This is a genomic window from Pseudomonas sp. UBA6276 (assembly GCF_002438365.1).
In the GTDB taxonomy this organism is placed as follows: Bacteria; Pseudomonadota; Gammaproteobacteria; order Pseudomonadales; family Pseudomonadaceae; genus Aquipseudomonas; species Aquipseudomonas coleopterorum.
Window position 1 is genome coordinate 7,924 of the sequence record NZ_DJUS01000053.1, and the last position, 44,395, is coordinate 52,318.

The 44,395-nt window shown below is 62.9% G+C and carries 39 protein-coding genes, 1 pseudogene and 1 riboswitch; of the genes and pseudogenes, 13 read left to right on the top strand and 27 right to left on the bottom strand.

Going from position 1 to position 44,395, the window contains the following annotated elements; genetic code table 11:
* Positions 1 to 148: 148 nt before the first annotated feature.
* From B2V21_RS06130 to B2V21_RS06185, 12 genes and pseudogenes are all read right to left on the bottom strand, one after another.
* Positions 149 to 997 (bottom strand): TauD/TfdA dioxygenase family protein, encoded by an 849-nt coding sequence (locus B2V21_RS06130; protein WP_090356785.1) that lies wholly within the window; start codon positions 995 to 997, stop codon positions 149 to 151.
* Between the two features lie 62 nt (positions 998 to 1,059).
* A complete protein-coding gene (locus B2V21_RS06135) occupies positions 1,060 to 2,394 on the bottom strand; it encodes an LLM class flavin-dependent oxidoreductase (RefSeq protein ID WP_286916332.1) in 1,335 nt (444 codons plus the stop codon).
* A 12-nt stretch (positions 2,395 to 2,406) separates the two neighbouring features.
* A complete protein-coding gene (locus B2V21_RS06140) occupies positions 2,407 to 3,384 on the bottom strand; it encodes an ABC transporter substrate-binding protein (protein WP_286916333.1) in 978 nt (325 codons plus the stop codon).
* 285 nt (positions 3,385 to 3,669) lie between these two features.
* On the bottom strand, positions 3,670 to 5,289 hold the full coding sequence (locus tag B2V21_RS06145; protein ID WP_286916334.1) for a dipeptide ABC transporter ATP-binding protein: 1,620 nt from the start codon (positions 5,287 to 5,289) through the stop codon (positions 3,670 to 3,672).
* Complete coding sequence (locus B2V21_RS06150) at positions 5,286 to 6,230, bottom strand: ABC transporter permease (RefSeq protein ID WP_286916335.1); 945 nt, start codon at positions 6,228 to 6,230, stop codon at positions 5,286 to 5,288. The genes B2V21_RS06145 and B2V21_RS06150 overlap by 4 nt, the downstream gene beginning before the upstream one ends.
* 20 nt (positions 6,231 to 6,250) lie before the next feature.
* Positions 6,251 to 7,210 carry an ABC transporter permease gene (locus B2V21_RS06155; RefSeq protein WP_286916336.1) on the bottom strand — a complete coding sequence of 320 codons (960 nt, stop codon included), beginning with the start codon at positions 7,208 to 7,210 and terminating at the stop codon, positions 6,251 to 6,253.
* Positions 7,207 to 8,859, bottom strand: a complete 1,653-nt coding sequence (locus tag B2V21_RS06160) for an ABC transporter substrate-binding protein (protein ID WP_286916337.1) — start codon at positions 8,857 to 8,859, stop codon at positions 7,207 to 7,209. The genes B2V21_RS06155 and B2V21_RS06160 overlap by 4 nt, the downstream gene beginning before the upstream one ends.
* Positions 8,860 to 9,039: 180 nt before the next feature.
* A complete protein-coding gene (locus B2V21_RS06165) occupies positions 9,040 to 9,822 on the bottom strand; it encodes an ABC transporter ATP-binding protein (RefSeq protein ID WP_282347884.1) in 783 nt (260 codons plus the stop codon).
* Between the two features lie 5 nt (positions 9,823 to 9,827).
* Positions 9,828 to 10,601: pseudogene (locus tag B2V21_RS06170) on the bottom strand (ABC transporter permease); the annotation flags it as partial.
* A 64-nt stretch (positions 10,602 to 10,665) separates the two neighbouring features.
* Positions 10,666 to 11,460 (bottom strand): class II aldolase/adducin family protein, encoded by a 795-nt coding sequence (locus tag B2V21_RS06175; protein ID WP_049861492.1) that lies wholly within the window; start codon positions 11,458 to 11,460, stop codon positions 10,666 to 10,668.
* A gap of 115 nt (positions 11,461 to 11,575) precedes the next feature.
* Positions 11,576 to 13,159 (bottom strand): rhodanese-related sulfurtransferase, encoded by a 1,584-nt coding sequence (locus B2V21_RS06180; protein ID WP_286916338.1) that lies wholly within the window; start codon positions 13,157 to 13,159, stop codon positions 11,576 to 11,578.
* Positions 13,156 to 13,794: a cysteine dioxygenase gene (locus B2V21_RS06185; protein ID WP_286916339.1), complete on the bottom strand. Its 639-nt coding sequence runs from the start codon at positions 13,792 to 13,794 to the stop codon at positions 13,156 to 13,158. The genes B2V21_RS06180 and B2V21_RS06185 overlap by 4 nt, the downstream gene beginning before the upstream one ends.
* Positions 13,795 to 13,888: 94 nt before the next feature.
* Here B2V21_RS06185 and B2V21_RS06190 point away from each other — a divergent pair, with 94 nt between their 5' ends.
* From B2V21_RS06190 to mntP, 3 genes are all read left to right on the top strand, one after another.
* Entirely contained in the window at positions 13,889 to 14,782 is an 894-nt protein-coding gene (locus B2V21_RS06190) for a LysR family transcriptional regulator (protein ID WP_286916340.1), read from the top strand.
* Positions 14,783 to 14,941: 159 nt separating this feature from the next.
* Complete coding sequence (locus B2V21_RS06195) at positions 14,942 to 16,066, top strand: acyl-CoA dehydrogenase family protein (RefSeq protein WP_286916341.1); 1,125 nt, start codon at positions 14,942 to 14,944, stop codon at positions 16,064 to 16,066.
* Positions 16,067 to 16,119: 53 nt separating this feature from the next.
* Positions 16,120 to 16,287: riboswitch (yybP-ykoY riboswitch) on the top strand.
* 5 nt (positions 16,288 to 16,292) lie between these two features.
* Positions 16,293 to 16,859: a manganese efflux pump MntP gene (gene mntP, locus B2V21_RS06200; RefSeq protein ID WP_049861487.1), complete on the top strand. Its 567-nt coding sequence runs from the start codon at positions 16,293 to 16,295 to the stop codon at positions 16,857 to 16,859.
* A 107-nt stretch (positions 16,860 to 16,966) separates the two neighbouring features.
* Here the strand turns inward: mntP and B2V21_RS06205 are convergent, their stop codons facing one another.
* From B2V21_RS06205 to B2V21_RS06215, 3 genes are all read right to left on the bottom strand, one after another.
* Positions 16,967 to 17,932 (bottom strand): aliphatic sulfonate ABC transporter substrate-binding protein, encoded by a 966-nt coding sequence (locus B2V21_RS06205; protein ID WP_286916342.1) that lies wholly within the window; start codon positions 17,930 to 17,932, stop codon positions 16,967 to 16,969.
* 184 nt (positions 17,933 to 18,116) lie between these two features.
* A complete protein-coding gene (locus tag B2V21_RS06210; RefSeq protein WP_192000122.1) occupies positions 18,117 to 18,527 on the bottom strand; it encodes a PA2817 family protein in 411 nt (136 codons plus the stop codon).
* Positions 18,528 to 18,599: 72 nt separating this feature from the next.
* Positions 18,600 to 21,047, bottom strand: coding sequence for an acyl-CoA dehydrogenase (locus B2V21_RS06215; RefSeq protein WP_286916343.1), 2,448 nt, complete (start codon positions 21,045 to 21,047; stop codon positions 18,600 to 18,602).
* A gap of 385 nt (positions 21,048 to 21,432) precedes the next feature.
* Between B2V21_RS06215 and B2V21_RS06220 the strand changes: the two genes are divergently transcribed.
* From B2V21_RS06220 to B2V21_RS06240, 5 genes are all read left to right on the top strand, one after another.
* Entirely contained in the window at positions 21,433 to 22,365 is a 933-nt protein-coding gene (locus B2V21_RS06220; RefSeq protein ID WP_049861483.1) for an ABC transporter ATP-binding protein, read from the top strand.
* Positions 22,362 to 23,141: an ABC transporter permease gene (locus tag B2V21_RS06225; protein WP_286916344.1), complete on the top strand. Its 780-nt coding sequence runs from the start codon at positions 22,362 to 22,364 to the stop codon at positions 23,139 to 23,141. Before B2V21_RS06220 ends, B2V21_RS06225 begins: the two co-directional genes overlap by 4 nt.
* Positions 23,142 to 23,294: 153 nt before the next feature.
* Complete coding sequence (locus B2V21_RS06230; protein WP_049861481.1) at positions 23,295 to 24,149, top strand: glycine betaine ABC transporter substrate-binding protein; 855 nt, start codon at positions 23,295 to 23,297, stop codon at positions 24,147 to 24,149.
* Between the two features lie 236 nt (positions 24,150 to 24,385).
* Positions 24,386 to 24,697: a DUF485 domain-containing protein gene (locus B2V21_RS06235; RefSeq protein WP_049861480.1), complete on the top strand. Its 312-nt coding sequence runs from the start codon at positions 24,386 to 24,388 to the stop codon at positions 24,695 to 24,697.
* Entirely contained in the window at positions 24,694 to 26,358 is a 1,665-nt protein-coding gene (locus B2V21_RS06240) for a cation acetate symporter (RefSeq protein WP_286916345.1), read from the top strand. Before B2V21_RS06235 ends, B2V21_RS06240 begins: the two co-directional genes overlap by 4 nt.
* A 100-nt stretch (positions 26,359 to 26,458) precedes the next feature.
* On the opposite strand, the gene B2V21_RS06245 is transcribed toward B2V21_RS06240, so the two are convergent.
* Positions 26,459 to 26,617: a DUF3309 family protein gene (locus B2V21_RS06245; protein ID WP_090356827.1), complete on the bottom strand. Its 159-nt coding sequence runs from the start codon at positions 26,615 to 26,617 to the stop codon at positions 26,459 to 26,461.
* Between the two features lie 167 nt (positions 26,618 to 26,784).
* Here B2V21_RS06245 and B2V21_RS06250 point away from each other — a divergent pair, with 167 nt between their 5' ends.
* Positions 26,785 to 27,117 carry a YnfA family protein gene (locus tag B2V21_RS06250; protein WP_049861557.1) on the top strand — a complete coding sequence of 111 codons (333 nt, stop codon included), beginning with the start codon at positions 26,785 to 26,787 and terminating at the stop codon, positions 27,115 to 27,117.
* Positions 27,118 to 27,343: 226 nt separating this feature from the next.
* The gene (gene csrA / locus B2V21_RS06255; protein ID WP_049861478.1) at positions 27,344 to 27,541 is read left to right on the top strand and encodes a carbon storage regulator CsrA; all 198 of its coding nucleotides are present in this window, start codon (positions 27,344 to 27,346) and stop codon (positions 27,539 to 27,541) included.
* A 3-nt stretch (positions 27,542 to 27,544) separates the two neighbouring features.
* On the opposite strand, the gene B2V21_RS06260 is transcribed toward csrA, so the two are convergent.
* The 11 genes from B2V21_RS06260 to B2V21_RS06310 form a co-directional block, all read right to left on the bottom strand.
* Positions 27,545 to 27,772, bottom strand: a complete 228-nt coding sequence (locus B2V21_RS06260; protein ID WP_043187253.1) for a YheU family protein — start codon at positions 27,770 to 27,772, stop codon at positions 27,545 to 27,547.
* Between the two features lie 111 nt (positions 27,773 to 27,883).
* Positions 27,884 to 29,074 (bottom strand): osmoprotectant NAGGN system M42 family peptidase, encoded by a 1,191-nt coding sequence (locus B2V21_RS06265; protein ID WP_056843330.1) that lies wholly within the window; start codon positions 29,072 to 29,074, stop codon positions 27,884 to 27,886.
* A gap of 105 nt (positions 29,075 to 29,179) precedes the next feature.
* On the bottom strand, positions 29,180 to 30,922 hold the full coding sequence (gene ngg / locus B2V21_RS06270; RefSeq protein ID WP_286916346.1) for an N-acetylglutaminylglutamine synthetase: 1,743 nt from the start codon (positions 30,920 to 30,922) through the stop codon (positions 29,180 to 29,182).
* Positions 30,923 to 30,925: 3 nt separating this feature from the next.
* On the bottom strand, positions 30,926 to 32,698 hold the full coding sequence (locus B2V21_RS06275; protein WP_286916347.1) for an N-acetylglutaminylglutamine amidotransferase: 1,773 nt from the start codon (positions 32,696 to 32,698) through the stop codon (positions 30,926 to 30,928).
* 170 nt (positions 32,699 to 32,868) lie between these two features.
* On the bottom strand, positions 32,869 to 33,633 hold the full coding sequence (locus B2V21_RS06280) for an ABC transporter ATP-binding protein (protein WP_049861474.1): 765 nt from the start codon (positions 33,631 to 33,633) through the stop codon (positions 32,869 to 32,871).
* Between the two features lie 13 nt (positions 33,634 to 33,646).
* Positions 33,647 to 34,762, bottom strand: coding sequence for a succinylglutamate desuccinylase/aspartoacylase family protein (locus tag B2V21_RS06285; protein WP_286916348.1), 1,116 nt, complete (start codon positions 34,760 to 34,762; stop codon positions 33,647 to 33,649).
* Between the two features lie 9 nt (positions 34,763 to 34,771).
* Entirely contained in the window at positions 34,772 to 35,482 is a 711-nt protein-coding gene (locus B2V21_RS06290; RefSeq protein ID WP_049861472.1) for an ABC transporter permease, read from the bottom strand.
* A complete protein-coding gene (locus B2V21_RS06295; protein ID WP_282347868.1) occupies positions 35,479 to 36,207 on the bottom strand; it encodes an ABC transporter permease in 729 nt (242 codons plus the stop codon). Before B2V21_RS06295 ends, B2V21_RS06290 begins: the two co-directional genes overlap by 4 nt.
* A gap of 68 nt (positions 36,208 to 36,275) precedes the next feature.
* Positions 36,276 to 37,058 (bottom strand): transporter substrate-binding domain-containing protein, encoded by a 783-nt coding sequence (locus tag B2V21_RS06300; RefSeq protein ID WP_049861470.1) that lies wholly within the window; start codon positions 37,056 to 37,058, stop codon positions 36,276 to 36,278.
* 256 nt (positions 37,059 to 37,314) lie between these two features.
* Complete coding sequence (locus B2V21_RS06305; protein WP_286916349.1) at positions 37,315 to 39,024, bottom strand: ATP-dependent DNA ligase; 1,710 nt, start codon at positions 39,022 to 39,024, stop codon at positions 37,315 to 37,317.
* The gene (locus tag B2V21_RS06310) at positions 39,021 to 40,031 is read right to left on the bottom strand and encodes a ligase-associated DNA damage response exonuclease (RefSeq protein ID WP_286916350.1); all 1,011 of its coding nucleotides are present in this window, start codon (positions 40,029 to 40,031) and stop codon (positions 39,021 to 39,023) included. The genes B2V21_RS06305 and B2V21_RS06310 overlap by 4 nt, the downstream gene beginning before the upstream one ends.
* A gap of 285 nt (positions 40,032 to 40,316) precedes the next feature.
* Here B2V21_RS06310 and B2V21_RS06315 point away from each other — a divergent pair, with 285 nt between their 5' ends.
* The 3 genes from B2V21_RS06315 to B2V21_RS06325 all read left to right on the top strand — a co-directional run bounded on the left by B2V21_RS06315 (position 40,317) and on the right by B2V21_RS06325 (position 44,319).
* Positions 40,317 to 40,826, top strand: coding sequence for a sigma-70 family RNA polymerase sigma factor (locus tag B2V21_RS06315; RefSeq protein WP_090356845.1), 510 nt, complete (start codon positions 40,317 to 40,319; stop codon positions 40,824 to 40,826).
* A gap of 3 nt (positions 40,827 to 40,829) precedes the next feature.
* On the top strand, positions 40,830 to 41,768 hold the full coding sequence (locus B2V21_RS06320) for a FecR domain-containing protein (RefSeq protein WP_286916351.1): 939 nt from the start codon (positions 40,830 to 40,832) through the stop codon (positions 41,766 to 41,768).
* A gap of 121 nt (positions 41,769 to 41,889) precedes the next feature.
* Positions 41,890 to 44,319 (top strand): TonB-dependent siderophore receptor, encoded by a 2,430-nt coding sequence (locus B2V21_RS06325; protein WP_286916352.1) that lies wholly within the window; start codon positions 41,890 to 41,892, stop codon positions 44,317 to 44,319.
* Positions 44,320 to 44,395 lie beyond the last annotated feature (76 nt).

The window sequence follows — 44,395 nt, forward strand, 5'->3', positions numbered from 1 at the left end:
TCTCGTTTCCCGCTCCAAATTCATTGAAAACGCCGCTCAGAGATGAGCGGCGTTTTTGTTCGTGCGCGTTTTTTGGCCATGGGCGGTGGTGGGTCTTTCGCGGCCGATGAACGCTCCTACGGCTGGCCCGCCATTGTGGATGGCCTGGCTATGTTCTGCGGCGATGGGGAATGTCATCGTCGGCGATCAGTACCCGCTCCATCACGCGGGGGAAGTCGCCGTAGTTGTAGACCGGGTAGTGCAGGGCAGCGCGGTTGTCCCAGAACGCTACATCGCCCGGCTGCCACTTGAAGCGCAGTTGGTATTCGGGGTTGCTCACTTCCTTGAGCAGCAGGCCGACGATCTCGCGGCTTTCCTCCAGTGACAGGCCGAGAATCTGCGGCGACATCGAAAAATTGATGAACAGGGCATCTTCACCCGTTTCGGGATGGGTACGCACCAGCGGGTGCGCGAGGATCGGATAGTTGTAGCCGACCTTGTCCAGCGAGGATTTGAAGTTGTGGGTGACGAAGGCGTTGTCGATGCGTTCGCGCAGCGCCGTCGGCAGGCTGCGGTACACCAGTCCCGTGTCGGCCCACAGCGTGTCGCCGCCGGTTTCGGGCAGCGACACGGCGCGCAGCACGGCGCCGAAGGTGGGTTTGAGCATCCAACTGGTATCGGTGTGCCAGCGCCCCTTGCGGGCATCGCCATAACGGTCGCGGGCTTCGCTGGCCAGGATCAGGTGAGCGTTGGGCCGCTCGTGGTCCTGTTTCTGAGTGGTTGGATGCTGGTAAAGCTCGCCGAATTGGCGAGCGAAGGCCAACTGCTGGGCGGTATCGATGTGTTGGTCACGGAAGAACAACACTTTGTGCTTGAGCAGCAACGCACGTATCTGATCACGGGTTTGCGCGTCGAGGGGGTGGCGCAGATCGACGCCTTCGATCTGCGCGCCGATGGTCGGCTCCAGGGCGGTGGCGCGGATCGCCGTGGCGGGGCGCTGTATTTTTTCGGCAAACATGGCAGGTGTCCTTTGCAATCGAGTGCCGGAGCCCACGGCCACGGCGGGTGGGGAATCGGTTTTCAGGCCACTTCTTCGTTGCGGCGCAGGGCCGCGTTGCGATTGGCCGGCACCTCGAGGCCGAGGTTGTCGCGCAGGGTCAGGCCGGGGTACTCGGTGCGCAACAGGCCGCGTTGCTGAAGGATCGGCACCACGTAGCGGGTGAAGTATTCGAGGCCGTCGGGCAGCAGCGAGTTGATGATGAAGCCGTCGGCGGCGTGGCCCTCGAACCAGGCTTGCACGGCGTCCGCTACCTCCTTGGGCAGGCCGACGAAATCCCGCTCGGGTTTGGCAAAGCGCAGGGCCACTTCGCGCAAGGTGAGGTGCTCGTCACGGGCCAGTTGCTTGATTCGCTCGGACGTACCCTTGTGACTGTTGGCGCCCAGGTCGCCGAGGTCGGGGAAGGGGGCGTCCAGATCGTGACCGCTGAAGTTGTAGTCGTTGAACGGGCGGCCCAGGGCGACGATGGCGTCTTCGATGCCGACCAGGTCTGCGGCCTCTTGATAGCGACGCTCGACCTCTTCGCGATCACGCCCGGTGATGGGGCTGATGCCCGGCAGGACGAACAGTTTGTCCGGATTGCGACCGGCGCTGGCAGCGCGCTGTTTGAGGTCCTGGTAATAGGCGCGCGACTCGGTGAACGACTCGTGTCGGCAGAAGATCGCATCGGCGTTTTGGGCGGCGAAATTGCGGCCGTCTTCGGAAACACCGGCCTGGAAAATCACCGGTTGGCCCTGGCGCGAACGAGCGATGTTCAGCGGTCCCTTGACCTGGAAGAACTCACCACGATGGTTCAGAGCGTGCAGTTTACTGCGGTCGAAGAACTCGCCGGTGGCCTTGTTGCGGGTGAAAGCGTCGTCCTCCCAGGAGTCCCACAGTCCCTTGACCACATCCACGTGTTCCCGGGCGATCTTGTAGCGCACGGCATGGGGTGGATGCTCGGCCTTGCTGAAGTTGTCGGCGGTGCCTGAAAGCCACGAGGTGACCACGTTCCAGCCGGCGCGGCCGCCGCTGATGTGGTCGAGGGAGGCCAGTTGCCGGGCGACCTGGTAGGGCTCGGTGTAGCTGACCGTGATGGTGGCGACCAGGCCGATGTGCTCGGTGGTGGCGGCCAGCGCCGAGAGCAGGGTCAGCGGCTCGAAGCGGTTGAGGTAATGGGGGCTGGAGCGTTCGTGGATGTGCAGGCTGTCGGCGATGAAGGCGAAGTCGAAGCGAGCGTCTTCGGCCAGCCGCGCCTGGTGTTGGTAGTAACGCAGGTTGGTGCTGGCGTCGGCCAGTGCCTGCGGATGCCGCCACTCGCCCCAGCCGTGCCCTACGCCGTGAATCATGGCGCCCAGTTTCAGTTGTCGTGTGCTCATGGAAATCTCCTGTTATGGCGCGCTGGCCAGCGGGGTTTGGGTGGGTGCGCGGAAGTCGTTGAAGTGTTTGTCGAAGCCTTGGGCGACTTTGACCGGCTGCGCCAGCACGCCTTCTTCCAGATAGATGTCGGCGGTTTGCTGCAGGTCGGCGATCACCGCGTCGGTGATCTCGGCGCGCGTGTAGCGGGTCTCGTTGACCGAGGCCAGGTGCACCGCCAAGGGCAGGCGGGTGACCTGGGCCTGAGCGGCGGCGAACTCGTCGTGGTGGGTATTGGCCCACTGGTAGGCACGCTCCAGGCGCACGACGAAGTCCTCGACCTGAGCGCGCTTGGTTTCGGTGGCCTGTTGGGTGGCCACCAGGTAGGTGTTGTTGGTCAGCAGGTCGGTGCCCTTGCGCAGGATGCGGGCGTTGCCCTGGTTCAGCGCGATGGTGGTGTAGGGGTCCCAGGTCGACCAGGCGTCGGCATCGCCGGATTGCAGTGCGCCCTGGGCGTCGCTGGGCAGCAAATTGACGAAGGTGATGTCGGAGGTTTTCAGGCCCGCGTCGCGCAGGGCCTTGATCACCAGAAAGTGGCCGATGGAACCGCGGTTGGTGACCACGCGCTTGCCCTTGAGGTCGGCAACCGACTGCAGTGGCGAGTCCTTGGGCACCAGAATGGAGGTGGTGTAGCGGCCTTCGAAATGGGTGATGCTGACGGCTTTGAGCGGCGCGCCGGAACCCAGCGCGAATACGTAAGGCGCATCGCCCAGGTAACCCACGTCCACCGCACCGGCGTTCAACGCTTCGCCCAGGGGCGCGGCGGCAGCGAACTCGGAAAACTCGATGGGGTAGGGAACGTCTTTGAGTTCGCCCGCTGCGGTGAGCAACAGCTTCAGGCTTGATTTCTGATTGGCGACGCGCAACGGTTCGAGCTTGTCGGCAAAGGCCAGCGGGCCTGCGGCCAACAGCCCCACCGCCAGAACGAAGGAAAGGACACGGGAACGGGTCATGGACAGCGACTCCTGAAGAGGGATTGAGTTACCTCCACCAGGCAAGGGGTCGGTCTGAGTTCAAACTAAAGCTCTAAAGGGGCGCTGTGAAATGACATTTAGTTCTATGTTAATTATTCTTTTTGTGGGTTTATCAAATATTAAATTATGCGTAATGCGCATATTGTGATCCTGTCCCATTCACTGCATCCCCGTAGGAGCGGTCATCGGCCGCGAACGCAACGCCGCGGTCGACCAGAAACTACGCGGTACCAGGTTCGCGGCCGATGACCGCTCCTGCGGGTTCTAGGCCAGGGCCCGTTGGCGCTTGCCGGGAACGGCGTCAAGCAGCGCTCGGGTGTAGGGGTTCGATGGCTGGTCGAACAGCTGGGCGGTGGGGCCTTGGTCGACGATGCGGCCCTGGCGCATGACCAGCACGTCATCGGCTACGTTGGCGATCACCGCCAGATCGTGCGAAACGATCACATAGGCGATACCCAGCTCGCGTTGCAGCTCGTCCAGCAGGTCGAGAATCTGCCGTTGCACCGAAACATCCAGCGCCGACACCGGCTCGTCCAGCAGTACCAGATCGGGCTGCACCGCCAGCGCCCGAGCGATGGCCACGCGCTGGCGCTGACCGCCGGACAGTTCTCTGGGCAGACGGTCGAGAAAATGCGCCGGCAAATGCACCCGTTCGATCAGCTCACGCGCGGCGCGATCCAGCGCCGCACCTTTGGCCAGCCCGAACGAGACCAGCGGCTCGACGATGCTGTCGAAGATCGACAGGCGCGGGTCCAGCGCGGCGAAGGGGTTCTGCTGTACCAATTGCATGCGCCGACGCAAGGGTCTGAATTGTCGCCAGCCGAAGTCGGTCACGTCCTGATCGGCGAACTGAACGCGACCGCTGTCGGCTTTCTCCAGGCCCAAGGCGATGCGCAACGCTGTGCTCTTGCCCGAGCCCGATTCGCCGACGATGCCCAAGGTCTGCCCGGCGCAGACCTTGAAGCTCACATCGGCCAGCGCCTGGAAACGCTCGGCCTGGCCGCGCATGCGTGGCAGGCGGTAATGCTTGTTCACCGCCGTCAGGGAAAGCAGGGGCGTTTGCCCCGAGGCGGGAGCCGGGCGCGGTGCGCGGTGCTCGGCGAATGCCAGCGCTGCGGCGATCAGCGCGCGGGTATAGGGCTGTCTCGGGTTGGCCAGCACCTGATGCGGCGTGCCCTGTTCGACCAACGCGCCGGCCTTCATCACCAGCACGCGGTCGGCTCGGTCGGCAGCCACGCCCAGGTCGTGGGTGATGATCAGCAGGGAAATGCCGCGCTCGCGTACCAGCCCTTCAAGATGGTCGAGGATGCGCCGCTGCACGGTGACGTCCAGGGCGCTGGTGGGCTCGTCGGCGATGATCAGGCGCGGGTTGCCGGCCAGGGCGATGGCGATCAGCACCCGTTGGCGCATGCCGCCGGACAACTCATGGGGGTACTGCCGAGCGCGCAGCTGCGGGTTGTCCAGACCTACCTGGGCCAGCAGTTCGCCAACGTCGGCGTCCACCCCTTTGTAGCGCGCGCCCTTGGCCAGCACCAAGGCTTCGGCGATCTGGCGGCCGATGCGCTGGGTCGGATTGAGGCTGACCATCGGGTCTTGCGGCACCAGGCCGATGGTGCGGCCGCGCAACTGGCGTTTGGTCCGTTCGCTGGCCTGGCTCAGGTCCTGACCAGCCACCAACAGGCGCCCGGCGGTCACCACGGCGCTGTCCGGCAGCAAGCCAAGAATGGCGTTGGCGATGGTGGTCTTGCCCGAGCCGGATTCACCGACGATGGCCAGGGTCTCGCCTTGCATCAGGCTGAACGATACATCGGTCACGGCCTGGGTCTGTTGCGGCCCGTGACGGTAGGCGATGCTCAGGTCGTGCACTTCAATGAGCGGATTCATCGCTTGATCTCTTCGAGGGTGCGGGCCAGGTGGTTGAGGCTGAACACCACCGCCACGACGAACACGCCGGGCAATAGCGCCACCCATGGTGCGGTGATCAGAAAGTGTCGGCCGGTGGCGATCAGCGTGCCCCATTCCGGCGCCGGTGGTGCGGCGCCGAAACCCAGGAAGCTGAGCCCGGCGGTGGCCAGGATGGCCGCGCCGAAATCCAGGGTGGCGAGCACCGCGACCGGGCCCCAGGCGTTGGGCAGGATGTGCCGCCACAAGGTCTGCAGCCAGCTCGCGCCGCCCAGTCGTGCGGCCTCGACATAGGGCAGGGTCTTGACCCGCAGCACTTCGGCGCGGGTGGTGCGGGCAAAGCCGGGGAGGATTCCCACACCCACGGCGAGGGCAACCGGCAAAGTGCCGAAGCCGATGGCGGTGACGATGGCCAGGGCCAGGAGCAAGCCGGGAAGGGCCAGCAGTACGTCGATCACGCGCATGATCACCGCGTCCACGCGTCCACCGGCGAACCCTGACAGCACGCCCAGGGTCAGGCCTCCGAGCAGGGCCAGGCCGACGGCCAGTAGCGCAGCCTGGATCGACAGGCTGGCACCGTGTATCACCCGGGTATAAAGATCGCGGCCCAACTCGTCGGTGCCGAACCAATGGGTCGCGTTCGGCGCGGTGAGTTTGGCCAGCGGCGCGGTGGCATTGGGGTCGAAGCCGCTCAGCGCGCCCGGTACCACGGCCGCGAGCAAGGCGAAGGCGACCATCAGGGCTGCCAGCAAGAAGCCAGGTCGGCGTGACAAGGGGCGTGAGGCCGCGAGCAGGCGCGCCCAGCGACTGCGCCGCCGCCACGCGGGCAGGACCGCTGTCGGTGGCGGCGCGTAGGCCGTCGCAGCAGGCGCGGCCGGGATGAAGCGGTGGTCGAGATCACGCACGGCATTGGATGAAGGCATGAGCGAAGTCCTTGGCTGGCCTAGGCCGCTGTGGGCGCGGCAGGCGCGCGGGTGATACGGGGGTCGAAGATCGGGTAGAGCAGGTCCACCAGCAGGTTCACCACCACGAAGGCGGCGGCCGAGATCGCGACGATGGCCAGCACCACCGGGATGTCTTGGCGTAGCACCGCTTCCTGGGCCAGGCGACCGACGCCGTTGCGGCTGAAGATGGTTTCCACCAGCACCGCGCCGGACACGGTATTGCCGACCTGCAGACCGAACAGCGTGAGGATGGGCAGCGCTGCGTTCTTCAGGCCGTGGCGGTACTGCACCTGGGCGCGGCTGAGGCCCTTGGCGTAGGCGGTAGTGATGTAGGGCTCGCGAGCCACGTGCTGGAACCCGCGTTGCAGCACCTGCGCATACACTGCCGCGCTGGGGATCGCCAGGGTGATGGCCGGCAGCACCAGGCTGTCCAGGCCCTGGCTGCCGGTGGCGGGAAACCAGCCGAGACCGAAGGCGAACACCTGGATCAGCAGCAGGCCCAGCCAGAACACCGGCACCGAGAAGCCCAGCGAAGGCAGACGTGCCATGGCCGATTGCAGTGGCTGCCAACGTACGTAGGCGGTCAGGTAGGCCAGGCCGACGCCGCCGATCAGCGACAGCACGATGGCCGAACCGGCCAGGGTCAGGGTTTGGGGCAGGCGCTCGGCCAGCAACGCGGTCACGGGCCGGTTGAGTGACAGCGACTGGCCGAAGTCACCCTGCAGGGCCTGCCAGAGCAGATGCCCGTACTGCTCGAACAGACCGCGGTCCAGCCCGTAGTAGGCACGCGCCTTGGCCAGGTCCGCAGGTGACAGCGCATCGACCTCGATGCCCGACGCGCTGAGCATGATCGACAGCGTATCGCCCGGCAGCAGGTAGAGGATGAAGTAGGTGATGGTATAGGCGCCCCACAGCACCAGCAGCGCCTGACCGACACGCCCCAGCAGGTAACGGTTCATGGCGTGCCGACCTCGATGTCACCGAGGAAGGCGAAGCCCTCGGCCGTCCAGTGGAAGTTCTTCACCCGCGCGGCGGTGGCGGCCTGCCAGACACGCTCGTAGATCGGAAAGGCCGAGGCTTCGTCCACCAGCAGGTCCTGCAGGTCGCCATAGGCCTTGGCGCGCTGCTCGGTCTGGGTGGCGGTGATGCCGGCATCGAACAGGGCGGTCGCGCGGTTGAGAGTGGCCGGTTCGTAGGTGTTGGTGGCCAGGGTCGAGCTGTTGGCGCTGCGCGGATCAAGAATGGTCTGCAGGATGATCGGGTCGGCACGGGTCATGTAGGTGGACGTCAGGTCGTAGTTGCCCTGGGCGTTGGCCGCCGTCCATTCGGCGCGGGTCACCACGTTGAGTTTGAGGTCGATGCCCACTTTGCGCAGTTGGTCCTGCACCAGCACATCACCGGCCGTTTCGCTGCCGTTGATGTTGTAGGCCAGGCTCAGGCGTTTGCCGTCCTTGTGCCGATAGCCGTCGGCAGCCGGCACCCAGCCCGCTTCGTCGAGCAGGCGTGCGGCATCGGCGGCATCGTAGGCTAGCTTGTCGCCTTGGGCCTTGAAGTACGGCGTGGTGCTGTCGTAGACCCCGGTCACCACCGGGAAATCCGCGTTGTACACGGTGCTGGCGTAGCTCTTGCGGTCGATGGCCTTGAGCAGTGCCTGACGAACCTTCTTGTCGGCCAGCACGCGGCCGTTGCGGGTGTTGGGGTAGAGGTTCAGGGCCGGGCCCGGCAAGGCACGGCTCTGGATGGTCGCGCCCTTGCTCTGGTACAGCTTGAGGTCGACTTCCGAGAAGGGGTTGCGCGGCCACAGCACATCGACCTTGCCTTGCAGGAACAAGCCATTGCGTACGCTTTCCTCGGCGATGTAGCTGATGTCCACTGCATCGAGATGAGCGTCGGCCTTGTTCTTCATGTTCGCCGATGCCCAGTGATAGCCCGTGCGACGGGTCAGGCGGGCGCCGCTCTCCGGTGTGTAGTGCTCCAGCACGAAAGGCCCGGTGCCGATGATCTCGCCCAGCGAGCGCTGCTTGGCGGTCAACTGGTAGGACGCCGGGGCGAGAATCGCCAGGTTGGTGGTGGACGTCGCCTGCAGGAAGCCGGCGTTGGGTCGCGACAGCACCAGTTTGATGGTGAAGTCGTCCAGCACCTCGGCGTGGTCGTAGCCGGCCAGGTAGGTGGCACCGAAGGTGGCCGGCAGTTCCTGAGCGAAGGCCTTGTCGCTGTCGAACGCCGTCTTGACCGCGTGTGCATCGAAGCGCTCGCCGTTGCTGAAGGTGACGTCGTCACGCAGGTGAAAGGTGTAGCTCAGGGCGTCGTCGCTGATGTTCCAGCTTTTCGCCAGCCAGGGAATGATCTTGCCGCTGTCGGGGTCCTGATCGGTCAGGGATTCGGCAACGTTGCGCAACAGCACGCGGTGTTCGAGCCAGTAGACCTGGAACGGGTCGACGCTGACCAGGGTGGTGTTGTCGCCGAAGAAGGCGATCTTCAGGGTCTTGTCGGCCTGCTCGGGGGCCGAGGGTGAGCAGCCTACAAGCGTTGCGAGCAGTACGCCGAGCGCCAGCAGGCGGGGGCGTTGGGGTGGGTTCGAAGCCGATGAGGGGGTTGGGTGGGGCATGGGGTGAGTGTCCTTTGTAGTGCTGTGATCGGCTTGGGTTTGGGGTGGGGCCATTCGCGGGCAGAGCCCGCTCCCACAGAGGTTGGTGGTGCCTGTGGGGGCGGGGCGGGCGGCGAGTTCTTTGTGGGAGCGGGGCGGGNNGGGCGGCGAGCCCTCTGCCCGCGAAGGGCTCACCCCGATTCAGGTCGCGAGCGCTCGTGGTCTGCTCGCCAGCGGCAAGGGCCCATCGGCCACCTGAGGCGGGCTGGCGTCCACGCCCAGCAGTCCGAGCAGGCGACGGCGAATGGCATTGAAGGCCGGGGTGCCTTTTTCCCGAGGGCGATCCAGGCCGATGGGCAGCGCCTCGGCGATGCGCCCCTGCTTGAGCACGATGATGCGATCGGCCAGCAGGATCGCTTCTTCCACGTCGTGGGTGACGAGCAACACTGCCGGTCCGTGGGCGCGCCACAGGTCGATGATCAGCTGATGCATGCGGATACGGGTCAATGCGTCGAGGGCCGCGAAGGGTTCGTCCAGCAACAGCAGGCGAGGCTCGCGCACCAGGCTGCGCGCCAGTGCCACGCGCTGGGCTTCCCCGCCGGACAAGGTGCCCGGAAAGGCATCGAGCCGATGCGCCAGGCCCACTTCGGTCAGGGCCTTGACCGCACGCTCGCGAGCCTGCGGGGCGCGCACGCCGAGGGTGACGTTCTTCCACACCCGTTTCCACGGCATCAGGCGCGGTTCCTGAAACACTGCCGAGCGCGCCGCGGGCACCAGCAGGCGGCCGCCTTCGATCGGATCGAGCCCGGCCAGCGAGCGCAGCAGGGTGGTCTTGCCCGACCCGCTGGCGCCCAGCAGGGCAACGAACTCGCCGGGCGCGATGTCCAGGTCCAGGCCGTCGATGACACGATTGGCGCCGAACTGGCGCACCACGTTCTGCAGGCTGACGGCGGGTTGGGGGTGCAGCGCGGTGTGTGCGGTCATGGGAATCAGCTCTTCACGAAGGAGGGGCGCCAAGCCAGGGCGTAGTGCTCCAGGGCGCGGATGATGCCGTCGATCACCAACCCCAGCAGGCTGTACACCAGCAGGCAGATGACGATGATGTCGGTGCGCATGAAGTCGCGCGCGTCGCTGGCCAGAAAGCCGATGCCGGAGGTCGCGTTGATCTGCTCGACGAACACCAGCGCCAGCCAGGAAATTGCCAGGGAGTAGCGCAGGCCGACGAAGAACGACGGCAATGCGCCGGGCAATATCACGTGCCAGACCAGCTCGCGACGGTTCAGCCCCAGGGTATTGCCGGCTTCGATCAGCTTGGGGTCGATGCTGCGGATACCGGCGAACAGGTTCAGGTACACCGGAAAGGTGGTGCCCATGACGATGAGCGCGACCTTGGTGAATTCGCCGATGCCGAACCAGAGAATGAACAGCGGCACCAGCGCCAGTGACGGCACGGTGCGCAGCATCTGCATGGGCGAGTCGAGCAGCACTTCGCCGCGTCGCGACAGCCCGGTGAACAGGGCGGCGACGGTGCCGATGACGACTCCGATGGCCAGCCCCGACACCGCGCGTTGCAGGGAGATCAACAGGTGCATGGGCAGTTCGCCGCTGACCGTCAGGGACCAGAAGGTCACCGCGATGCTCGACGGCGCGGCAATGATGCGCGGTGGAATCAGCCCGGCCCGGGAGGCCAGCTCCCACAGCACCAGGATCGCCAGCGGGCTCAGCAGCCTGAGCACGAAGCCTGGCACGCGCACGCCGCGGCGGGGCGCACTGGGGGTGATTTCCAGCATCTGCAAGGGTGCTTGTGCAACCGGCTGGAGGGCGATTTCAGGTGGCATAGTCTTGGCCCTCGCGGTCCAGCTGACGGATCAAGGCGTCCCAGTGCAGCTGGATCTTGGGGTTGTCGCCGCTGGCGGCACTGGCGGACTGCTGGTGCACCTTGTCGATGGCCGCCTGCGGCGCCAGCAGCAGGTCGGCATTGCCGCCAGCCTGGGCGGCGATCTGGATGTTGCAGGCCCGCTCCAGACCATGCAGTTCGCGAAAGGCGTGCTCCACGCTGACGCCACCGGTCAACAGTCCATGGTTGCGCAGGATGAGGATGTTGCTGTCGCCCAGGTTGCTGACCAGGCGCGTCTGTTCGTCGAGGTCCAGGGCAATGCCTTCATAGCCGTGGTAGGCCACGCGGCTGTAGTAGAGCAGGGCGTGCTGGGACAGCGGCAGCAGGCCGTTGCGTTGCGCCGACACGGCGGCGCCGTCGCGGGTGTGGGTGTGCAACACGGCCTTGAGGTCAGGACGCGCGCGGTGAATGGCGCTGTGGATCACATAGCCTGCATGGTTGATGCCCAGGCCCAGGGGGTCGTCGATCAGTTCACCGTCGATGTCGACTTTGACCAGGTTGGATGCCGTGATTTCATCGAACAGCAGGCCGAAGGCGTTGATCAGGAAGTGCTCCTGATCGCCGGGTACCCGCGCCGAGAAGTGCGTGTAGATATGGTCGGTCCAGCGCAATTGCGCGGCCAGTCGATAGGCAGCCGCGAGCTTGACGCGCACCTCCCATTCCTGGGGCGTGACCCGCTGGCGCAGCGTGGGCGTGGAATCGTGCAGAACGGACAACGAAGTCATTCGGGTCTCTCCTGAAAAACGTACAGACCGGCGGCGACGGCGCTGAGGCGCGATCGCCGCTCGGTCCGGTTTCATCAGGTCCCGAGCTGCCAGTGAGGTAAGGGGTGTGGCGCGGTCAGATCACCTCGAAGCCGTGGGTGCCGTCCTTGGCCAGTTGCTCGACCAGACCGAACTCCCAGTCCAGATAGCCTTGCATGGCCTCGCGGGGGTTGTCGGTGCCCTCGTAGGGGCGGCGATAGCGATCGCTGCGAGGCACCGCCAGACGATGATCGCCTTGTTCCACCGGCAGGCCTGCCGCCACCCAGGCTGCATTGCCGCCTTCGAGGAGGAAGACAGGTTTGCCAGTCAAGGCTTGCAGGTCGGCCACGGCGAAGCGCGCCAGCAGACTGCTGCCACAGGTCACCACGTAGCGCTCGGCCACCGGCACGTTCTCAAGGGCCTGGGGCAGTTGCGCGCGCAGTGCCCAGTGGGCGCCGGCGATGTGGCGCTGCACATGGTTGGCACTGGTGGTGAAATCGAACACCTGGGTGTCGCCCTCGCTCTGCCACTGGGCGAGTGTGGTCGGGCTGACCGTCGGAGCCTCGGGCAGGGGCGGCAATGGTGCCTGCCAGGCGCCAGTGGCGGTGAAGTCGCTGGATTGCGCATCGTCCAGCACGGACACGTCCCAGCCCATCTGGGCCAGCCACGACGCACTCATGTTGGCGCGCACACCGTCGTCGTCGACCAGCACCAGGCGCGCGCCGCGCACGCTGGCGAAGTGATCGGTTTCCTGCACCAGCTGACCGCCGGGCGTGGAGCGAGCCGCAGGCAGGTGCCCGGTCGCGTATTCTTCCGGGGTGCGCACGTCGAACACATAGGTGGTGCGCCCCTGTTCGGCCTGCCAGTTGCCCAGTGCCGCCAGCGTCGCCCGTTGCACGCCGGCCTTGTCTGCCACTGCGCGTGCCGACTGCGCCGCTGCGGCACGGGTGTGTTCGTCGACTTCACCGAAACGACGCTGCTGGCCGTGCTCCAGGGCCTGACCGGCCAGCGTCCAGCCGATAGTGCCGTTGCGCAGCGCCGCCACCGGGTTGGGAATTCCGGCGTTGACCAGTGACTGGGTGCCGATGATGCTGCGGGTGCGTCCGGCGCAGTTCACGATCACCTGGGTCTGCGGGTTCGGCGCCAGTTCGCGGATGCGCAGCACCAGTTCGGCGCCCGGCACGCTGATGCCACCGGGGATGCTCATGGTCTGGTATTCATCGAAACGGCGCGCGTCGACCACCACCACGTCCGCCTGACGGTCGAGCAGCGCCTTGACCTCTTCGGCCGCCAGCGACGGTGTGTGGCGACGGCTTTCCACCAGTTCACCGAACGCTTTGCTCGGCACGTTGACGTCGCGAAACAATTCTCCACCCGCCTCACGCCAGCCAGCCAGACCGTTTTCCAGCAGGGCCACATCGGTATAACCCAGCGCCTGCAAGCGTTGCGCCGCCAATTGGGCAAGTTCTTCGCCATCGTCGTAGACGGTGATCGCGGTATCCCGGCGCGGTACGCGGGCGTAGATGTCCAGCTCCAGGCGCGACAGGGGAATGTTGGCGGCGAACAACGGATGCGCCTCGGCGAAGGGCGCTTCCTCGCGCACATCGATCAAGGCCAGTTCCTGCTGGTCCAGCAATGCCTGGCGAATCGCGGAGTAGGGGCGTACGGCAATCTTGGTCATGCGGGCGATCTCTCTTTGAACGAGCTTTCGGTGGACGCAGGCTCTTTGGACAGGTCCCAGAAATTGGGGATACCGGCATTGGAATAGCCGGAAATGAAGGGTTTCTCTTCGCCGCTCTCGCTGTACACGGCGCGCTGCACGGCGCCGATGTTGGTGCCGTAGACATGGATGCTGACGGAGACTCGGTCGTCGAACGCATTGCTGACCTGGTGGATATCGCCGACGCTGGGCGAGACCGCCTCGACCTGCCCCGGACCCAGACGCACAGGCGCACCGTCGGGTGCCAGGCGGCCATCGACCGTGCGGCTGAAGCCTTGGGAGAATTCGGCGCCGCGCAACATGCCGATCAGGCCCCACACGCGATGGTCATGAATCGGTGTGCGTTGCCCAGGGCCCCAGATGAAGCTCACCACGGAAAAGCGCTGGCGCGCATCGGCGTGCAGCAGGAATTGCTGGTAGCGTTGCGGATCCGGCTGCGCAGCGATTTCCGGCAGCCAGTCGTCATGGCTGACCAGTCGTTGCAGCAACAGCGCGCCGTGCTCCAGCACCTCGGGCTCGCTGGACGTGCGCTCGAGTAGCTCGGCCAGGTCGCCGACGAACTGGCGAAAACGGTCATAGCGCAGGGGATGAGTCATTTCAGTAGCCCTCGAACAGATTCGTTATTACCCTAGCAAAGGGGATAAGCTTCCCGAAATTCAATTTGTTCATAAGCTAATATGCGAAAAGCGAATGAAGATAGATGACATCCAAGCGTTTCTGGCGGTGGTGCGATTGCAATCGTTGAGCGTCGCCGCCGAATCCCTGCAATTGACCCAGTCCGCCATCACCCGGCGTCTGCAGAGTCTCGAAGAGTCATTGGGGGCGATCCTGCTCGATCGCCACACCAAGCCCATGAAACCCACGGCCATCGGCCTGCGCGTGTACGAACGCTGCCAGGGCGTGATGCGCGAGATCGATTCGTTGCATGAGTTGGTGGCCGAAGATGCAGCGCCTTCCGGCACCCTGCGCCTCGGCGTGCCGCAGACCGTGGGCGACGCGGTCCTGCTCGATGCCCTGCAAGCCTTGAAGCAGCGCTTCGCGGATCTGCAGGTGCAGGTCGCACACGGTTGGGGCGGCCAGTTGGTCCAGCGCATTCAGCACAGGGAGCTGGACGCCGCTGCGGCGCTGTTTCCGGCCGGCAAGGTGTTTCCCGAGGGCGTGGTGGGTCACTCCCTGGCGCGCATGCCGCTGCTGGTGGTCAGCGCCAAGGGCCTGGACCTCGGCAAACGGTGCAAGCTCGCCGATTGCCAGAGTACCGGATGGGTTTTGAACCCCGACGGCTGCGGCTTCCGCGCCGGCCTTTCGCACGCCTTGGCCGAACAGGGCCTGAGCCTGAAACTCAATCTGGAGATTTTCGGTACCGACCTGCAGCTGGGTCTGGCGGCCAGTGGCATGGGCCTGGGGCTGGTCCCGGCACCGCTGTTGCAGCACAGCCGACACCGCGATCAACTGCAGGTGCTGCAGATCTCGGATTTCAAACCCATGGTCGACCTGTGGCTGGTGCACGCCGCCTTCGTCGGCAATCTGCAGGGTGCGATTCGCGTGTTCGGGGAAACCGTGGCCCACGGCATGAACACGGACTGAGGGCAGTCATCGCTCGTGTTTCGCATATTAGTATATGACTAAATTGAATTTTACTCATGTCAGGACGAATGGTTAGATGGGCGCAAATCAACGGCCTCGCGGCGGTCAGTCGCGAGGCCGCCGGCCTGCCGTTCTGCAACGGCGCGACAGAGTTTTTCCATGACCCCACTCGACCCCACCGCCCTTGCCGCGCTGACTCAGCGAATGGCCCTGCATGCCGAGCGTTACGACCGCAGCGGTGAGTTTCCTCACGACAACATCGATCACCTGCACAGCCTGGGCCTGCTCGCCCTGACCGTGCCCACGGCCTACGGCGGCGGCGGGGCCGACCTGGCCACGGCGCAGCAAGTGGTGGCGGCCGTCGCCAAGGGCGAGCCGGCCACGGCGTTGATTCTGGTCATGCAGTATCTGCAGCAGGCTCGCCTGCATCAAAGCGAGCGATGGCCCAAGGTCTGGCAGCAACGCCTGGCTCTGGAGGCTGTGGAAACCGGAGCATTGATCAATGCCCTGCGGGTCGAGCCCGAACTCGGCACCCCGGCGCGCGGCGGTGTGCCCAACACCGTGGCGCGACGGACCACCGAGGGCTGGCGACTCAGTGGGCGCAAGATCTACTCCACGGGCAGCCATGGCCTGACCTGGCTGCTGGTGTGGGCGCGCAGTGACGACGATGATCCGCTGGTCGGCTCATGGCTGGTGCGCAGGGACACGCCCGGCGTCAGCGTCGAAGACACCTGGGACCACCTGGGCATGCGCGCCACCTGCAGCCACGACGTGGTCTTCGACGACGTGCTGGTGCCCCTCGACCAAGCGGTCAGCGTGAGCCCGGCCAGCGCGCCGCAGCCGGAGCTCGACGCCGAAGGCCTGCGCTGGATGGCGGTGCTGATGTCCAGCGTCTACGACGGCGTCGCCCAGGCCGCGCGGGACTCGTTCATCGACTGGTTGCAGCATCGTGTGCCGGCCAACCTCGGCGCCGCCCTGGCGACGTTGCCGCGCTTTCAGGAGCGGGTCGGCGAAATCGACAGCCTGCTGCTGGCCAACCAGGCCCTGCTGCAATCGTCCGCCGAAGGCCGTCTGCCCGCCGAACGCTGGCCGGCGATCAAGTACCTGGTCTGCACCCAGGCCATCCGCGCCGTGACCCTGGCCATCGAAGCCGGCGGCAACCCCGCGCTGGACCGCCGCAACGCGCTGGAGCGGCACTACCGCAACGTGCTCTGCGCACGCATTCATACGCCCCAGGATGACAGTGCACTGGTTGCCATTGGGCGGCAGGCGCTGTTGCCCTGACACCCATGGTTGCGCTCACGAAATTTTCATGTGCGACTGCTTACAGTGGCGTCCCTTGTTGGGGAGTAGCCTGCTCTTGACCTCGGTTCAGAGCGTTCGTGTCAACATTCTCGGCCGTCTGCCGTGGCACGAACACCTTCGGGTTGGTGAGACCAACGATGCATCCATGCCTAAAGCCGGGCGTGTGGTTGCGTCGTTGACTCATAGCCCGGCTGGATGCTCGACCGTGAACCCCATTTCCATCATTTTCGTCGCCTTGGCCATGTCCACCGATGCCTTCGCAGCCGCCATCGGCAAAGGCGCCAGCCTCCACAAGCCGCGCCTGGCCGAGGCACTTCGCACCGGTATCATCTTCGGCGTGATCGAAACCATCACCCCATTGATAGGGTGGTTCATCGGTCAGGCGGCCACTTCATATGTTCAGGACTTCGATCACTGGATTGCCTTCGTGCTGTTGGTGGCACTCGGGCTGCACATGATCTACAACGGCGTCAAAGCTGAAGCCCCGGAAGAGGACAAGCCGCAACAGCATTCCTTTGTCATTCTGGCCGTCACCGCTTTCGCCACCAGCATCGATGCTCTGGCGGTCGGCGTAGGTCTGGCCTTCGTCAACGTGAACATCTGGATCGCAGCAGCCGCCATCGGCGTAGCGACCACCGTCATGGTCACGATCGGCGTCATGCTGGGTCGGGTACTGGGCGTCGTCGTCGGCAAACGCGCGGAAATCATCGGTGGCATCGTGCTGATGCTGGTCGGCGCGGTCATCCTCTATGAACACTTGTCTGCGGCGTGATCGAGAGCAAGGTTTCCGGGAGCCGCCCCGCGACGGCGCCAGACAAGGCGCCGCACAGTTGATGCCAAGCCCAAGCCCAAGCCCAAGCCCAAGCCCAAGCCGATAGACTACTGGCCCGGCGCCCATACCTCCACGTTCACCGCGTCGATCCGCTTGGGAATCAGCTTCTCGTCGTAAAAGGCGTCGGCGATCTTCTGCTGCTCGGCCAGCCCCTCGCGGGTGACCGGCTGTACGTCGTAGCTGCGACGGGCGTTGGCTTGCTGTACCACGACCGGGTCCAGGTTGCCCCACAATGGACCCAGTATCGCGGCCGCCTCGGCAGGGTGCGACTTGACCCATTTGCCGGTCTCCGCCAAATCGTCGAATACCGTCTTCAGAATGGCTGGGTTGGCCTGGGCGTAAGGCGTGCCGGCCAGGTAATAACGCTTGTACGCCGCCAGGCCTTCGCTGCCGGCCAGCACGCGTGTGGGTTGGTGCTGCTGCGCGGCGCTGAGGAAGGGTTCCCACGCCACCCAGGCATCCACTTTCTGGTTTTCGAAGGCCGCTCGGCCGTCGGCGATGGTCAGGTAGGCGGGCTGAATGTCGGTGAATTTCAGATCGGCTTTGCGCAAGGCGGCCAGCAGCAGGTAATGGGCGCCCGCCGCCTTGGTGACTGCCACGGTGTGGCCCTTCAGATCGGTCAGTGTCTTCAGCGGCGAGTCCTGCCGAACCAGGATCGCCTGAGCCTGCGGCGAGGCCGATTCGGACGCGTAGTAGGTGAGCTTGCCGCCGGCGGCCTGAGCGAACACCGGCACCGTATCGGCGACGTCGGCGGACAGGTCGACGTTGCCGACGTTGAGCGCTTCGAGCAGCGGTTGACCACTGGCGAATTCATGCCAGCTGACGCGCACGCCTTGATCGGCCAGTTGTTTCTCCAACGTGCCTTGCTGCTTGAGCAGCACCATCAGGGTCGACGATTTCTGGTAGCCGATGCGCAGCTGCGTTTCGGCGTGGGCCGCGACGCTGAAGGACAAACCGAGCGCAACGCTGAGGCTTGCGGCGAGCAGGTGTCGTGGGGTGAAGAGGGTGGACATGATGTGAGTCTCGTCTTCGACGCATCCGCTGGGTGCGGTCGGCTCGAAGAGAACAGGGAGGGGCATGCCCGGTGATCCGGTGAGGCGACTATAGAAGAACGACAGGGGGGAGGGTAATGGCGTTTGGTTATCAGCTTATGCAGACAGCACTTCGCCGTCATTGCGACGGCGAAGTGAAGCACGGTCAATGATGGCTTTGCGGACCCGACATCGCCATCAATTGCTTCTCCTGATTCCAATCGAACGGCTCGTCGTTCTCCTCGGCCTCGAAGCGGCGTTCTTCCAGTGCTTGATACAGCTCGATCTCTTCGTCGGGCATGTAGTGCAGGCAGTCACCGGCGAAGAACCACAGCAGGTCACGTGGCACCAAGTGGGCGATCTGCGGGTAGCGGGTGATCACCTGACACAGGATGTCCTGGCCCAGGTACTGGCTTTCCACGGGGTCGACCGGCAGCTGCGCGCGCAGTTCATCGAAGCGTTCGAGGAACAACGCGTGGCTTTCCTCGGGTACCTGCTCCGCCTCGCCCAGCGCCACGAGGATGCCGCGCAAGTGGTCCAGCAGGACGAGGTGGTGTTCGAGATGGGCAGTGGCCATGGTGGGGTCCTCTAGAGCGAAACGGGCGCGGGAGTATAAAGCTCCACGCGCCCGCTGTCTTATTGCAGATCCTCAGCGGACCTTGCCGGCAGTGGGCAGCAGTTCATCCTTGCTGAAGTCGTCGACGTCGATCACCTTGCGTCGCGCCGCTTCGGCCTGTTGTAACGTCTGTGCCTCGGCGGGTTGCAGGATACCAGCTTCCAAGGCTGCGTCGATCAGCGACTGCCCGGGCGTGGCGCTGAACTGGCGTGCCTTGTAGGCCTGTTGTAGCTTCTTGTGCAACGGCTGGCTGTCACGCAGCAGGTCGAAGGCAACCTGGAGGGCGCCGACCGGATCGTCCGCGCCTTGTGGGCGGTAACAGCCGGCCAGCAGCTCCTCCAGTGCCGGGTCGCCCTTGTGGCGACCGGTGATCGTCGCCACTTCGGCTTCCAGCTTGTCGGACGGGCCAGTGTGACGGCGACCGAACGGGAACACCACGCCGCGCAGCAGGTAACCGAGCAGCTTGCTGGGGAAGTTCTTGAGGATCGCGTCCAGGGCGTGTTCGGCCTTGCCCAGACTTTCTTCCATGGCCCAGCGCAGCAGTGGCTCCAGGTATTCGGGCGAGTTCTGGTCGTGATAACGCTTGAGCGCGGCCGAACTCAGGTACAGGTAGCTGAGCACATCGCCCAGCCGCGCCGAGAGGCGTTCGCGACGTTTCAATTCGCCACCAAGCAGCATCATGCTCAGATCGGCCAGCAGGGCAAAGGCGGCAGCCTGCCGGTTCAGAGCCCGGAAATACCCTTGGGCCAGGCGGTCACCCGGCGCCTGTTCGAAATGCCCGAACCCCAGGTTGAGAATGAAGGTGCTGGCCGCGTTGCTCACCGCAAAACCGATGTGCTTGAGCAGCAGGGCATCGAATTCCAGCAGCGCTTCGCTCTGGTCTTCGCGTGCGGCCAGGGCCATTTCCTTGAGCACGAACGGATGGCAGCGGATGGCGCCCTGACCGAAGATCATCAGGTTGCGCGAGAGAATGTTCGCGCCCTCCACGGTGATGAAGATCGGTGCGCCCTGCCAGTTGCGACCCAGGTAGTTGTTGGGCCCCATGATGATGCCTTTGCCACCGTGGACGTCCATGGCGTGGGTGATGCAGTCGCGTCCGCGCTCGGTGAGGTGGTACTTGAGAATGGCCGACAGCACCGAGGGCTTTTCTCCCAGGTCCACTGCGTTGGCCGTCAACATACGCGCGCTGTCCATCAGCCAGGCGTTGCCACCGATACGTGCCAGAGATTCCTGAATGCCTTCGAAGGCCGCCAGCGGCACGTTGAACTGCTCGCGCACCTGGGCGTACTGACCGGTCACCAGGCTGGTGTACTTCGCTGCCCCGGTGCCGACCGCTGGCAACGAGATCGAACGGCCCACCGACAGGCAGTTCATGAGCATCATCCAGCCTTTGCCCAGCATGGGCTGGCCGCCAATCAGGTAGTCAAGGGGGATGAACACGTCCTTGCCCGAGTTCGGCCCGTTCATAAACGCGGCGCCCAAGGGCAAGTGGCGACGACCGATCTCGACGCCGGGCGTATCGGTCGGAATCAGCGCCAGGCTGATGCCCAGGTTTTCCTTGTCGCCCAGCAGGTGCTCCGGGTCGTGGGCCTTGAAGGCCAAGCCGAGCAATGTGGCGACGGGGCCGAGGGTGATGTAGCGCTTTTCCCAGGTCAGGCGGATGCCGATGACTTCTTCGCCTTGCCAATGGCCTTTGCAGATGACGCCGACGTCGGGCATCGCCCCCGCATCCGAACCGGCCAGGGGCCCGGTCAGGGCGAAGCAAGGAATGTCGTCGCCACGGGCCAGGCGTGGCAGGTAGTGATTACGTTGCTCGTCCGTGCCGTAGTGCAGCAGCAGTTCGGCAGGGCCCAGGGAGTTCGGCACCATGACCGTGGAAGCCAGGTCGCCGCTGCGGGTGGCCAGTTTCATCGCCACCTGGGAGTGGGCATAAGCCGAAAAGCCTTTACCGCCATATTCCTTGGGAATGATCAGGGCGAAAAAGCCGTGTTCTTTGATATGGGTCCAGGCCGCTGGCGGAAGGTCCATGTCCTGGCCGATCTGCCAGTCACTGACCATGGCGCAGAGCTGCTCGGTCGGGCCGTCGATGAACGCCTGTTCTTCTGCACTCAGCTGGACCTTGGGGTAGGCCAGCAACGTGTTCCAGTCAGGTCGGCCGCTGAACAACTCGCCGTCCCACCAGACCGTACCGGCGTCGATGGCGTCGCGCTCGGTGTCGGACATCGGCGGCAGGGTCTTCTTGAACCAGCGGAACAACGGCGCGGTGAACCACTTGCGGCGCGCCTCTGGCAGCAGGAGGGGCAGGGCACTGGCAATCAGCAGCAGCCAGAACACCGCCAGCAGCCAGCCGGGCGCGCGACTGGCCGCGCCCATGACCAGCAGGAAGACGGCGACGATGCCCATGGCAGGCAACGCGGGAATGCGGCGGTGAGCCAGCCAGGCGATGCCGACCACGAGGGCGACGATCCACAACAACAGCATAGTGTTTTCTCCGTGAAAGCCAGGTGGGACGAACCACCTGCGGACGCCGTCGATACAACGACGGCACACGGAAAAAACGGTGGCCAGGCACGTAGCTTCGGTGTGGGACAGATCCAGGTCTTGCCTGGATAGTGACCATTGCGGGGTAGGGGAGTTCGCACAGCGCATGGCGGTGGGCAGTTGCCCGGAACGTTCGCCAGCGGTTGTGGCCCTATGTGGATACCCAGACGCGGCACGCGTGAGACTGATGTCCACTATCGACAACGGTCACTTTACGACAGTGGAGACGGCGCCCATCATGGCGTCCGTTCACACACATCTGGTTGCAAATCATCGCAGTCGCCCTCACTTCATCACCATTCTCAACACGGCGTATAGACCCCTTATGAGTTCTGCTCTGTCCATTCGACAGTTGACCAAAACCTACGGCAACGGGTTTCAGGCCCTCAGTGGCATCGATCTCGACGTAGCGGAAGGCGACTTCTTCGCACTGCTGGGCCCCAACGGCGCAGGTAAATCGACCACCATCGGCATCCTTTCCACCCTGGTCAACAAGACCAGCGGTACGGTCAACATCTTCGGCAACGACCTGGACCGCCAGCCGGCCGCGCTCAAGCGCAGCATCGGCGTGGTGCCCCAGGAGTTCAACTTCAACCAGTTCGAGAAGACCTTCGACATCGTCGTGACCCAGGCGGGCTACTACGGCATTCCAGCCAAGGTCGCCAAGGAGCGCGCCGAGCAGTACCTGACCCAACTGGGGCTGTGGGACAAGCGCGATACGCCGTCGCGATCGTTGTCCGGTGGCATGAAGCGCCGCCTGATGATCGCGCGGGCGCTGATCCACGAGCCGCGCCTGCTGATTCTCGACGAGCCCACCGCAGGCGTGGACATCGAACTGCGCCGCTCGATGTGGAGCTTTCTCACCGAGCTCAATGAGAAAGGCATCACCATCATCCTTACCACCCATTACCTGGAAGAAGCCGAACAGCTGTGCCGCAACATCGGCATCATCGACCACGGCACCATCGTCCAGAACACCAGCATGCGCGATCTGCTCGGCACCCTGCACGTGGAGACCTTCCTGCTCGATCTGGGGCAACCGCTCAAGGCTGCGCCGCAGTTGCAGGGCTACCCCTGCACGCTGGTCAATCCGCAGACCCTGGAAGTGCAGGTCGACAAGGAGATCGGCATCACCTCGCTGTTCGGCCAGTTGGCATTGCTGAACATTCCGGTGCTGAGCCTGCGCAACAAGACCAATCGCCTGGAGGAGCTGTTCGTGTCCCTGGTGGAGAAGAATCTGAGGAAGGTTGCGGTATGAGTTCCGAATTTCAGGCCAATATGGTCGCCCTGCAGACGATCATCTACCGCGAAGTGCGCCGCTTCACGCGGATCTGGCCGCAGACGCTGCTGCCCCCGGCCATCACGATGGTGCTGTACTTCGTCATCTTCGGCAACCTGATCGGCAAGCAGATCGGTGGCATGGGTGGCTTCAGCTACATGGAGTACATCGTGCCGGGGCTGATCATGATGTCGGTGATCACCAACTCTTACGGCAACGTGGTTTCCAGCTTCTTCGGCGCCAAGTTCCAGCGCTCCATCGAGGAGCTGATGGTGTCACCGCTGTCGCCGCACACCATTCTGGTGGGCTATGTGGCGGGCGGTGTGCTGCGCGGCCTGATGGTGGGGATCATCGTCACGGTGCTGTCGCTGTTCTTCACCGATCTGCAGGTGCATCACTTGGGTATCACCGTGCTGGTGGTGCTGTTGACGGCTACGATCTTCTCGATGCTCGGCTTCATCAACGCGGTGTTCGCGCGCAACTTCGATGACATCTCCATCGTGCCGACCTTCGTGCTCACGCCGTTGACCTACCTGGGCGGGGTGTTCTATTCCATCAGCCTGCTGCCGCCGTTCTGGCAGACGGTGTCGCTGGCCAACCCGGTGCTGCACATGGTCAACGCTTTCCGTTACGGTATCCTCGGCGTTTCGGATATCAGCATCGGCGTAGCGGTGGCGTTCATGCTGGTGGCCACGGTGGTGCTGTACTTCGCCTGCGTGAAGCTGCTGGTCAGCGGCCGCGGCATGCACAGCTGAGTTCCCCCGGCCGGACCGCAAGGCCGGCCATGTCGTTTCTCGACGGTTCAAGGTCGTAGGTGGAGCATGATCATCGGCGCGTGAAGTCGATGATCAGTACGCCAACATTTGCCGTGCGGCATTCGTCGCGCGCAGCCTTATCGGGGAAGCAGAATGAGCATGAAGAAAGTTCTCGGAGCCAGTGCTGCTCTGGTTCTGGCCATGGGCTGCAGCTGGGCCAGTGCTGCCGCCAAGGAAGTCACCATCGGCTACGTCGATGGTTGGTCGGACAGCGTTGCCACCACCCATGTCGCCGCCGAAGTCATCAAGCAGAAGCTGGGTTACGACGTGAAGCTGCAGGCAGTTGCCACCGGCATCATGTGGCAGGGCGTGGCCACCGGCAAACTCGATGCGATGCTGTCGGCCTGGCTGCCGGTGACCCATGGCGAGTACTGGAGCAAGAACCAGGACAAGGTGGTCGACTACGGCCCCAACTTCAAAGATGCCAAGATCGGCCTGATCGTGCCCGAATACGTCAAGGCCAAGAGCATCGAAGACCTCAAGACCGACGACACCTTCAAGAACCGCATCGTCGGTATCGACGCCGGCGCCGGCGTCATGCTCAAGACCGAACAGGCGATCAAGGATTACGGTCTGTCCGGCTACAAGCTGCAGGCCAGCTCGGGTGCAGGCATGATTGCGGAACTGACGCGCGCCGAAAACGCCCAGCAGTCCATTGCCGTGACCGGCTGGGTTCCGCACTGGATGTTCGCCAAGTGGAAACTGCGCTTCCTGGAAGATCCGAAGGGCGTTTACGGCGCGGCGGAAACGGTCAACAGCATTGGCAGCAAGGGTCTGGACAAGAAGGCGCCAGAGGTCGCAGCTTTCCTGAAGAAATTCCAGTGGTCGTCCAAGGACGAGATCGGCGAAGTGATGCTGGCCATCCAGGACGGCGCCAAGCCTGACGCTGCCGCCAAGGACTGGGTCGCCAAGCACCCGGACCGTGTGGCCGAGTGGACCGCCAAGTAACCCCTCCCTGTAGGAGCGGTCATCGGCCGCGAATCAGGTACTGCGTTATATCGGGTCAACCCCGGTGCAGCCTTCGCGGCCACTGACCGCTGCTACGTTGAACCATGAAAGGTCGCCCCAGGGCGACCTTTTTGCGTCTGCGAGCCCCGATCTACTACTAAGGTCGTCTGGAGTGCGCCCCAGAGCAGCCTAAAGTGGAATACGTTCTATCCATCTATGCTGCGAGGACAAAAACAATGAACGACAGCATTTACCTCTCGATTCAAAACAGCCCGCGTTTCAAGGAGCTGGTGAGAAAGAGGGAGAAGTTTGCCTGGATACTTTCGGCGATCATGCTCGGACTGTATTCGGCCTTCATCCTGTTGATCGCCTATGGCCCCCACATTCTGGGCGCCAAGCTCAGTCCGGGATCGTCGATCACCTGGGGCATCCCCATCGGTGTCGGCCTCATCCTTTCCGCCTTCGTGTTGACCGCCATCTACGTCAAGCGCGCCAACGGCGAGTTCGACGACCTGAATCGTCTGATCCTGCAGGAGGCCAAGCAATGATGCGGCGTCTATTGGCAACAATGGGCGCACTCGCCCTGGCCCCAAGCGTGATGGCTGCCGAAGCGCTGACCGGCGCGGTGCAGAAGCAGCCCCTCAACGTCTCGGCGATCGTCATGTTCGTGCTGTTCGTGGGTGCCACGCTGTGCATCACCTACTGGGCCTCCAAGCGCAACAAGTCGGCGGCGGACTACTACGCGGCAGGCGGCAAGATCACCGGTTTCCAGAACGGCCTGGCGATCGCTGGCGACTACATGTCGGCGGCATCCTTCCTGGGCATTTCCGCGCTGGTGTTCACCTCCGGCTACGATGGCCTGATCTACTCCATCGGCTTCCTGGTGGGCTGGCCGATCATCCTGTTCCTGATCGCCGAGCGCTTGCGCAATCTGGGCAAGTACACCTTTGCCGACGTCGCGTCCTATCGTTTGAAGCAGAAGGAAATCCGCACCCTGTCAGCCTGTGGTTCGCTGGTGGTGGTGGCGTTCTACCTGATCGCGCAGATGGTCGGTGCCGGCANNGGCAAGCTGATCCAGCTGCTGTTCGGCCTCGACTATGCCGTGGCGGTGGTTCTGGTGGGCATCCTGATGTGCCTGTACGTACTGTTCGGCGGCATGCTGGCGACCACCTGGGTGCAGATCATCAAGGCGGTACTGCTGTTGTCCGGCGCGTCCTTCATGGCCCTGATGGTGATGAAGCACGTCAACTTCGACTTCAACATGCTGTTCTCCGAAGCGGTCAGGGTACACGCCAAGGGTGAGGCCATCATGAGCCCCGGCGGGCTGGTGAAGGATCCGATCTCGGCGTTCTCGCTGGGCCTGGCGTTGATGTTCGGTACTGCCGGCCTGCCGCACATCCTCATGCGCTTCTTCACCGTGTCCGATGCCAAGGAAGCCCGCAAGTCGGTGCTGTACGCGACCGGTTTCATCGGCTACTTCTACATCCTCACCTTCATCATCGGTTTCGGCGCGATCCTGCTGGTCAGCACCAATCCGGCGTTCAAGGATGCCGCTGGCGCCTTGCTCGGCGGTAACAACATGGCTGCGGTCCACCTGGCCGATGCCGTGGGTGGCAGCATCTTCCTGGGCTTCATTTCGGCCGTAGCGTTCGCCACCATTCTGGCGGTCGTTGCCGGCCTGACCCTGGCCGGTGCTTCGGCGGTGTCCCACGACCTGTATGCCAGCGTCATCAAGAAGGGCAAGACCAACGACAAGGACGAGATCCGCGTCTCCAAGATCACCACTGTCTGCCTCGGTGTCCTGGCGATCGGCCTGGGTATCGCGTTCGAAAGCCAGAACATCGCCTTCATGGTGGGCCTGGCGTTCTCGATCGCGGCCAGCTGCAACTTCCCGGTGCTGCTGCTCTCCATGTACTGGAAGAAGCTGACCACCCGTGGCGCCATGATCGGTGGTTGGATGGGCTTGATCAGCGCGGTGACGCTGATGATCCTCGGCCCGACCATCTGGGTGCAGATCCTGCACCACGACAAGCCGATCTACCCGTACGAGTACCCAGCGTTGTTCTCGATGGCGATCGCCTTCGTGGGTATCTGGTTCTTCTCGATCACCGACAAGTCGGCAGCCGCCGACGAAGAGCGCGCACTGTTCTACCCGCAGTTCGTACGCTCGCAGACCGGTCTGGGTTCCAGCGGCGCAGTCTCGCACTGATACCCGCACCCATTGCAACGCAAAAAAATCCGATGCCCGCAAGGGCATCGGATTTTTCATTCCTGGCGCGCTGCCCCAGAAGGCCTGCACACCTGCAAGGCTATATCTTGCCGAGCAATACCAGAATCAGCAGGATGATCAGTACGGTACCGATGATACCCGACGGACCGTAGCCCCAACTTCTGGAGTGCGGGAATACTGGCAATCCGCCAATCAACAGCAGAATCAGAACGATGATCAGTATGGTGCCCATGGCGATTTCCTTATGTGGACAGTGAGAAGATTCGTCAGTAAAGCCACGCAGCGCTCGACTGCTTAATAGGTCGGACTGTGGCGCGTCATAAAAAGTCCCAAAGATTAAAAAATGTTTCTGCGATGGATGCGCTGTCGTATGCTGGCGCTCTGATATTTAGCTGGATGCCTCAGATGCTCAACTATTGCTGGTTTCTACTGGCCGCGCTTTTCGAGATCGCCGGCTGCTACGCCTTTTACCTCTGGCTGCGGCTGGATAAAAGCGCGTGGTGGGCGGTGGCCGGGCTGTTGAGCCTGACCTGTTTCGCGCTGGTGCTTACCCGGGTCGAAGCAGCCTATGCCGGACGTGCCTATGCGGCCTACGGCGGCCTCTACATCGTTGCGTCGCTGGGGTGGTTGGCAGTGGTCGAAAGGGTGCGCCCGCAGATGTTTGACTGGATGGGCGCTCTGCTTTGTGTCTTGGGTGCGAGCCTTATCCTCTGGGGGCCGAGATTGCAACAGGCTTAAGCCTGCCCAAGGTTTGAAAGTGTGTAAATATCCATACAAGATGATTGAAAGTGTATGGAAGGGTACAACTTTCTACTCCATGTCCCTTGTAAGTGCGAGTAAGTACGAAATATCTGACAGGGAATTTACTAACTTTCGTAGGCTTAAACTGTATTGCCCTGATTGCCTTGTGGTGCGGGAAAACAGGGTCCACCCTCAAGAAGCATTCATTTGAGGGAACAAAGCCATGCTGGTATTGACGCGACATGTGGGCGAACTCATCTCCATCGGCGATGACGTTTGGATCAAGGTATTGGACGTGCGCGGCAACACCGTGCGCTTCGGCATTCAGGCACCCAAGGACGTGGAGGTGCACCGTGCCGAGGTCTATCGACGAATCCAGGAGAAACACGGCAAACACGCCAAGCAGGTGCCTGTGGTGTAAGTCTTAGTCGAACAGCTCGGGCGCTATGTCGTGCTTGAGCATGAGTGTGCACTGCTGGCTTTCCGGGTCGAACACGATGAACGCCTGTTTCTTGCCCAGCGCATGACGCACGCGTTCGACCCGGGTCTGCAGCGGCGTTTCGTCGCCGTTGTCGGTTCCGTCCCGGGTCACGAAATCTTCGATCAGGCGGGTCAGGGTGTCGGCTTCGAGATGGTCGTAGGGAATCAGCATGTCAGGTGCTCGCAGGGTAGGCGCGCAGTGTAACAGTGCCGCGCACCCCGGTGTCCGAAGCCTGACGGCAAGAGCAGGGTGGCGCGGGCACTGACGAGCGCATCAGGCTTCTCAGCTACTGGTTTTCTGCCCCAGTACGTCTTCAACCGCGGGCACGCGAGTGTCCGACTCCATCTGCGCATCGTGCTCCAGTTGATGGCTGAAGCGCTCGAGCGAGCCGGTGTTGGGCTTGGCATCGCTGGCGAACACCGGCGGGCTGAGCATGTAGGCCGTGAGAATCCGGCTGAGCGCACTCAAGCTGTCGATGTGGGTGCGTTCATAGCCGTGGGTGGCATCGCAGCCAAACGCCAACAGTGCCGTACGAATGTCATGGCCAGCGGTAACGGCGGAATGGGCGTCGCTGAAGTAGTAGCGAAACAAGTCGCGCCGCACGGGCAATTCGTTTTCATCGGCCAGGCGCAACAGGTGCCGAGACAAGTGATAGTCGTAGGGACCACCGGAGTCCATCATCGCCACGCTGACGGCATGCTCGCTCGACTGCTGGCCCGGGGCAACCGGCGCGATGTCGATGCCGACGAACTCGCTGACGTCCCAAGGCAAGGCAGCCGCCGCGCCGGAGCCGGTTTCCTCGGTGATGGTGAACAGCGGGTGACAGTCGATCAAGGGCTCGTAGTCGCTTTCGACGATCGCCTTGAGCGATGCCAGTAGCGCCGCAACACCGGCCTTGTCATCCAGATGGCGGGCGCTGATGTGGCCGCTGTCAGTGAACTCGGGCAATGGATCGAACGCCACGTAGTCACCGATATTGACGCCCAGGGACTCGCAATCGGCGCGGGTCGCGCAATAGGCATCCAGACGCAGTTCGACATGATCCCAGCTCACTGGCATCTGGTCGATGGCGGTATTGAAGGCATGCCCGGAGGCCATCAGTGGCAGCACGCTGCCGCGGATCACTCCGTTGTCGGTGAATACACTGACCCGGCTGCCCTCGGCGAAACGGCTCGACCAGCAGCCCACTGGGGCCAGCGACAGGCGTCCGTTGTCCTGCACGGCGCGCACGCTGGCGCCGATGGTGTCCAGGTGCGCGGACACGGCGCGGTCCGGCGAATTCTGCTTGCCTTTGAGCGTGGCGCGAATGGTGCCGCGGCGGGTCATTTCGAACGGAATGCCCAGCTCTTCGAGACGCTCGGCAACATAGCGCACGATGGTATCGGTGAACCCGGTAGGGCTGGGAATGGCAAGCATCTCCAGCAGTACTTTCTGGAGATACTGGATATCCGGTTCGGGAATTTTGGAAGTCATGGAAACTCCTGAGGTGGATAGAGGTGACGGCGAGGGTGTCACGGGCCCGGTAAAACAGGGGCGAGGTGCCTGCACGGTTGACCCGGCAAGCGCCACGCACGGCCGCTACATCGGGCGGCTATGGGGAAACAGCAGATCGACGAAGCGCTCTGCCGTGGGTTGCGGTTCGTGGTTGGCCAGTCCCACCCGCTCGTTGGCTTCGATGAACACGTACTCCGGCTGGTCGGCGGCCGGCACCAGCAGGTCCAGACCCACCACCGGGATGTCCAGTGCGCGGGCTGCGCGCACCGCTGCGTCGACCAGCACTGGATGGAGAATCTGCGTCACGTCTTCCAGGTGCCCACCGGTGTGCAGGTTGGCGGCCTTGCGTACCGTCAGCTGCTGGCCGCTGGGCAGGATGCTGTCCATGTCGAAACCGGCAGCCTGTATGGTACGCAGGGTTTCCTGGTCCATCGGGATGCGGCTTTCGCCCCCGGTGGCGGCCTGGCGACGGCGACTCTGCACCTCGATCAGGGTGCCAATGTTGGTATGCCCGTCACCGATGATCTGCGCGGGACGGCGGATGGCCGCTGCGACCACTTCGTAGCCGATGACCACGATGCGCAGGTCGACGCCCTCATGGAAACTTTCCAGCAGAACTCGGCTGTCGAACTGACGCGCGTGCTCGATGGCCTCCTGCACCTCCTCCAGCGTACTCAGGTCAACGGCCACGCCGTTGCCCTGTTCACCGTCCAGCGGCTTGACCACCACGCGACCATGTTCGTCGAGAAAATCCTGGTTGTCGTCGGCGCTGCCCGCGAGCTGCTGCGACGGCAGGCTCAGGTCAGCAGCCCGCAGCACCTTGTGGGTCAGGCTCTTGTCCTGGCACAGGGTCATGCTCACCGAGCTGGTCAGGTCGCACAACGACTCGCGGCAGCGGATCCGCCGACCCCCATGGATCAGGGTGAAAAGGCCGGCTTCGGCATCGTCCACCTGCACGTCGATGCCACGACGGAACGCTTCGTCGACGATGATCCGCGCATAGGGGTTCAGATCGGCCTGCGGGCCGGGCCCCAGGAACAACTTCTGGTTGATGCCGTTCTTGCGCTTGATGGCGAAGGTGGGCAGGTTGCGAAAGCCCAGCTTGGCGTAGAGATTCTTGGCCAGACGGTTGTCATGCATGACCGACAGGTCCAGGTAGGCCAGACCGCGGCTCATGAAGTGCTCGACCAGATGCCGAACCAGCACTTCGCCCACGCCCGGACGCGTGCAACGCGGATCGACCGCCAGGCACCACAGGCTGCTGCCTTTTTCCGGGTCGCGAAAGGCCTTGGCGTGGTTGAGCCCCATGACGCTGCCGATCACATGGCCGGTGTCTTCGTCTTCGGCCAGCCAGTACACCGGGCCGCCCTGGTGGCGGGGTGTCAGCAGGCTTTGATCGATAGGCAACATCTTGCGCTTGAGGTACAACTGGTTGATGGCCTGCCAGTCGCCTTCGGTTTGCGCCCGGCGAATGCGGAACCCACGGAAGACGCGCTGTGCCGGCCGATAATCACTGAACCACAGACGCAGCGTGTCGGACGGATCGAGAAACAGCTGCTGCGGCGCTTGGGCCAACACCTGCTGTGGCGCGGCCACGTACAGAGCAATGTCGCGCTCGCCCTGCTGCTCGTTGAGCAGTTCGGCAGCCAGTGCTTCGGGGTCCGGATAAGTATGGCCGACGAGCAGCCGTCCCCAGCCGCAGTGCAGCGGGCGCTGCTGCAGTTCGTCGCTGTTGCCGTCTTCGGCAAAGCGCGCCTGCAGCCGCTCGTACGACGGCGACTGGCCGCGCATCAGGCGCTGATTGAAGGCCGTGGCGTGAGCTTTCATCGATCAGAGTCCTTGTTCGCTGAGCCACAGATTCAACGCCGCCAACTGCCACAGCTTGGAGCCGCGCAGTGGCGTGAGCTGACCTTGCGGGTCGGTCAGCAGGCGGTCGAGCATGTTCGGGTTGAACAAGCCACGGTCCTGGCTGGGGTCCAGCAGCAGGTCCCTGACCCAGTTCAGCGTATCGCCTTCCAGATGCTTCAGACCGGGCACGGGGAAATACCCTTTCTTGCGGTCGATGACCTCACTGGGAATCACCAGCCGCGCCGCTTCCTTGAGCACTTGCTTGCCGCCGTCAGGCAGTTTGAACTTGCCGGGGATGCGCGCCGACAGCTCGACCAGACGGTAATCCAGGAACGGCGTACGCGCTTCCAGGCCCCAGGCCATGGTCATGTTGTCGACCCGCTTGACCGGGTCGTCGACCAGCATCACCGTGCTGTCCAAACGCAACGCCTTGTCCACCGCCGCATCGGCACCGGGCATGGCGAAATGTTCGCGCACGAAATCGCCGGCTGCATCGTTCGCCGTCAGCCACTTGGGCGCGACGGTTGCAGCGTAGTCATCGTAGCTGCGGTCGAAGAAAGCATCGCGGTAGGCCTGGTACGGAGCGCTGGCGCCGTCCACTTGCGGATACCAGTGATAGCCGGCGAACAGTTCGTCGGCGCCTTGGCCGCTCTGCACCACCTTGCAATGCTTGGCGACTTCGCGTGACAACAGGTAGAAGGCGATGCAGTCGTGGCTCACCATCGGTTCGCTCATCGCGCGGAACGCGGCGGGCAGTTGCTCGATGATTTCGCGTTCTTCGATGCGCAGTTGGTGGTGCTGAGTACCGTAGTGCTTGGCGATCAGGTCCGAATACTGGAACTCGTCGCCGCGCTCGCCACCGGCGTCCTGGAAACCGATGGAGAAGGTCGACAGATCCTTCACGCCCACTTCACGCAGCAGGCCCACCAGCATGCTCGAATCGACACCGCCCGAGAGCAGCACGCCGACGTCCACGGCGGCCCGTTGGCGAATGGCAACCGCTTCACGGGTACTCTCCAGCACGCGGTCGCGCCAATCTTCCAGAGTCAGATTGGCTTCATCGGCATGAGGCCCGTAGGGCAGGGTCCACCAGGTCTGCTGTTCGGTCTTGCCGTTGGCGTCGATGCGCATCCAGGTCGCTGGCGGCAGCTTTTCGATACCCGCGATCAATGTGCGCGGCGCAGGCACCACAGCGTGGAAGTTCAGGTAGTGGTTCAACGCCACCGGGTCGAGGATCGGGCTGATGTCGCCACCCTTGAGCAACGCCGGCAGGGCCGAAGCAAAACGTAAGCGCTTGTCGGTGCGCGACAGGTACAAAGGCTTCACGCCCAGACGGTCACGGGCGATGAACAGGCGCTGGGTGTCACGCTCCCAAATGGCAAAGGCGAACATGCCATTGAGCTTGGGCAGCAGCTTTTCACCCCAGGCGTGGTAGCCCTTGAGCAATACTTCGGTGTCGCCACCGGAATGAAAGGCATAGCCCAGCGCTTCCAGTTCGGCGCGCAGTTCGGGGAAGTTGTAGATGGCGCCGTTGAAGGCCAGGCTCAAGCCGAGATGGGCATCGGTCATCGGCTGCGCGGAGCCGTCCGACAAATCCATGATCTTCAGCCGACGATGGCCCAGGGCAATCGGCCCCTGCGCCTGAAAGCCCCAGGCATCCGGGCCGCGTGGGGCCAGGTCGTGGGTGATGCGTTCCACGGCCGCAAGGTCCGCAGGTTGAAAATCGAAGCGCAACTCACCAGCTAATCCGCACATAAGTCCTTACCGGTTTTTCCGTTGGGGAAAGGCCGATGGAAGTTCGGCCAGGTATGAAACTGACCGAGGCAAGTAGCGAGAGTTTTAGATCGATCGGTTATAAGGGATCCATTTGCTGGGTAGGCATTTGCGGGTAGAACCCGCTCCCACAGGGGTGTGGTGCCTGAGGGTTATTTGAGATTGCCGCTGAGAAACTGCCGCAGGCGTTCGCTTTTCGGGCTGCCCAGTACCTGTGCAGGCGAGCCTTCTTCCTCGACCAGGCCCTGATGCAGGAACAGCACCTGGCTGGACACTTCACGGGCGAAGCTCATTTCATGGGTGACCATGATCATGGTGCGTCCTTCCTCGGCAAGACCTTTGATCACCTTCAACACTTCGCCCACCAACTCCGGGTCCAGTGCCGAGGTCGGTTCGTCGAACAGCATGACCTCTGGCTCCATGGCCAGGGCGCGGGCAATGGCGACGCGCTGCTGCTGGCCACCGGACAGGAAGGCCGGATACTGGCTGGCCACGCGCTCCGGCAGGCCGACCTTGTCCAGGTAGCGCAACGCCCGTTCCCGCGCTTCGTCCTTGTCGACGCCCAACACCCGGCGCGGGGCCATGGTGATGTTGTCGAGCACGGTCATGTGGCTCCACAGGTTGAAGTGCTGGAACACCATGGCCAGACGCGTGCGCAAGCGCTGCAGTTCTTCGGCATCGGCGACGCGCATGCCGCCACTGTCGGTGGTCATGCGAATGGCCTTGCCATCCAAGCTCATGGCACCGTCGTCAGGCTGTTCGAGGAAGTTGATGCAGCGCAGAAAGGTGCTCTTGCCCGAGCCACTGGCGCCGATCAGGCTGATCACGTCACCCGTGCTGGCCTTGAGCGAAACACCCTTGAGCACCTTGTTGTCGCCATAGCTTTTGTGCAGGCCATCGATGGTCAGTTTGTACATGCGCAACAGGTCCTCAAGGTTGAAGTAGATAGCCGCTGCGGCAGGCCTGGGTGCCGGCGACATGGGCGACCAGCATGCCCGCAGTGGCCATGCGACGCAGCGAGCGGGCGTACATCAGCCCCGGCTGGCGGTTGCGCACAGGGGTGACCATGTTGCTCAGCGGATCGATGATCTCGGCGATCAACTGCCCGGCTTCCAGGTACTGGCCGGGCACCGCGGTGAACACCAACAGTCCACCCACCGGCGCGGTCACCGGTTCCACGCCGGCCAGCGGCGTAGCGGCGGCGAGCAGGGCAGGCAACGGTGCCGGCGTGCGGTCGATGGCCCCGGTGCTGGCCAGGTAGTCGAGAATAGCCTGACAGTCGCCGCTGGCCATGGGGTGGTTGACGTCACCCTGGCCGCGCAACTCGACGGTCACCGAAAAGCTGCCCATGGCGATCGGGAAACGCTCGGCAAAGCGCTGCTGAAGTTGCCACCAGAACAGACTGAAGCATTCGTCGAACGACTGCCCGCCCGAGTCGGTGGCCAGCAGGCTGGCCTGAGCGCCCAGGTAGCGTGCCAATGGCTCTACCAGCGGCCAGGCTTCTGGTGTGGTGTACAAATGCTGCACGGCCTCGAAGTCGCAGTGCAGGTCGAGCACCATGTCGGCATCGCATGCCAGGCGCTGCAGAGTCAGGCGCTGTGATTGCAGGGCTGTGGTCGGCTGCAACTGGTTCAGCGCCTGGCTCAGGTGCGTGCGGATCAACGCCGTATTGCGTGCCTCATCATCACCCAGCAGCGGCTCGACGGCGCAGCCGACCTGATCGGCCAGGTCGACGAAGCGCCGGTTGAAGTTCTCGCCGGTTTCCAGCTCGTAGCGGCCCAGTGGCGTGTCCATGACGATCTGATCGAGCCCGGCGGGGTTGGCGATCGGTACGATGACCACCTGCTGGCGCAGCAGTCCTGCGTCCTCCAGTTCGGCCAGACGCTGGCGCAGGTGCCAGGCGACCAGCATCCCCGGCAACTCGTCGGCGTGCAGCGAGGCCTGGATATAGACTTTTCCGGCACCCGTCGGGCCGTAGCTGAAGCTGTGGATCTGGCGCGCGGAGCCGGGCAGGCGAGCCAGCAATTCATGAATGTCGTGTTGCATGTTCAGGTCCTAGTGCGTCGGGCCGAGAAAGGCCAGCCAGCGGCGTTCGGCCAGGCGAAACAGTCCGACCAGGGCAAAGGTGATGGTCAGGTAGATCAGCGCGGCGATGCCGAAGGATTGGAAGGTTAGGAAGGTCGCCGAGTTGGCATCCCGTGCGACCTTGAGGATGTCCGGGATGGTGGCAGTGAACGCCACCGTGGTCGAGTGCAGCATGAGGATCACTTCGTTGCTGTAGTAGGGCAGCGAACGGCGCAGGGCCGACGGCATGATCACGTAGGCATACAGCTTCCAGCCGCTCAGGCCATAGGCCTTGGCCGCCTCGACCTCGCCGTGGTTCATGCTGCGGATCGCCCCGGCGAAGATCTCCGTGGTGTAGGCGCAGGTGTTCAGGGCGAAGGCCAGGATCGTGCAGTTCATCGCGTCGCGGAAGAAGTCGTTGAGCAGGGGCTGCCCCCGCACGGCTTCCAGGCTGTAGATGCCGGTGTAGCAGATCAGCAGCTGGATATAGAGCGGCGTTCCGCGGAACAGGTAGGTGTAGAACTGCACCGGCCAGCGCACCCAGCGCCGGCTCGAGACGCGGGCGATCGACAGCGGCACCGAAACCACGAAGCCGATCACCAGCGCGGCACTGAGCAGCCACAGGGTCATGGCCAGGCCGGTAATGTTCTGCCCATCGGAATAGAGGAACGGCCGCCAGTATTCTTGAAGAAGTTCGATCATCGCAGCGCCTCCCGGGTGCCCGCGCTGTAGCGTCGTTCAAGCCAGCGCAGGGCGATGTTGGACGCACTGGTGATCAGCAGATAGATGAGCGCGGCCAGCACCAGAAAATAGAACAGTTGATAGGTGCTTTTGCCGGCATCCTGGGCGGCCTTGACCAGATCGGCCAGGCCGATGATCGAGACCAGCGCCGTGGCCTTGAGCATGACCATCCAGTTATTGCCGATGCCGGGCAGGGCATAACGCATCATTTGCGGGAAGACCACGTAGCGGAAACGCTGCGCGCGCTTGAGGCCGTAAGCCGTAGCCGCTTCAAGCTGGCCGCGTGGCACGGCGAGCATGGCGCCTCGGAAGGTTTCGGTGAAATAGGCGCCGTAGATGAAGCCAAGGGTAATGACTCCGGCGGCGAAAGGATCGATTTCGATGTAGTCCCATTCCAGGGCTTCGGTCAGGCCGGTCAGCCAGGTCTGCAGGCTGTAGAAAATCAGCAGCATCAGCACCAGGTCGGGCACGCCGCGGATCAGGGTGGTGTAGAGCTGGGCAGGTACGCGCAGCACTGCCGTACCGGACAGCTTGGCGCTGGCGCCGATCAGCCCCAGTACCACGCTGACCAGCAGCGACAGCAGGGACAGTTTGATGGTCATCCAGGTGCCTTCGAGCAGCAGCGGGCCAAAGCCCTTCAAACTGAACGCGGACAACCCGAGGTACTGCAAAAGGTCGTCGAACATGAATCTGGCCTGTGCCGGTCAAAAAAACGCCCATCCCCGAGTGGGAATGGGCGCTGTCACAGTGGAATTTACTTGCCGCTGTACAGGTTCAGCTCACCGAAGTGCTTCTTCTGGATTTCGGTGTAGGTGCCATCATCGTGTAACGCTTTGATACCTTTATCGATCAACGCCTTGAGTTCCTTGTTACCTTTGGCGATACCCACGGCGGTCTTGGACGGCAACAGCTCGCTGTCGATCGGCTCGCTGACTTCATAGCCGGCGCCCTGCGGCGATTTCAGGAAGCCCAGTTCGGCCTGCAGCATGTCCTGGATCGAAGCGTCCAGACGACCCGAGATCAAGTCGGCGTAGACCTGGTCCTGGTTCTGGTAGGCCTGGGTCTTGATGCCTGCCTTGTCCAGCACGGCCTTGGCATAGGCCTCCTGGATGGTGCCCTGTTCGTAGCCTACGGTCTTGCCCTTGAGCGAAGCCAGGTCGGTGCTCAGGCCTGCACCTTTCTTGAACACCAGCGAGGTCGGGCCGGAGAACAGCTCGTTGGAGAAGTCGATGACTTTCTCACGGGCCGGGGTCACGGTCATCGAGGAAATCACTCCGTCGAACTTCTTCGCCTTGAGGCCTGGAATCATGCCGTCGAAATCGCTTTCGACCCATTTGCAGGTGACCTTCAGCTCCTTGCAGATGGCATTGCCCAGATCGATGTCGAAGCCCACCAGGCTGCCATCGGCTGCCTTGGATTCGAATGGTGCGTAGGACGGATCGACCCCGAAACGCAACTCCTTGTATTCCTTGGCCATCGCGCTGCCGGCCGAGAACGCCAGGGCCAGAGCAGAAAGGGTCAGCAATGCTTTTTTCATCGTGCAGTCCTTAAAACCAGTTGAATGCGTTGGGTGAGGGCGATGTGCGTTACCGGCGAGTGCCAGACATCATTCTGATAGCAATTTCCGCACCATAGTCCCAGTGCAGACCGGCTCGAGTAAGGTTGTGTCGCGTCGCTGCAACTTTTCTGCGGGCTCGCACGCGTCGGCTCGCTCGAAGCGCGTGCCATTGGTAAAGCAATGCCCCGAAATAATCCATGGCAAAAAAATGCACCGTGGCGGTGCATTCAGTCAGTCAGGCCAAGAGGTCCTGCAGGGTCGCCAGGCTGTCGGCTTCGGCCACCGGTTTGTCATGGCGCCAGCGCAACATGCGCGGGAAACGTACGGCGATGCCGCTCTTGTGACGCTTGGACAGGGCGATGCCCTCGAACCCCAGTTCGAATACCAGCGTCGGCGTCACGCTACGCACCGGGCCGAATTTCTCCACGGTGGTCTTGCGCACGATCGCGTCGACCTTGCGCATCTCTTCGTCGGTCAATCCGGAATAGGCCTTGGCGAACGGCACCAGCGTGCGCTCGGACGCTTCCGGCGGACCGTCCCACACGGCAAACGTGTAGTCGCTGTAGAGGCTCGCCCGGCGCCCATGGCCGGCTTGGGCATAGATCAAAACCGCGTCCACGCTGAAGGGGTCCACCTTCCACTTCCACCAGGTGCCCATGTCCTTGGTTCGGCCCACGCCATAGAGCGAATCGCGCGCCTTGAGCATCATGCCTTCGACCCCCAGTGCCCGTGACGCCTCACGCTGTCGGCCCAGATCCAGCCAGTCTTCGCCGGTCAATACCGGCGAAGGACGCAGTACCGGATCGGCCGCTTGCGCGATGACCTGTTCCATCTGTGTACGACGTTCATGTTGCGGACGGCTGCGCCAGTCTTCCCCCTGCCATTCGAGCAGGTCATAGGCGAGCACCACCACGGGAATCTCTTCGAGAATCTTCTTGCTCAAGGTCTTGCGACCGATGCGCTGTTGCAGTAGAGCGAACGGCTGCACCGCCGGTGTATCCGCCGAAGTGCTCGATGCATCGTCCAGGCTGAAATCCTCGGGCGCCACATCCGCCGGTGGCGGTGTTTTCCAGACCACGATCTCGCCGTCGATCACGGTGCCGTCGGGCAGGCTCGCGGTCAGGGAATGCAGCTCGGGAAAGCGATCCGACACCAGCTCCTCGCCTCGCGACCAGATCCACAGGCGTCCGTCTCGCTTGACCAGCTGAGCGCGAATCCCGTCCCATTTCCACTCCACCTGCCAGTCACTGCTGGGGCCCAGCAGGGTGTCAAACTGATCGACCGGTTGTTGCAGCGAATGAGCGAGAAAGAACGGGTACGGCTGGCCGCCACGCTGGGCATGCTCGTCCGAGGATTCCTCGGCGATCAGCTTGAGGTAGCTGTCGGCAACCGGACGGTGCGAAAGGTCGGTGTAGCCCACCAGGCGCTGGGCCACGCGTTTGCTGTCCAGACCGGCCATCTGCGCCAGTGCTCGGGTCACCAGCAGTTTCGAAACGCCCACGCGGAAGCTGCCGGTGATCAGCTTCAGGCACAGCATCAGGCTGGCGCGGTCCAGCTGAGCCCACAGCGGCGGTAAGCGCTCGTGCAATTCTTCAGGTGGCAGCCCGCGCAGGGGCAGCAGGGCGTTCTCCAGCCACCAGGCCAGGCCTTCGTCGCTGGTCTGTTCTGCTTCGGGCAGCAGCAGCGAGAACGTCTCGGCCAGATCGCCTACCGCCTGATAACTTTCTTCGAACAACCATTCAGGCACGTTCGCCAGCTTGATGGCCAACTCACGCAAGACCTTGGTCGCCACCAGTTGCCGGGGTCGGCCGCCGGAGAGGAAATACACCGCCCAAGCGGCATCGGCCGGCTGTGCCTGACGGAAGTAGTCTTCCAGAAACTGACGCTTGGCATTGGTCGAAGTGGTTTCGTCGAGATTGGCATACAACTGTGCGAACGCTTTCAAGACGCGGTCTCCTGAGGTTCCTCTTCGTCACCGTATTCGGTGGTGAAGCCCTGGGCGTCCAGACCGATGTCGCGCAGGTAGCGCACCAGCACTTCCACCGAGCCGTGAGTCACCATGACCCGCCCGGCCCCGGTCTGCTCGATGGCCCACAGCAGCCCTGGCCAGTCGGCGTGGTCGGACAGCACGAAGCCACGGTCCACACCGCGGCGCCGACGGGTACCGCGCAGACGCATCCAGCCACTGGCGAAAGCATCGCTGTAGTCGCCGAAACGGCGCATCCAGGTACTGCCACCCGCCGAGGGCGGCGCAATGATCAGAGCATTGCGCAACGCCGGGTCGGTTTTCTTGAAGTCGCCGGCGTACTGGGTTTCCGGGATGTAGACGCCGGCATCACGGTAGACCCTGTTTAGCGGCTCCACCGAACCGTGCGCCAGGATCGGCCCGATGCTGGCATCGATGCCGTGCAGCAAGCGCTGAGCCTTGCCGAACGCGTAGGCGAACAGAACGCTGGCTTTGCCTTGCTCGGCGTTGGCACGCCACCATTGGTTCACTTCCTCGAAAATCTCCGCCTGCGGCTGCCAGCGATAGATCGGCAGGCCGAACGTCGATTCGGTAATGAAGGTGTGACATTGCACCGGCTCGAAGGGCGCGCACGTACCGTCCGGCTCGACTTTATAGTCACCGGAAGCGACCCACACCTCACCCTTGTATTCCAGGCGAACCTGGGCCGAGCCCAGCACGTGTCCGGCCGGATGAAAGCTCAGCGTCACGCCATTGTGCTGCAGGACTTCCCCGTACTCGAGCAACTGCAGATTGATGTCCTGGCCAAGACGGGTACGCAGGATGCCTTCGCCCGGCGCTGCCGCCAGATAATGTTCATTGCCGGTCCGCGCATGGTCGCCGTGACCATGGGTGATCACCGAACGCTCGACGGGCCGCCACGGGTCGATATAGAAATCCCCGGCGGTGCAATACAAACCTTCGGGACGCGCGACGACTAGGTCCATGGCAGGTGGCCAGGTGATGGGTGTGTTGTTATGAGCGAGGAGGGCGGGGGAAAGTTCGGGTGCGAAGGCTTGAGGATAGATAGCTTGCATGGAGTCGGACGTAAGAAATGATCCTCACTTCGCCGACGACGTGGTCGGCGCTCACGACTGAAACAGGTCGTCCCATCGCTGTGACTGATTTACAGTCGAAATGACGCAGACCGGCCCGGTTTCCAGCATTGCAAAATAACCCGGCAAACACGAAAATGAGAGTCATTATCACATAAGCCTTCCTAGGTTTGAGCCATGTCTTGCGTCGATCCCCTGCATAAACAGACCGTACACACCCTGTACCTCGATCATCATCGCTGGTTGTGTGGTTGGCTGCGCCAGCGCCTGGGCTGCGTCGATCACGCGGCTGACATGGCGCAAGACACCTTCATGCGGGTACTGACCCAGCGCAAGGCCCACGAACTGCGTGAGCCGCGTGCGTATTTAAGCACCATCGCACGTAGCCTGATGATTGATATGTTCCGGCGCCGCACGGTGGAGCAGGCGTATCTGGAAACCCTGGCATCCCGACCCGAAGCGTTGGATATTTCGCCGGAAACACGCCTTCTGATCATTGAAACGCTATTGGAAATCGACCGAATTCTGCACGGCCTCGGTGCTCGAACTCGACAGATTTTCCTGATGGCCCACCTGGATGGCTTGAGCTATGTGGAAATCGGTCGGCAACTGCAGGTATCGGTCAACACCGTCAAGAAACACGCGGTGCGCGCTTTGATGCATTGTTTGTTAGCCACCGAGGATTAAAACGTGGCACTGGAGACCGCGATCCTAGAAGCCGCCGCGCGCTGGTACGTCGATTTGCGATGTGATGACGCCGATAACGCCACTCGGGAAGCGCATCTGCGCTGGCTTGAGAGTGCGCCCGGCCATCGCCAGGCCTGGGAAAGGCTGATCCGATTACAGGAACGCTTTGATCGGATCGGCCCTGGAATGGCCGAGCCAACGCTCAAAAGTGCTCGAATCAAACGCCGCGAAGCGCTCAAGGTGCTGTCGCTACTGCTCGCGGCCGGAGGGGCAGGCACGTTGGCCTGGCGTAACACTGCCCTGCCGTCATTGATAGCGGATGAGCACACCATGACGGGTGAAAGCAAAAGCCTGTCCCTGGAAGATGGCAGTCAGGTACGCCTCAATACCGCCACCGCGGTGAACATCCACTTCGGCCCAAGCCTTCGCGAGCTGCAACTGCTCAATGGAGAAATCCTCGTGGAAACGGCGCGCGATTCTCTGGCACGGCCGTTTGTGGTGCACACCCAAGAAGGCAGCATCCGCGCGCTGGGTACACGCTTTATCGTGCGCCGCCTGGACGCTCGAACCCAAGTCTGCGTGCTCGAACAGGCCGTGGAAGTACGCAGCGCAATTCTCACGCCGACCGTGCGGGTGGAGGCGGGCCAGCAAATGTGGTTCAACCAGGACCGAATGGGCAACGTGCAGGCTGCAAGCCCCGACGCCGACGCCTGGACTCGCGGTATGCTGGTCGTCAACAACTGGCGGCTGGAAGATTTGATCCTCGAGCTCCAACGCTACCGTCCCGGGCATTTGGGCTGTCAGGCGCAGATCGCAGAGTTGCGCATCTCGGGGGCGTTTCAGTTGCGCAATATCGATACGATCCTGGAAAACCTTTCCTCGACCCTGCCCGTGCGTATTCGCCGATTCAGCCGTTATTGGACGCGCGTGGAGTCGGTCTGAACCAATACCACAAAATAAATAGCCGCTTGGGGTTGCCGATTCCAGTTTTCATTCGACTTGGTAGATAGAAGCGCATCACACGGCGCTGTCACTCTACTGCCACTGGGCGAAAGGAAACGGTATGTCCGGACACAAGCCAATCACTCAACGACCTCCGTCACTGACCCGCATCGTGCGCCGCACGTTGCTCGGCATCGCGTTGGGCGCACCGCTGACTTCGGTCATGAACGCTGCGCCCGCCTGGGGGCAGACGGCCGCGACCCGTCAGTTCGATATCCCTTCCGGCACGGTCAACGCCGCGCTGGCGCAGTTCGCGACTGCGGCGCAAATCAATGTGTCTTTCGATCCAGCCCAGGCACAAGGACAACGCTCGCCGGGTCTGCATGGCGTTTACACCGTGGACTCAGGCTTGCGCCAGTTGTTGTCCGCGAGCAAATTGCAAGCCGTGCCGCTGAGCAACGGCAGCTACTCGCTGATCCCTGTCATCGACGCAACGCTGCAATTGGACCCCACGAACATCACCGGCAGATCGGCTGACTCAGCTGCCAGCCCGGTGGAGGGTTACGTGGCCATTCGTAGCAGTGCAGGTACCAAGACCGATACACCTATCATCGAGATCCCGCAGTCGATCTCGGTAGTGACCCGTCAGCAGATGCAGGCCCAAGGCGTGCAGACCGTCACCGAAGCGTTGCGTTACGTGCCCGGCGTCAAAGTGGAAGCCTACGGCCTGGACCCCAAGGGTTTTGACTGGTTGTATATCCGCGGCTTCAACGGCCAGGCAAGCAGTGACTATCTCAACGGGCTGCGTCAGCAGAACAACAGCTACGCGTTTTTCCGCAGCGAACCCTATTCTCTGGAGCGCATAGACGTCGTACGAGGCCCGGCCTCCAGCCTGTTCGGTCAAGGGGACGCGGGTGGCATCATCAACCGTGTGAGCAAGAGACCCGAGGCCAACCACGTCAACGAAGTGCAGTTGACCGGTGGTAACCATGATCGCCTGCAAGGCCAGTTCGATGTGGGCGGTGTGCTCAGCGACGACCAACATCTGATCTACCGTATGATTGGCCTCGCCCGCGAAGCCGATACCCAGGTGGATTATGCGGATGGCCACGCGCTGACGGACGACCGCTTGTACATAGCGCCGTCTCTGACCTGGGCGCCGGACGAAGACACCAGCCTGACCATGCTCAGCGACTTCATGCGCGATTCGAACGGCGGCTCGCTATTCGCCTACAGCACGCCGAGCGGTCATACCACCAACACGCTGATGGGCGATCACAGCTTCAACCATCTGGACCAGGAGCAATTCAGTCTGGGCTACGAATTCCGCCATCGGCTGAGCGATACTTGGGAGTTTCGCCAGAACGCCCGCTACGGACAGGTCGACTTGATCTTCCAGAACTTGCTACCGGCCGCTGTCGACACCACCACAGGCAATGTGACACGGATCGCCGACCGCTTCGATCAGCACCTGAACACGTTCAACCTCGACAACCAATTGCAAGCCGATTTTACCACCGGCCCACTGAGCCACACCCTTCTGATGGGCGTCGACTACACCTGGCAAGACGCCGATATCTCGCGCTGGCGCACCCGAGCGCCAAGCCTGAACCTGACTGCGCCACAGTATGGCCTGGCGATCGCTCGTCCCAGCGCTGGCAACAGTCTGAGCTCGATCGATTACGACCAGACCATCGAACAGGCGGGCGGTTACATTCAGGATCAGGTCAAGTTCGACGATCGCTGGATTCTCACGGCCGGCGGGCGCTATGACTATGTTCGCAACGACCTGGACAACCATGTAGGTGCCTCATCGAACCAGAAGGACACTGCCTTTACCGGACGCCTGGGTTTGACCTATCTCACGGAGTTTGGTCTGGCGCCCTACGTCAGCTACGCCGAATCGTTCACGCCCAATACCGGCACCGACCGCAGCGGTAGTGCGTTCGACCCCAGCACGGCGCATCAATGGGAAGTGGGTGTGAAATACCAACCCAGCGATGCCATCCTGATGACCCTGTCTGCTTATGACCTGACCAAGACCAATGTGCTGACCACTGAAATCATTGGTGGTGTGAACACCGGCTTCACCGTTGCGTCGGGCGAGCAGCAATCGCGCGGCATCGAAGCCGAGATCAAGGCGCGGCTGGATCAGCACTGGGACCTGATTGCGTCCTACACCTACACCCACGCTGAAATCACCAGGAGCAATCGTGGCGACGAAGGCAACCGGCCAGCCAACGTGCCCAAGCACATGGCGTCCACCTGGTTGAACTACACGTTCGACGACAGCCCGCTCAAGGGACTGAGCCTGGGTGGCGGTGTCCGGTACACCGGCGTGCTGTATGGCGACAACGGCAATACCTATCACATCGACAACTACACCCTGTTCGATGCCGGCGCCAGCTATCCGATCAACAAACACGTGACTGTCTCGGTCAACGCGCAAAACCTGTTGAATACCGAGTATGTGGCCACCTGTGACGACTCCTACGAGTGCTACCCTGGCATGCGACGCACGTTGCTGACCAGCGTCAAGTACGTTTGGTGATCGCCGAATTCGATCCGTTCATGCCCGTCTTCTTCAAGGTGCCAAAACGAAAAAACCCGCCATAAGGCGGGTTTTT

Bases quoted from the DNA above. Each gene is read 5' to 3' on its own strand.
- B2V21_RS06225 (WP_286916344.1), top strand. From the start codon at position 22,362: ATGAGTTCCGAATTTCAGGCCAATATGGTCGCCCTGCAGACGATCATC.
- B2V21_RS06260 (WP_043187253.1), bottom strand. From the start codon at position 27,772: ATGCTGATTCCCTACGACCATCTCGAAGCCGACACCCTGACCCGCCTG.
- B2V21_RS06130 (WP_090356785.1), bottom strand. From the start codon at position 997: ATGTTTGCCGAAAAAATACAGCGCCCCGCCACGGCGATCCGCGCCACC.
- B2V21_RS06135 (WP_286916332.1), bottom strand. From the start codon at position 2,394: ATGAGCACACGACAACTGAAACTGGGCGCCATGATTCACGGCGTAGGG.
- B2V21_RS06155 (WP_286916336.1), bottom strand. From the start codon at position 7,210: ATGAACCGTTACCTGCTGGGGCGTGTCGGTCAGGCGCTGCTGGTGCTG.
- B2V21_RS06150 (WP_286916335.1), bottom strand. From the start codon at position 6,230: ATGCCTTCATCCAATGCCGTGCGTGATCTCGACCACCGCTTCATCCCG.
- B2V21_RS06220 (WP_049861483.1), top strand. From the start codon at position 21,433: ATGAGTTCTGCTCTGTCCATTCGACAGTTGACCAAAACCTACGGCAAC.
- B2V21_RS06265 (WP_056843330.1), bottom strand. From the start codon at position 29,074: ATGACTTCCAAAATTCCCGAACCGGATATCCAGTATCTCCAGAAAGTA.
- B2V21_RS06285 (WP_286916348.1), bottom strand. From the start codon at position 34,762: ATGCAACACGACATTCATGAATTGCTGGCTCGCCTGCCCGGCTCCGCG.
- B2V21_RS06230 (WP_049861481.1), top strand. From the start codon at position 23,295: ATGAGCATGAAGAAAGTTCTCGGAGCCAGTGCTGCTCTGGTTCTGGCC.
- B2V21_RS06295 (WP_282347868.1), bottom strand. From the start codon at position 36,207: ATGTTCGACGACCTTTTGCAGTACCTCGGGTTGTCCGCGTTCAGTTTG.
- B2V21_RS06210 (WP_192000122.1), bottom strand. From the start codon at position 18,527: ATGGCCACTGCCCATCTCGAACACCACCTCGTCCTGCTGGACCACTTG.
- B2V21_RS06325 (WP_286916352.1), top strand. From the start codon at position 41,890: ATGTCCGGACACAAGCCAATCACTCAACGACCTCCGTCACTGACCCGC.
- B2V21_RS06165 (WP_282347884.1), bottom strand. From the start codon at position 9,822: ATGACCGCACACACCGCGCTGCACCCCCAACCCGCCGTCAGCCTGCAG.
- B2V21_RS06190 (WP_286916340.1), top strand. From the start codon at position 13,889: ATGAAGATAGATGACATCCAAGCGTTTCTGGCGGTGGTGCGATTGCAA.
- B2V21_RS06185 (WP_286916339.1), bottom strand. From the start codon at position 13,794: ATGACTCATCCCCTGCGCTATGACCGTTTTCGCCAGTTCGTCGGCGAC.
- B2V21_RS06140 (WP_286916333.1), bottom strand. From the start codon at position 3,384: ATGACCCGTTCCCGTGTCCTTTCCTTCGTTCTGGCGGTGGGGCTGTTG.
- B2V21_RS06315 (WP_090356845.1), top strand. From the start codon at position 40,317: ATGTCTTGCGTCGATCCCCTGCATAAACAGACCGTACACACCCTGTAC.
- B2V21_RS06280 (WP_049861474.1), bottom strand. From the start codon at position 33,633: ATGTACAAACTGACCATCGATGGCCTGCACAAAAGCTATGGCGACAAC.
- B2V21_RS06195 (WP_286916341.1), top strand. From the start codon at position 14,942: ATGACCCCACTCGACCCCACCGCCCTTGCCGCGCTGACTCAGCGAATG.
- B2V21_RS06160 (WP_286916337.1), bottom strand. From the start codon at position 8,859: ATGCCCCACCCAACCCCCTCATCGGCTTCGAACCCACCCCAACGCCCC.
- B2V21_RS06235 (WP_049861480.1), top strand. From the start codon at position 24,386: ATGAACGACAGCATTTACCTCTCGATTCAAAACAGCCCGCGTTTCAAG.
- csrA (WP_049861478.1), top strand. From the start codon at position 27,344: ATGCTGGTATTGACGCGACATGTGGGCGAACTCATCTCCATCGGCGAT.
- B2V21_RS06215 (WP_286916343.1), bottom strand. From the start codon at position 21,047: ATGCTGTTGTTGTGGATCGTCGCCCTCGTGGTCGGCATCGCCTGGCTG.
- B2V21_RS06290 (WP_049861472.1), bottom strand. From the start codon at position 35,482: ATGATCGAACTTCTTCAAGAATACTGGCGGCCGTTCCTCTATTCCGAT.
- B2V21_RS06250 (WP_049861557.1), top strand. From the start codon at position 26,785: ATGCTCAACTATTGCTGGTTTCTACTGGCCGCGCTTTTCGAGATCGCC.
- B2V21_RS06300 (WP_049861470.1), bottom strand. From the start codon at position 37,058: ATGAAAAAAGCATTGCTGACCCTTTCTGCTCTGGCCCTGGCGTTCTCG.
- ngg (WP_286916346.1), bottom strand. From the start codon at position 30,922: ATGAAAGCTCACGCCACGGCCTTCAATCAGCGCCTGATGCGCGGCCAG.
- B2V21_RS06205 (WP_286916342.1), bottom strand. From the start codon at position 17,932: ATGTCCACCCTCTTCACCCCACGACACCTGCTCGCCGCAAGCCTCAGC.
- B2V21_RS06275 (WP_286916347.1), bottom strand. From the start codon at position 32,698: ATGTGCGGATTAGCTGGTGAGTTGCGCTTCGATTTTCAACCTGCGGAC.
- B2V21_RS06175 (WP_049861492.1), bottom strand. From the start codon at position 11,460: ATGACTTCGTTGTCCGTTCTGCACGATTCCACGCCCACGCTGCGCCAG.
- B2V21_RS06180 (WP_286916338.1), bottom strand. From the start codon at position 13,159: ATGACCAAGATTGCCGTACGCCCCTACTCCGCGATTCGCCAGGCATTG.
- B2V21_RS06145 (WP_286916334.1), bottom strand. From the start codon at position 5,289: ATGAATCCGCTCATTGAAGTGCACGACCTGAGCATCGCCTACCGTCAC.
- B2V21_RS06310 (WP_286916350.1), bottom strand. From the start codon at position 40,031: ATGGACCTAGTCGTCGCGCGTCCCGAAGGTTTGTATTGCACCGCCGGG.